Below are 57,671 nucleotides of genomic sequence, written 5' to 3' on the forward strand. Positions count from 1 at the left end.
TGCCCAGCGGATCGCTCTCCGGGTCGAGGAAAGTCAGGATTCGCTGCTTCTGGTAGTCGTGCATCACGAAGTACCACATGGCCACCGACACCGGCACCGCGATGGCGATCACGCTGAGGATCCAGCGCCAGCGCAACCCGCCCATGAACAGCACGAAAGCACCGCCGGCCAGGATCAGCAGCGAAGTGCCAAGGTCCGGCTGGCGCACGATCAGGATGAACGGGATGCCGATCAGCAACAGGCTGATGCACACGTGCTTGAGCTGCGGCGGCAAGGAGCGCTTGGACAGGTACCAGGCGATGGTCGCCGGCATGATGATCTTGAGGAATTCCGAAGGCTGGAAGCGGATCACCCCGGGAATGTTGATCCAGCGGGTGGCGCCCATGGCGTTGTGGCCCATTACGTCCACCACCACCAGCAGGCTCACGCCCACTACATACGCCAGCGGCACCCAGCGGGCCATGAATCGCGGTTCGAGCTGGGCGATGACGATCATCGAAACCAGGCCGATCCCGAACGAGGTGGCCTGCTTGGCCAGCAGGTCCCAGCTCTTGCCACTGGCCGAATACAGCACGAACAGGCTGCCGGCGGCCAGGGTCAGCAGCAGGATCAGCAACGGACCGTCGATGTGCATGCGCTGCAACAAGGTGGCCCGGCGGCGCATCACATCCTCGCTGGAGAGGATCCGGTCGAAATTATTCTTCACGGGCCGTAGCCTCCGCGGTGGTGGGGCTTGCGTATTCAGGCTTGAGCTGGCCGTGCTCATCCAGCAACCAGGCGTCCATGATCTGGCGCACCACTGGCGCGGCGACGCCAGAGCCGGACTCCCCGTTCTCGACCATCACCGACACAACGATTTTCGGGTTGTCGGCGGGCGCGAAACCAACGAACAAGGCGTGGTCGCGGTGGCGTTCCTGGACCTTGGAGCGGTCGTATTTCTCGCCCTGCTTGATAGCGACGACCTGGGCCGTACCGCTCTTGCCGGCAATGCGGTATTGCGCGCCGATAGCCGCCTTGCGGGCGGTGCCCCGGGCACCGTGCATCACCTGCTGCATACCGTTGTTGACCTTCTGCCAGTCCGACGGATTGCGCAGGATGATGTCCGGCATCGGATTCGGGTCTACCGGCTTCTGGCCTTCGATGGTCTTGGCCAGGTGCGGGCGATACCACTTGCCCTTGCTCGCCACCAGGGCCGTGGCCTGGGCCAGTTGCAGCGGCGTGGCCTGCATGTAGCCCTGGCCGATCCCCAGGATCAGGGTTTCACCGGGGAACCAGGCCTGGCGACGGGTCGCGCGCTTCCACTCCCGGGACGGCATCAAACCGGGGGATTCTTCGAACATGTCCAGCGAGACTTTCTGGCCGATGCCGAACTTGCCCAGGTAGGACGACAGCCGATCGATCCCCAGCTTGTGGGCCAGGTCATAGAAGTAGGTGTCGTTGGACCGCATGATCGCCGTTTCCAGGTCCACATAACCGTCGCCGGTGCGGTTCCAGTTACGGTACTTGTGGTCATAGTTGGGCAGCATGTAGTACCCGGGGTCGTAGACCCGGCTCGAAGCGTTGACCACGCCAGAGTCCAGCCCGGCAATCGCTACAGCCGGCTTGATGGTCGAGCCCGGCGGATAGAGGCCGCGCAGCACGCGGTTGAACAGCGGCCGGTCGATGGAGTCGCGCAACTCGGCGTAGGCCTTGAAGCTGATGCCGGTGACGAACAGGTTCGGGTCGAAACTCGGCTGGCTGACCATCGCCAGCACCTCGCCAGTATTCGGGTCCAGCGCCACCACGGCGCCACGACGCCCGCCCAGCGCCGCTTCGGCGGCCTCTTGCAGCTTGATGTCCAGGCTCAGGACGATGTCCTTGCCAGGAATCGGGTCGGTACGCTTGAGCACCCGCAAGACGCGGCCGCGGGCGTTGGTCTCGACTTCCTCGTAACCCACCTGGCCATGCAGCTCGGGCTCGTAGAAGCGCTCGATGCCGGTCTTGCCGATGTGGTGGGTGCCGCTGTAATTCACCGGATCGAGGGTCTTGAGCTCTTTCTCGTTGATCCGCCCCATGTAGCCAACCGAGTGGGCGAAGTGCGGCCCCTGGGGATAGTGCCGCACCAGTTGCGCCACCACCTCGACGCCGGGCAGGCGGAACTGGTTCACGGCGATCAGGGCGATCTGCTCTTCGGTCAGCTCGAACAGGATCGGCACCGGCTCGAACGGCCGTCGGCCCTGGCGCATGCGCTTCTCGAAGATCGCCCGGTCCTCGGGGGTCAGTTGCAGCACTTCGACGATCACGTCGAGCACATGCTGCCAATCTCCGGAGCGCTCGCGGGTCATGCTCAGGCTGAAGCTGGGCCGGTTATCCGCCACCACCACGCCGTTGCGGTCGAAGATCAGCCCGCGGGTCGGCGGAATCGGTTGCACATGCACCCGGTTGTTTTCCGACAGGGTCGAGTGGTACTCGTACTGGATCACCTGGAGGAAATACAGCCGCGCAATCAGCACGCCGATCAGCGTCACCACGGTAATGGCGCCGAACACGACGCGGCCCCGCACCAGGCGGGCGTCTTTTTCGTGGTCCTTGATGCGGATCGGCTGAGGCATGGGGCAGGATTACTTGTGGTAAGGGTGCCCGGACAGGACTGTCCAGGCACGATACAGCTGTTCGCCGATCAGGATCCGCACCAGCGGGTGTGGCAACGTCAACGGCGACAACGACCAGCGCTGATCGGCCCGGGCACAGACTTCCGGCGCCAGCCCTTCCGGGCCACCGACCATGAAATTGACCGTGCGCGAGTCCAGCCGCCAGCGATCGAGCTCCACCGCCAGTTGCTCGGTGCTCCAGGGCTTGCCGTGGACTTCGAGGGTGACAATGCGCTCGTTCGGCCCGACCTTGGCCAGCATGGCTTCGCCTTCCTGGCGGATGAAGCGCGCCACGTCGGCGTTCTTGCCACGGGTGTTGAGCGGAATTTCCACCAGTTCCAGGGCCAGCTCGGACGGAAGACGCTTGGCATATTCATGCCAGCCTTCTTCCACCCACTTGGGCATGCGAGAACCGACGGCGATCAGGCGCAGTCGCACAGCGGTCCCTTATTGCTGGTCTTTGTTGAGCTTGGTGAAGTGCTCATGGGGATTTTCCGGGCTGTGGTGCGCGGCGCTGGCCGAACGGCTCTGCTCGGCACCGGCCCACAGGCGCTCCAGGTCGTAGAACTGGCGCGCCGAGGCGGTCATCATGTGCACGATGACGTCGTCCATGTCCAGCAGCACCCAGTCGCTGTCGCCCTTGCCTTCTTCACCCAGCGGCTTGACGCCCTTGGCCTTGACCGCTTCGCGGACCTTGTCCAGCATCGCGCCGATCTGGCGGTTGGAAGTACCGGTGGCGATGATCATGTAGTCCGTGATGCTCTGCTTTTCACGAACGTCGATCACCTGGATGTCCTGGGCCTTGACGTCTTCCAGGGCCGCCACGGCCACCTTGACCAGCTCTTCGCCGGCCAGTGCCACGCCAGTATGGGCTTCTACGGGCAGCGGGGCGCTTTTGAACGTGCCTTTGCGCTTTACTTTGTTTACGTCTTTGTCAGTCATATAAAACTCGTTTTGCTCGTATGTTCGGGCGCTTCGCTACACGCATTCACGTGCCTTGAAGCGCGCCTTTTTCAGTTCGACGCACGGTACAGCCCGTGCGCATCGATGTAGGCCAGGACCGCGTCGGGCACCAGGAAACGTACCGACTTACCGCTGGCCAGCAGTTGACGGATCTGGGTGGCGGATACCGCGAGCGGCGTCTGCCAGACGAATGCAATCTGTCCGCTCGGCCCTTTCAGGGCCAGCGGGTCGCTCACCGAGCGGGCCGCCAGCAGGTTGCGCAAGGCATCCGGCGGCTCGCTGTCGGCATCCGGGCGTTGCAGCACCAGGATGTGGCAATGCTGGAGCAACTCTTCCCAGCGATGCCAAGTGGGCAGGCCGCAAAATGCGTCCCAGCCCAGAAGCAGAAAAACCTGGGCATCGGCGGCCAGTTCGGCACGCATCAGCTCCAGGGTATCAATGGTGTAGGACGGTTTGTCCCGCTGCAATTCGCGGGCGTCCACCACCAACGGTGCCACACCGGCCACCGCGCACTCGACCATCGCCAAGCGGTCTTGCGCCGACACCTGTGGCGTGTCCCGGTGAGGCGGCCTGGCGCTGGGCGTCAGGCGTAGCTCATCGAGGACCAGGGCATCGGCAACTTCCAGCGCACCGCGCAAATGACCGATGTGCACCGGATCGAACGTGCCGCCCAGGATACCGATGCGCCGGGGCGCAGTTGTCGTCGTCACTGCGGCTGACGGGTCGAGGTCGCCCAAGTCAGGCCGGCTCCTGTCCGCGCAACTGGCCGTCACCGACCACGATGTACTTCTCGCAGGTCAGGCCTTCCAGGCCGACCGGGCCGCGGGCGTGCAGCTTATCAGTAGAAATGCCGATCTCGGCACCCAATCCGTATTCGAAGCCATCGGCGAAGCAGGTCGGGGTGTTGATCATCACCGACGCCGAATCCACTTCGGCCACGAACCGCCGGGTTTCGCCCTGGTGCTCACTGACGATGGAATCGGTGTGGTGCGAGCCGTGGCGATTGATGTGCTCGATGGCCTCGTCCAGCCCGTCGACCACGCGGATCGACAGGATCGGTGCCAGGTATTCGGTGTTCCAGTCTTCTTCCGTGGCAACCGCGGCTTCGATGATCGCCCGGGTGCGCTCGCAACCACGCAGTTCGACGCCTTTTTCGCGGAACTGGGCGGCCATCGATGGCAGGAAGGCCTGGGCAACGGCTTGGTCCACCAGCAGGGTTTCCATTGCACCGCAGATACCGTAGCGGTAGGTCTTGGCGTTGAAGGCAATGCGCTGGGCCTTCGGCAGTTCGGCGTGGGCACTTACATAGACATGACAGATGCCGTCCAGGTGCTTGATCACCGGCACGCGGGCGTCACGGCTGACCCGTTCGATCAGGCCCTTGCCGCCACGGGGCACGATGACATCGACGAACTCGGGCATGGTGATCAGCGCACCGACTGCGGCACGATCGGTGGTTTCCACCACTTGCACCACGGCCGCTGGCAGCTCGGCCTCGGCCAGGCCGCGCTGGATGCAGGCGGCGATGGCGCGGTTGGAGTGGATAGCCTCGGAGCCGCCACGCAGGATGGTCGCGTTGCCCGACTTCAGGCACAGGCTCGCGGCGTCGATGGTCACGTTCGGCCGCGACTCGTAGATGATCCCGACCACGCCCAGGGGCACGCGCATCTTGCCAACCTGGATGCCCGACGGCCGGTAGCTCATGTCGCGGATCGCCCCGACCGGATCCGGCAGGGCCGCGACCTGACGCAGACCGACGATCATGCCGTCGATGCGGGCCGGAGTCAGCGCCAGGCGCTCGAGCATGGCCGGCTCCAGACCATTGGCCCGACCAGCGGCCAGGTCCAGTTCGTTGGCAGCGGACAATTCGGCGCGCGCAGCGTCCAGCGCATTGGCGGCGGCCTGCAGGGCGCGGTTTTTCTGCGCGGTGCTGGCACGGCCGATGATGCGCGACGCTTCGCGAGCGGCGCGACCCAGGCGGGTCATGTAGTCAAGAACGGACTCAGTCATGGTCTGTGTGGTCTTGGCAAAGAGGAAAGCGGCAGATTATAGCTGTCGTAACCCTCGACTAACAGCATGGACTCGCAGTGGTGACCGGCGGAGGAGCAAAACAGGCGTAAACAGCCTGTTGAAGCGAGTGTTCAGCGGTGATTAAGCTTTCCATTGCTATCATCGCGCTTCCTTTGGCCTCACTTCGTCTATCGCCATGACCGATTTGCCATCGCCCAACGCCCTGCCCCACGCCTTTTTCGATCGCGACGCCCAGGTGCTTGCCAAAGACCTGCTGGGCAAAGTCATTCGCCACAAGGTCGGTGACTTGTGGCTCAGCGCGCGGATCATCGAGACCGAGGCGTACTACTTTGCCGAAAAGGGCAGCCACGCCTCGCTGGGCTACACAGAAAAACGTAAGGCTTTGTTTCTGGATGGCGGCCACATCTATATGTACTACGCCCGGGGCGGCGATTCGTTGAACTTCAGCGCTCAGGGACCCGGCAATGCGGTGCTGATCAAATCGGCGTACCCATGGGTCGACACCGTCTCCGGCCCGGCGAGCCTGGCGCAGATGCTGCTGAACAACCCCGACGCCCAGGGCCGGCCACGCACGCCGCAGAAACTCTGTGCCGGTCAGACGCTGCTGTGCAAGGCGTTGGGGCTGAAAGTGCCGGACTGGGACGCCAAACGCTTCGACCCCGAGCGCTTGCTGGTGGAAGATGTCGGCGTGCCGACGGTCAACGCGATCCAGACCACCCGCCTGGGCATCCCCCAGGGCCGGGATGAACACCTGCCCTACCGTTTTGTCGATGCCGCCTATGCCCCGTGGTGTACCCGTAACCCGTTGCGGCGAGGGCAGGTCGAAGGGCGTGATTATTTTTTGCTGTCCTGATGCAATACCGCATACCCCTGTGGGAGCGGGCCTGTGGGAGCAAGGCTTGCCCGCGATGCAGGCGACACGGATCAACAATAAGGTCGCGTCATCGTTCGTCGCGAGCAAGCTTTGCTCCCACAAGCTCTCCCCACAGTAAAAAATGCATGCCAATCACTATTCAATGGAGTTGTTCTTATGGGCCCATGGCTCGATAGCATCACCAGCTGGCTGACCGTCAACCCGCAGTGGCTGGCGGTGGCGGTGTTCATCGTCGCCTGTGTGGAGTGCCTGGCCATTGCCGGGTTGATCGTGCCGGGGACCGTGCTGTTGTTTGCCATAGCCGTGCTGGCCGGCAGCGGCGCGTTGTCCTTGGGCGAGACGTTGCTGCTGGGCCTGCTCGGTGGTTTGCTGGGGGACCTGGTGTCGTACTTCCTCGGCCGGCATTTCCATCAGAACATCCGGCGCCTGCCGGGGCTGCGGCATCACCCTGAATGGATGAGCGCTGCGGAGAGCTATTTCCAGCGCTACGGCGTCGCCAGCCTGCTGGTGGGCCGTTTTATCGGCCCGCTACGGCCAATGCTGCCGATGGTGGCCGGGATGTGCGACATGCCATTCCCGCGCTTCGCCGCCGTCAGCGTGTTGGCCGCGGCGGGCTGGACCGTGGCCTACCTGCTGCCGGGCTGGGCCACCGGGGCGGCGTTTCGCCTGCCGCTGCCCGAAGGTTTCTGGCCACAGGCCGGCGTGGTCATCGGCAGCATCGCAGTGATGATCGGGCTGAGCGTCAACAGCAGCCTGCGTCGCCATCGCCATGCCACGGCGCTGATCGCAGGCCTTGGCCTGGTGATCCTGATTGGCCTGTTCATTGGCTTCCGCTACCTGACGGCATTCGACCAGGGCCTGATGGCGCTGGTCCAGGAACATCGCAGCGCGACGCTGGATGAAATCGCCGTGACCTTCACGCTGATCGGCGAATTCCGCTACATGCTGATTGTCTGCAGCCTGCTGACCGGGCTACTGCTGTTGGCACGGCAATGGCGGCAGGCAATCTTTGCCGGGGGCACGATGCTGCTCACATCCCTGGCCAATACCGGCAGCAAACATTTCTTCGCCCGCGTACGCCCGGAAATCCTCACCGACCCACTGACCAGCTACAGCATGCCCAGCGGCCACTCCTCCGGGGCATTCGCACTGTTCCTGACCCTCGCCGTCCTGGCCGGCCGCGGTCAACCACCGCGCCTGCGCCTGACCTGGTTGCTGCTGGGCTGCCTGCCGGCGCTGGCCATTGCCCTGTCGCGGGTCTACCTGGGGGCGCATTGGCCGAGCGATATCGTCGCCGGCGCCATGCTCGCCGCCTGCATCTGCGCCGCCATCCTGTGGCTGAGCCAGCGCCAGACTCCGCTGCCGGCCATGCCGCCGAAGGTCTGGTGGCTGATCCTGCCGGCGCTGGTGGCGGTGTTCAGCTTCTTCGCGCTGCGGCACTTGCCGCATGCGATGTTGCGGTATGCCTATTGAGACCTGGAGCCCCCCTGTGGGAGCGAGCCTGCTCGCGATTGCGGTGCGTCAGTCGACATCAAGCATGCTGACCCGGCGCCATCGCGAGCAGGCTCGCTCCCACAAGGGTTCTGAGTCCTTCCGGTGAATGCGCGTGTTTCAGGCGAAGAGCTCGCCCTGCAATTCATCGAGCAACGCCTGGATCGCATCCAGCCGCTGCTGGGGATCATCGAGTTGCAACAGGTCGATCTTGTCCAGTTCATTGAACGGCAGCAGGTAGGCCAACTGATTGGCCAGCGACTGCTGGCCGGTCGCTTCGGTGCCCATGTTCAAGGCCTCGACCATCGGGTGCTCGGCCAGGGCCTTGAGCAGCGCCACCAGGTCGGCGTCTTCATCTTGCAGCGGTTGCTCCGGTTCTTCCTCCAGCCACTCGACCTCGGCGACCGTCAGTTGATCCGCCTGGACGCTGCTGCCATGCACGATGAAGCGCCGCCCGCCCCGCACGCGAATGCCCAGCAGACCATTGTCCTGCTGGGAGAAGTCGGTGATACACGCTTCACAACCGACCCGCGCATAGCCTTCGGGGGCGATGCCGACTTCCTCGCCATCGAGGATGCACACCACGCCGAAGCCTTCGCCCTTTTTCATGCAGCGCCCGATCATGTCGAGGTAACGCGCCTCGAAAATCTGCAAGTCGAGGATGCAACCGGGGAACAGCACGGTGTTCAACGGGAAAAGCGGCAAGCTCATAACCAATTCCTTAAACCGTCATCGACACCACCAACGGCAGCAGCACCGCCGTGGCCACGCCCATCAGACTCATCGCCAGCGCCGCAAAGGCACCCGACTCCTCGCTTTCCTGCAACGCCACCGACGTACCTACCGCATGGGCTGCCAACCCCAGGGCCATGCCCCGGGCCTCAGGGCTATGGACACCCAAGCGGGTCAGAATACTCGGACCGAGGATCGCCCCGAGTACACCGGTAATCAACACGAACACCGCCGCCATGGCCGCCACGCCACCGATCTGCTCGGCCACCAACATGGCAATCGGCGACGTCACCGACTTGGGCGCCATGGTCATCAGAATCATGTGCTCGGCACCGAAGGCCCAGCCCAACACCACCGCAGAGCCCGTGGCAAACACCCCGGCTATCACCAGCGTAGTAAAAATCGGCCAGAACAACTGCCGGATCCGTCGCAGGTTCAAATACAGCGGTACCGCCAGGGCGACCGTGGCCGGGCCCAGCAGGATGCTGAGGATCTCGGTGCTCTTGCGGTATTCGGCGTAGCCGATGCCGCAACCGACCAACACGCCGATCAACAGCACCATGGACATCAACACCGGTTGCAGGAACACCCAGCGGGTCTTTTCGAAGGCCGCCAGCACCAATTGATAGGCGCCCAGGGTAATACCGATGCCGAACAGCGGATGGTGGATCACCGAGTTCCAGGCGCCCTGCCAGTCGAGCATCATTGGCGGTCCTCCGGGGCGGCGACGTGACGGCGGGCCAGGCGCTGCATCAGCACCCCTGTCAGCGCCACGGACAGCACCAGAGACAAAGTCAACGCGCCAACGATGGCCCAGAAATCGGCGGCTATCGCCCCGGCGTAGACCATCACCCCCACTGCGGGCGGCACCAGCAGCAACGGCAGGTAGCGCAGCAGGCTGCCGGCGGCCAGGTTCAACGGCTCGCTGACTTCGCCGCGCACCACCAGATAGCCCAGCAACAGCAGCAGGCCAACGATTGGCCCGGGCAGCACCGGCAAGAACAAATGATTGATCGCAGTGCCCAGCAATTGGAACAGCACCAGCCAGGTCAGGCCCCGTAGCAACATCCGCTCTCTCCCCTGCAACACTTACTCAAAGAATGCGCCGGCATTATAAGCATGCCCGCGCTATGGTTCGGCATTCGTAAAAAGCATGTTCAGTGACCTTACGTGCACGCCATGTTGATCTACAGTGGTTCTCCGGGGACGCAGATCCCCGTTCCAGAAAAAGCACAACAGATGAACCCAAGGAGAGTCTCAATGCCTTACGTCCCCGTTGCAGCGCTCAAAGATTATGTCGGCAAGGAACTTGGACGTTCCGAATGGCTCACTATCGATCAGGACCGCATCAACCTGTTCGCCGAAGCCACTGGCGACTTTCAGTTCATCCACGTCGATCCGGTCAAGGCCGCGCAGACCCCGTTCGGCAGCACCATCGCCCACGGTTTCCTGTCGCTGTCGCTGATGCCCAAGCTGATGGAAGACATCCTGATCCTGCCCGAGGGCGTGAAGATGGTCGTCAACTACGGCCTGGACAGCGTGCGTTTCATCCAGCCGGTGAAGGTCGACTCCAAGGTCCGGCTCAAGGTCGACCTGGTGGACGCCACCGAGAAAAAACCCGGCCAATGGCTGCTCAAGGCCACCGCCACCCTGGAGATCGAAGGCTCGGAAAAACCGGCCTACATCGCCGAGCCGCTGTCGCTCTGCTTCGTGTAAACCTGCGCGGTCGCGAAACCGCTCAGGCAGTTTCGCATCGCTTCTCTGTATCCAAGGGGCATAGCTGCGGCATACTCGTGGCCTGATGACCTGGATCCCGTTATGCGCTTATTCGTCCCACTGACCCTGACCCTGTTGCTCACCGCCTGCGGCGACGGCGAATCGCCGCTGCCTCCCGACGCGCGCCTGCCCGACGGCGGCCGCTATCGCGGCGACCTCGTGGACGGGCTGCTCCAGGGCCAGGGACGCATCGACTACCCCAATGGCAGTTGGTATGCCGGGCAGTTCGACAAAGGCCAGTGGCACGGCACTGGGGAATGGCATGGCAGCAACGGCGAGGTCTATCGCGGCCAGTTCCAGCAAGGCCTGTTCCACGGCCAGGGCAGCCTGACCACACCGACCAGCAGCTACACCGGCGGCTTCAAGCTGGGGCGACGGGACGGTGAAGGAACGCTCAAGGAAAACGGCATGACCTACCGGGGCGAGTTCAAGGCCGACCGCTATTCCGGCCTCGGACGCCTGGAACTCGACGACGGCAGCCAGTACCAAGGCCCGTTCGCCAACGGTAAGCCCAACGGTGAAGGCCAGCGCTTCGATGCCAGCGGCAACCAGTTCACCGGGAAATTCGTCGATGGACAGCTGCAGGGCAAAGGCACTTTCAACAGCGCCGACGGCGATGTCTATGTCGGCGGCTTCAAGAACAACCAGCTCAACGGTCGCGGTCGCTACGAAAATGCCGACGGCGATGTCTGGATCGGCCAGTTCAAGGACGGCGCGCTGACCGGCAAGGGCGAATTGATCGGTGCCGACGGCAGCCACTATCTCGGTCATTTCAAGGATTGGCGCTTTACCGGCGAGGGTCGCCTGAACCTGCCCGACGGCAGCTTCTACATCGGCCAGTTCGAAAACGATAGTTACCACGGCCGTGGCACCCTGGCGCTGACCGACGGCACGGTACAAAGCGGCACCTGGGCCAACGGCCAACGGGTGCGCGACGCCGATGGACGGCTGCTGCCGGATGTACTCGAACTCGGCCTGCTGGCCCAGGGCCGCCTGCTGGAGGATGCCTTGGCCAATATCCCGGCCTCGACGCCAGCGGTGGAGCTGTACAGCCTGACCCTGGGCGGCGATGGCAAACAAAGCGTGTTCCTGCGTGAATCCGACTACGTCGCCAACATGCTCAACAGCCGTTTCGGCGCGTTCGGACAGATCCGCCTGGTGAACCACCGTGACCACCTCGGCGACCGGCCCATGGCCAGCCGCGAAAGCCTGCGCCGCGCCGCCGCCACCCTGGCCGAACGCAGTGGCCCGGAAGACCTGATCTTCATCTATCTGACCAGCCACGGCACCAGCGAACACGAACTGGTGCTCGACCAGCCGCGCATGGAACTGGCCGACCTGCCTGCCGATGAACTGGCGGTGGTGCTGGCACCACTGAAGAACCGCGACAAGATCGTGGTGATCTCGGCGTGCTACTCCGGTGGTTTCATCCCGGCGCTCAAGGATGAGCGCACGCTGATCATGACCGCGTCCCGGGCCGACCGCGTGTCCTTCGGCTGCTCCGAGGAGGCCAACTTCACCTATTTCGGCGATGCCCTGTTCGCCCAGGCGCTGAACCAGACCGACGACCTGGAGCAGGCCTTCAAACGGGCCAAGGCCACCGTGGCCGAACGAGAACAGGCGGACAATTTCGAAGCGTCCGAACCGCAGATGTGGGCGCCCAGGACGGTTCTCTCTCACTGGCAACTGCTGCGCAAACAGCAGGCACGTAAAGCATTGCAAAGTGCTGCATTGAACGACGAGGCCACAAAGAGCAACTAAGCTGAATCGTATCAAGGGGGAAACACCATGTACTTGACGCCTCAGCATGTTTTGCTTGCCGGAGCCACCGGGTTGACCGGGGAACACCTACTGGACCGGCTGCTCAACGAGCCGACCATCTCCCGGGTCCTGGCCCCCACTCGCCGGCCGCTGGCCGAGCATCCACGCCTGGAAAATCCGGTCGGGGAACCGGCACAGGTGCTGCCACAACTCAGCGGCCAGGTCGACATCGCCTTTTGCTGCCTGGGCACGACCATCAAGAAAGCCGGCTCCGAACAAGCCTTTCGCGCGGTGGACCTGGACCTGGTGGTGGCGTTTGCCAAACGCGCCCGGGAACTCGGGGCACGGCACTTGATCGTGATCAGCGCCTTGGGGGCCGACTCGAAGTCATCGATTTTCTATAACCGGGTCAAAGGTGAAATGGAAGCCGCGCTCAAGGCCCAGGACTGGCCGCAACTGACCATCTGCCGCCCTTCCCTGCTGCTGGGCGACCGCGTCGAACCGCGCCTGGCCGAGCAACTGGCCGGGCCGTTGTCGAAGCTGATCCCGGGCAAATACCACGGCATCGAAGCCTGCCAACTGGCCCGCGCCATGTGGCGACTGGCGCTGGAAGAGCAGGATGGGGTGCGGGTGGTGGAGTCGGATGAGTTGCGCAAGCTTGGTAAGTGAGGCGCAATCATTGTGGCGAGGGGATTTATCCCCGCTGGGCCGCGAAGCGGCCCCCAATTAATCTCAACTCGGTTTCAACTGGTTGCCCAGCAGTGATGGCTCAATTCTTGGGACTGCTTCGCAGTCCAGCGGGGATAAATCCCCTCGCCACAGATAAATCCTTTAGGACAGTTAGATCTTTTACAACCCACCCGTAGCCTGAAATCCCACACCTATCGCCGTGAACAACGACAACGGCAACAGCAAGGTATCCAGCAGCGCGCTACCCGGCAGATCCAGCCCTGGGTAACTCGGCGCCTCGGCCCCAAAGCGGTCCTTGGCGCAGCAGCCACCATTGAGAGCGTAGAGGTCCAGGCGCGTGCCCGCGTACACCACCGGCGCGCCAGGCTTGGCGGCGTCGAGGGTGCGGGCGGTGGCGCAGCCGGTCAGTTGCAGCGCCAGCAGCACCACCAGGAGCTTATTCATCGCTGCTCAAATGATGCTCGCCCCAGCGCGGCAGCATGTCCTGGGGGATGTTCAGCAGATTGAGAATCCGCGCGACCACGAAATCGATCAGGTCGTCGATGGTCTGCGGCTGGTGATAAAACCCCGGCGAAGCTGGCAGGATGGTCACGCCCATGTTCGACAGCTTGAGCATGTGCTCCAGATGAATGCTCGAATACGGCGCTTCCCGCGGCACCAGGATCAGTTGGCGGCGCTCCTTCAGCGTCACGTCCGCGGCCCGCTCGATCAGGTTGTTGCAGGCGCCGGTGGCAATCGCCGACAGCGTCCCGGTGGAACACGGCACCACCACCATCGCCGCCGGCGCACCGGAGCCCGATGCAACGGGCGACATCCAGTCTTCCTTGCCATACACACGAATCTGCCCCGCCGCCGCACCGGTGTATTCGGTGAGGAAGGCCTGCATCATCTGGGTCTTGGCCGGCAGGGTCACGTCGGTTTCGGTGGCGATCACCAGTTGCGCGGCCTTGGAGATCAGGAAGTGCACCTCGCGGTCTTCACGCACCAGGCAATCGAGCAGGCGCAAGCCGTACTGGGCGCCGGAGGCACCGGTCATCGCCAGCGTGATGCGGTCGGGGCCATTGCTCTCCAAGCGAGTGTTCATTTCAGCGCCTCGGCCAGTTTGCCGTGCAGGCCGCCGAAGCCGCCGTTACTCATGATCACCACGTGGGTGCCGGGTTGGGCCTGGCTTTTCACCCGCTCGATGATACCTTCCAGGGAATCGCTGACAATCGACGGCACCGAGCACAGCGCGGCGGTGGCGCCGAGGTCCCAGCCGAGGTTGGCCGGCGCGTACCAGATCACCTGGTCGGCATCGACCACGCTTTCCGGCAGGCCGTCGCGGTGGGCGCCGAGTTTCATGGAGTTGGAGCGTGGCTCGATGATCGCGATCAACGGTGCGTCACCGATGCGCTTGCGCAGCCCATCAAGGGTGGTGGCGATGGCGGTCGGATGGTGGGCGAAGTCGTCATAGATGGTGATGCCGCGCACCTCGGCGACTTTCTCCATGCGCCGCTTCACGCTCTTGAACGCGCTCAACGCGGCAATGCCCATGGACGGCACCACGCCAACATGCCGGGCCGCCGCGAGGGTCGCCAGGGCGTTGGCGACGTTGTGCTGGCCGGTCATGTCCCACTCGACCACGCCTTGGGACACGCCCTCGAACAGCACTTCGAACTGCGAACCGTCGTCCTTGAGCAACTTCACCTGCCACTGCCCACCCGCGCCGGTGGTTTGCACCGGGGTCCAGCAGCCCATCTCGATCACCCGCTGCAACGCCGGCTCGGTGGTCGGATGGATGACCAGGCCTTCACTCGGGATAGTGCGGACCAAATGGTGGAACTGCCGCTCGATGGCTGGCAGATCGGGGAAGATGTCCGCATGATCGAACTCAAGGTTGTTGAGGATCGCCGTGCGTGGACGGTAGTGGACGAATTTCGAGCGCTTGTCGAAAAACGCGCTGTCGTATTCGTCGGCCTCGATCACGAAGAACGGCGTGCCGCCCAGGCGCGCCGACACCGAGAAATTCTGCGGCACACCGCCGATCAAAAAGCCCGGGCTCATGCCGGCGTGCTCCAAAACCCAGGCGAGCATGCTGCTGGTGGTGGTCTTGCCGTGGGTGCCGGCCACGGCCAGGACCCAACGGCCCTGCAACACGTGATCGGCCAGCCACTGCGGGCCCGACACGTAGGGCAGGCCTTTGTTGAGCACGTACTCCACCGCCGGGTTGCCACGGGACATGGCGTTGCCGATGACCACCAGGTCTGGCGCCGGGTCCAGCTGCGCCGGGTCGTAGCCTTGGGTCAGCTCAATGCCCTGGGCCTCCAGCTGTGTGCTCATCGGCGGGTAGACGTTGGCGTCGGAACCGGTCACGTGATGACCCAGTTCCTTGGCCAGGACCGCCATCGAACCCATGAAAGTGCCGCAAATACCGAGAATATGGATGTGCATAGTCGACCTCGTAAAACATGGCCGCAGGTTAGCGTAGGGAGGGGGAAATCGCACCTTGTGTTTCGACTTCACCTCGCCTTTACGGGTGGCCGCCAGACTTGCAAACAGCACACAATCCCTGTGGGAGCGAGCCTGCTCGCGATAGCGGTGGGTCAACTTGCATTGATATTGGATGTGCCGCCGCCATCGCGAGCAGGCTCGCTCCCAAAGTTGATCGCATTCCTTCAGGACGACCGCGACACGGTTCAGCGGGCAATGGCGTGCTTGCGCAGCTTTCGGTAAAGGGTATTGCGGCTGATGCCCAGTTGTTCGGCGGTGTGGGTCATGTGCCAGCGCTGGCGTTCCAGCACATCGAGCAGCGCCACACGCTCGGCATCTTCCAGCGGTCGCTCTGCCACGGTTTCAACCAGCGCCACTGGACGCTGGCGAATCATCGCCGGCAAGTCCTCCAAGCCAATCCGCCCGCCGTCGCACAACGCAGCAAGGGTGCGCAACACATTGCGCAGTTGCCGCACGTTGCCCGGCCAGTCGAAGCCCAGCAAAGCCTGGCGCGCCGCTTCGTCGATGATCACCGTCTCGCCGCCGCTCTCCTCGGCCAGCAGGAAATCCAACAGTTGCGACTTGTCACTGCGCTCGCGCAACGCCGGCAGCGGGATTTCCAGGCCATTGAGCCGGTAGTACAAATCCTCGCGGAAACTGCCGTCCTGCACCCGATCCAGCAATTGCCGGTGGGTGGCGCTGATGATGCGCACGTTGACCGTCTCGGGCTCGCCGCCGATGGGCACCACCTGGCGATCTTCCAGCACCCGCAGCAAACGGGTCTGCAAGGCCAGGGGCATGTCGCCGATTTCATCGAGGAACAACGTGCCGCCGTCGGCCTGTTGCAGCTTGCCGCGCATGCCTTCCTTGCGCGCACCGGTGAAACTGCCGCCGCGATAGCCGAACAGCTCGCTTTCGATCAGGCTTTCCGGGATGGCCGCGCAGTTGAGGGCGACGAACTGTTTGCCGGCGCGCTGGCTGGCATGGTGCACGGCCTTGGCGAAGGCTTCTTTGCCGGAGCCGGTTTCGCCGTGGATCAGCAGCGGCACATCACGCTCGAACACCCGCAGCGCCTTGCGAAAATGCTCCTGCAACGCCGCATCCCCCAGGCAAATGCCCGGCAGCCGCGCGGGCTCGATGGTTTTGAACGCCGGGGCGATCGGCACCGGCACGCTGCGCGGCTGCCCCCGCAGCACGGCGAACAAAGGCCGACCGTCACGGGTCCGCAACGGCCAGCTCGCACTGGCATTGACGCTCGCGCGGCCGAGCAACTCGTCCAGCGAACAATCGAAGAAGTCTTCCACCCGCTGGCCCAGCAAGCTGCCGCGAATATGCCCCAAGAGGTTGAGCGCGCTCTGGTTGACCGCGCTGATCCGCCCTTCGCCGTCGAACGCCAGCAACCCTTCGCTGAACAGCCCCACGGACTCGGCTTGCAGGTGAAAGCGCAGCAGCCATTGATTGTCGAAACAGCGCAGGAAATAACAGCTCTCGATCATCTTCGCCGAGAGATTGACCAGGGCCATGGTGTGGAACTGGCTCTGGCGCGACACGTCCGGCCGGGCCGAGGACACGTCGAGCACCGCCAGCAATTCGCCTTGTGGGTCGAAGACCGGGCTGGCCGAGCAGGTCAGCCCGGTGTGGCGACCGCGAAAGTGTTCTTCCTGGTGGATGGTCAGGGCCTGGCGTTCCACCAGGCAGGTGCCGATGCCATTGGTGCCTTCGCAGGCTTCGCTCCAGTCGGCACCGAGCCAGAGCCCGGCCCGCTCGAAAATCTTGCGTTCGCTGGGGGCGGTGACGCAATTGAGGATCACGCCCCGGGCGTCGGTCAGCAGCACCGCGTGGCCGGCGCCGGAGAGTTGCTGATGGAGGCTCGTCATTTCGGTGCCGGCGATATGCAGCACCTGTTGCAGGCGTTCGCGGCTTTCCAGCACCCGGCCATGTTCGAGCACCGTCGGCGCGAGGTTCTGGGCCGGGTCGAGGTGATAGTCCTCGAGGCAGCGCAGCCAGGAACGGGCAATCGACGGATCGCTGCCGGGGCCCTGCAGGTGGGCCTTGCCCTGGGTGACCGTCAGGACTTGTTGGGCATGGCGACTCAAGTGGTTGCTGTGCATTTCTTATTGTTCTCTGTGGTGAGGGGATTTATCCCCGTTGGGCTGCTTAGCAGCCCTCCCGCCAACTCGCGTCAGCATCCTCCAGCCCAACAACCTTTGCAATGCTGGCGCGACCTGTCAGTCACAGACTGTCTCGCCGATGGCACAAACTGTCACACCGGCTGTATCGCAATCGTCACGCACGGCATCCGTTTGTCCGGCGAACTCCTCCTAAAGTCTTGATTTACAGGCCTTGCAAGGCAATGGCCCAACCTTTGCTCTAGGCTTAATTACCGGCGCTCAATTTTGCGCGGCCTCCCGTATAAGCACAAAAGCCAAGGAGAACTCATCATGCGTTACGCTCACCCCGGTACTGAAGGCGCTATCGTTTCGTTCAAGAGCAAATACGGTAACTACATCGGCGGCGAGTTCGTCGCGCCTGTCAAAGGTCAGTACTTCACCAATACTTCCCCGGTCAATGGCCAGCCCATTGCCGAATTCCCGCGCTCCACGGCCGAAGACATCGACAAAGCCCTGGACGCCGCCCACGCCGCCGCGGATGCCTGGGGCGCCACTTCGGCCCAGGCCCGTTCGCTGATCCTGCTGAAAATCGCCGACCGCATCGAAGCCAACCTCGAAGTGCTGGCGATCACTGAATCCTGGGACAACGGCAAAGCCGTGCGCGAAACCCTCAACGCCGACATCCCCCTGGCCGCCGACCACTTCCGCTACTTCGCCGGTTGCCTGCGGGCCCAGGAAGGCAGCGCCGCCGAGATCGACGGCAACACCGTGGCCTATCACATCCATGAACCGCTGGGCGTGGTCGGGCAGATCATCCCGTGGAACTTCCCGCTGCTGATGGCCGCCTGGAAACTCGCCCCGGCCCTGGCCGCCGGTAACTGCGTGGTGCTCAAGCCCGCCGAGCAAACCCCGCTGGGCATCTGCGTGCTCATGGAACTGATCGGCGACCTGCTACCACCGGGCGTGCTGAACGTGGTGCAAGGCTTCGGTAAAGAAGCCGGTGAAGCCCTCGCCACCAGCAAACGTATCGCCAAAATCGCCTTTACCGGTTCCACCCCGGTCGGCTCGCACATCATGAAATGCGCTGCCGAGAACATCATCCCATCCACCGTGGAACTGGGCGGCAAGTCGCCGAACATCTTCTTCGAAGACATCATGCAGGCCGAGCCGAGCTTCATCGAAAAAGCCGCCGAAGGCCTGGTGCTGGCGTTCTTCAACCAAGGCGAAGTCTGCACCTGCCCATCCCGCGCCCTGGTGCAAGAATCGATCTACGACGAGTTCATGAAAGTGGTGATGAACAAAGTCCTGCAGATCAAACGCGGCGACCCACTGGACACCGACACCATGGTCGGCGCCCAGGCGTCCGAGCAGCAATTCGACAAGATTCTTTCGTACCTGGAAATCGCCAAGGGCGAAGGCGCCGAGCTGCTGACCGGCGGCAAGGTGGAAAAACTCGAAGGCAACCTGGCCAGCGGTTATTACATCCAGCCGACCCTGCTCAAGGGCACCAACAAAATGCGCGTGTTCCAGGAAGAAATCTTCGGCCCAGTGGTGAGCATCACCACCTTCAAGGACGAAGCCGAAGCCCTGGCGATTGCCAACGACACCGAGTTCGGCCTCGGCGCCGGCCTGTGGACCCGCGACATCAACCGCGCCTACCGCATGGGCCGGGCGATCAAGGCCGGTCGCGTCTGGACCAACTGCTACCACCTCTACCCGGCGCACGCCGCGTTCGGTGGCTACAAGAAGTCCGGCGTGGGTCGTGAGACGCACAAGATGATGCTCGATCACTATCAGCAGACCAAAAACCTGCTGGTGAGCTACGACATCAATCCGTTGGGGTTCTTCTAAGCCTTTGGGGCGACGCAGGTGGTTCTGTTTCGCCCTTTAGATAGCTATCGCGAGCAGGCTCGCTCCCACAGGGACTGTGGGTGACCCTTTTTCTGTGGGTTGGCCCAAATCCCCTGTGGGAGCGAGCCTGCTCGCGATGGCGCCCTCACTGACAACATCAAATTGCCGTCCCACCGCTCTGGCATGAGCCTTGCGTGCCCGCTCCACAACAAACCCGAAAGTCCAACAGATCAAACAATAAAAAAGACAGAGAGGACTTATGACTTCTACCACTCAACTCAAACCCACACTCGGCACCCTGCATTTATGGGGTATCGCCGTCGGCCTGGTGATTTCCGGCGAGTACTTCGGCTGGAGTTACGGCTGGGGCACCGCTGGGACCCTGGGGTTTCTCGTCACCGCCCTCATGGTGGCGTTGATGTATACCTGCTTCATCTTCAGTTTCACCGAATTGACCACCGCGATTCCCCACGCTGGCGGGCCTTTTGCCTACAGCCGACGGGCCTTTGGTGAGAAAGGCGGGTTGATCGCCGGGATCGCCACGCTGATCGAATTCGTCTTTGCGCCCCCGGCCATCGCCATGGCGATTGGCGCCTACCTCAACGTGCAGTTTCCGGAGCTGGACCCCAAGCTCGCCGCGGTTGGCGCGTACATCGTGTTCATGACCCTGAACATCCTCGGCGTCAGCATCGCCGCCGCGTTCGAGCTGGTGGTCACCGTGCTGGCGGTCGCCGAATTGCTGGTGTTCATGGGCGTGGTCGCGCCGGGCTTCAGCTTCAGCAACTTCGTGCTCAACGGCTGGGCCGGCTCCAATGAGTTCACCCTCGCCTCGATCCCGGGCATTTTCGCCGCAATCCCCTTCGCGATCTGGTTCTTCCTCGCCATCGAAGGCGCGGCCATGGCCGCCGAAGAAGCCAAGGACCCGAAACGCACGATTCCCCGCGCCTACGTCAGCGGCATCCTGACCCTGGTGTTCCTGGCCATCGGCGTGATGATCATGGCCGGCGGCGTCGGTGACTGGCGCACCCTGTCGAACATCAACGATCCGCTGCCCCAGGCGATGAAGGCGGTGGTCGGCAACAATTCAACGTGGATGCACATGCTGGTGTGGATCGGTCTGTTTGGCCTGGTGGCGAGTTTCCACGGGATCATCCTCGGTTACTCGCGGCAGTTCTTCGCCCTGGCCCGGGCCGGTTACCTGCCCCGTGGCCTGGCGAAACTCTCGCGCTTCCAGACCCCGCACCGGGCGATCCTGGCCGGCGGCGTGATCGGCATCGCGGCGATCTACAGCGATGGCCTGGTCAACCTGCAAGGCATGACCCTGACCGCAGCGATGATCACCATGTCGGTGTTCGGCGCCATCGTGATGTACATCATCAGCATGCTCAGCCTGTTCAGATTGCGTAAGACCGAACCGAACCTGGAACGCACCTTCCGTGCCCCGGGCTACCCGATCGTGCCGGGCATCGCGTTGTTCCTGGCCGTGGTGTGCCTGGTGGCGATGGCGTGGTTCAACATGCTGATCGGCCTGGTGTTCCTGGCGTTCATGGTTGTCGGCTACCTGTATTTCCAACTGACCGCCAAGCAACGCTCCGATGCCCCGGCGGACGCTATGCTCACAGGTATCTGAAGTTGCACCGGTGCCGGGCTGAGGGCCCGGTGCCTGCCTTATAGAAGTGCACGCAGTTTCCTCCCTGTGCGGGAGAGCCCTGTTTTAGGGTTAGCCCTGTGTGGGGAAACTCTGTGGGAGCAGGGCTACTCCACAGGGGTTGGGTCTGCGCTGTAGTTGATTATTTAGAGATTCAGGAGGACACCGCCCCATGGCCGCATTCGCCCATTCCGTCGGCGCCCAGACCTATCGCTTCGACAGCCTCAAAGAGCTGATGGCCAAGGCCAGCCCGGCACGTTCCGGGGATTTCCTGGCCGAAGTCGCGGCGCTCAACGATGGTGAGCGGGTAGCCGCGCAAATGGCCCTGGCTGACCTGCCCCTCAGTCATTTCCTGCAAGAAATGCTGATTCCTTACGAGGCCGACGAAGTCACCCGGCTGATCGTCGACACTCACGACAAACAGGCCTTCGCCGTCGTCAGCCACCTCACCGTCGGCGGCTTTCGCGATTGGCTGCTCAGCGATGCCGCCGATGAACAGAGCCTGCGGGCACTGGCTCCGGGGCTGACGCCGGAAATGGTCGCCGCCGTGTCGAAGATCATGCGCGTGCAGGATCTGGTGCTGGTGGCGCAGAAAATCCGCGTGGTCACCAAGTTCCGCGGCACCCTTGGCCTGCGCGGGCGCCTGTCCACGCGCCTGCAACCCAACCACCCCACCGACGAACCGGCCGGGATCGCTGCGAGCATCCTCGATGGCCTGCTCTACGGCAACGGCGACGCCATGATCGGCATCAACCCGGCCACCGACAGCACCGCGTCGATCTGCGCCATGCTGGAAATGCTCGACGCCATCATCCAGCGCTACGACATCCCCACCCAAGGCTGCGTGCTGACCCACGTCACTACCTCCATCGAAGCGGCGAACCGTGGCGTGCCCCTGGACCTGGTGTTCCAGTCCATCGCCGGCACCGAAGCGGCCAACGCCAGTTTCGGCATCAACCTCAACGTCTTGCAGGAAGGCTACGACGCCGGGCTCAGCCTGAATCGCGGCACCCTCGGCAACAACCTGATGTATTTCGAAACCGGCCAGGGCAGCGCACTGTCGGCCAACGCCCACCACGGCGTCGATCAACAGACCTGCGAAACCCGGGCCTACGCCGTGGCACGACATTTCAAGCCATTCTTGGTGAATACGGTTGTAGGCTTCATCGGCCCGGAATACCTGTACAACGGCAAACAGATCATCCGCGCCGGCCTCGAAGACCACTTCTGCGGCAAGCTCTTGGGCGTGCCGATGGGCTGCGACATCTGCTACACCAACCACGCCGAAGCCGACCAGGACGACATGGACACCCTGCTGACCCTGCTCGGCGTGGCCGGGATCAACTTCATCATGGGCATCCCCGGCTCCGACGACATCATGCTCAACTACCAGACCACCTCGTTCCACGACGCCCTCTACGCCCGCCAGACCCTGGGCCTGAGACCGGCGCCGGAATTCGAGACCTGGCTGGCGAACATGGGCATCTTCACCCAGGCCGATGGCCGGGTGCGGTTTGGCGACAACCTGCCACCGGCGTTTCGTCACGCCCTGGCGCATTTGGGATAAGTGAGCTGCCGATGGACAAACCTCCTGTCGATTCGCAAAACCCTTGGCTGGAACTGCGCCGCCTGACCCCGGCGCGCATCGCCCTGGGCCGCACCGGCACCAGCCTGCCGACCCAGGCGCAACTGGACTTCCAATACGCCCACGCCCAGGCCCGCGATGCCGTGCACCTGGCGTTCGATCATCAAGGCATTCGCGCGCAACTGACTGAACGTGGCCGCGAAAGCCTGCTGCTCCACAGCGCCGCCGCCGACCGCCACAGCTATCTACAGCGCCCGGACCTGGGCCGACGGCTCGACGAGAGCTCCGCACAAATCCTGGAGGACTACGCAGCGGCTCACCCCGGCGGCGTGGACCTGGCCATCGTCGTCGCTGATGGCCTGTCGGCGCTGGCGGTGCATCGGCATACATTGCCGTTCCTGGCGCGGCTGGAAGAACAGATCGCCGCTGACGGCTGGTCGGTGTCGCCCGTGATCCTGGTGGAACAAGGCCGCGTCGCGGTGGCCGATGAAGTGGCGCAGCGGCTCGGCGCAAAAATGTCGGTGATCCTGATCGGCGAACGCCCCGGCCTCAGCTCCCCCGACAGCCTGGGGCTGTATTTCACCTACAACCCCAAGGTCGGCCTGACCGATGCCTATCGCAACTGCATCTCCAACGTCCGCCTCGAAGGCCTGAGCTATGGCATGGCTGCCCATCGCCTGGTCTACCTGATGCGCGAGGCCTGTCGCCGCCAGCTCTCGGGGGTCAATCTGAAGGACGAAGCCCAGGTACAAACTCTAGACTCGGAAAATACTGCCGATATGAAAGGTAACTTCCTACTCATGCCGCCCCAAAGCTGATCCGTTTATCCGTTGCGTTTTTGATCCGCTTTCAGGCAGCATCAAAAGCACGGCAGCGCGAAGTTGTTGTCTGAATATCTGTCGACCCTTGCAGACGAGACCTACCATGCGGATTATCCAAGCGACCCTGGAACACCTGGACCTGCTGACCCCATTGTTCGTCAAGTATCGGGAATTCTACGGCTCACTGCCCTACCCGGACTCGTCCCGAGCCTTCCTCGAAAAACGCCTGCGCCGCAAGGAATCGGTGATCTACCTGGCCTTGCCCGATGACGACGACAACAAACTGCTGGGCTTCTGCCAGCTCTACCCAAGCTTCTCGTCGCTGTCGCTCAAGCGCGTGTGGATCCTCAACGACATCTACGTCGCCGAAGACGCCCGCCGCCAACTGGTGGCCGACAACCTGATCCGCACCGCGAAAAAAATGGCCAAGGAAACCAACGCCGTCCGCATGCGCGTCTCCACCAGCAGCAACAACGAAGTCGCGCAGAAAACCTACGAATCGATCGGCTTCAAGGAAGACACCGAGTTCAAGAACTACGTGTTGCCGATCAGCGAGGGGATCTGAGCCTGTGGCTGGGTGAAACCTCTGTGGCTGAGTGCACCCCTTGCTCCCGCTTGGGTGCGCAGCACCCACAACCCAGCCAACCAAATCCCAATGACACACCACCAACCCTGTGTGGCTAGGTGAAACCTTGTGGCGAGGGGATTTATCCCCGCTGGGCTGCACAGCAGCCCCAAAACCTGAGCACGCGCTACACCAGACGGACCGAGTCAGCCTTTAGGGGGACCGCTTCGCGCTCCAGCGGGAGCAAGCTCCCTCGCCACAAAAGCGGTCCGAGCCGATGCCTCATCCAACCACCCCCTCAGAAATCCCCCGCTACAAACTCAACACGCGCTTCACAATCCTCACCGTATAATGCCGCTCTTCCCGGCTTGTAAGAAAAAGCTACACACTCTGTAGCCATACTCAAAGCCAGCCCCACCAGCCTGCCGAGTCGGGCCGCCACCACAGGTGTTTTGCATGGATTTCAACCCCCTCGACCTCATCCTGCATCTCGACGTCTACCTCGACATGCTGGTGACCAACTACGGCACATGGGTCTACGCCATCCTGTTCCTGGTGATCTTCTGTGAAACCGGCCTGGTGGTGACGCCCTTCCTGCCGGGCGACTCCCTGCTGTTCATCGCCGGCGCCGTAGCCGCGGGTGGCGCCATGGACCCACTGCTGTTGGCCGGCCTGCTGATGCTCGCGGCGATCCTCGGCGACAGCACCAACTACCTCATCGGCCGCACCGCCGGCGAAAAACTGTTCAGCAACCCCAACTCGAAAATCTTCCGCCGCGACTACCTGCAGCAAACCCACGACTTCTACGACAAACACGGCGGCAAAACCGTGACCCTGGCGCGCTTCCTGCCGATCATCCGCACCTTCGCCCCCTTCGTCGCTGGCGTGGGCAAAATGAACTACCTGCGCTTCTTCGGCTTCAGCGTCCTCGGTACCGTCCTCTGGGTCGGCGGCCTGGTCACACTCGGCTACTTCTTCGGCAACGTGCCGTTCATCAAGCAGAACCTGTCACTGCTGGTGGTGGGCATCATCCTGGTGTCGCTGCTGCCGATGATCATCAGCCTGGTGCGCAGCAAAATGAGCCAGCGCGCCTCGAAAGCCTGATCGCCCATGTGGTCCCTGAGCAACTGGCGCCGCCAACGCACCCTCGCCAAACACCCCGTCACCGAGGAAACCTGGCAGCGCGTGCGTCATCAGTTGAGTTTCCTCGACGGCATCAGCGCCGCCGAGGACCAGTGGCTGCGGGAAGCCTGCGTACTGTTCCTGCACGACAAACACCTCACCGCCCTGCCCGGCGTCGAGCTGCACCAGGAACAACGCCTGCTGCTCGCCGCCCAGGCCCAATTGCCGCTGATGCATCTCGGCGAGCTGAACTGGTACCAGGGCTTCCACGAAATCGTTCTCTACCCCGACGACTTCCTCAGCCCCCAGCGCTACCGCGACGCCAGCGGCATCGAGCACGAATGGGACGGCGAACACAGCGGCGAAGCCTGGCCCCAGGGCCCGATCATCCTGGCCTGGGACGGCGTGCTCGCCAGCGGCGGTTGGGACGGCTACAACCTGGTGATCCACGAACTGGCGCACAAACTCGACATGCTCAACGGCGACGCCAACGGCCTGCCACCGCTGCACGCCGACATGCGCGTCCAGGACTGGGCCGACGCCATGCAACAAGCCTTCGATGACCTCAACCGGCAACTGGACCACAACCCCGACGCGGAAACCGTCATCGACCCCTACGCCGCCGAAAACCCGGCGGAATTCTTCGCCGTCACCAGCGAATACTTCTTCAGCGCCCCGGACCTGCTGCACCAGGCCTATCCCAAGGTCTACGAACAGCTCCAGGCGTTCTACCGCCAGGATCCTTTGGCCCGGCTGCGGCAACTTCAAGCCGAAGATCCGGTCTATCAGGCGTCATACTAAGGTCTCTAAGACCCTGCTAACGTGGCATCGACGGCTGAATATGCCTATAATCGCCGCCACTTTTTGGTCAATCCGACCAGTCATTTTGGTCAACTAACGGGGGCACCGCCCAATGAGCTACAGCAAGATTCCGGCTGGCAAAGACCTGCCGAACGACATCTACGTCGCGATCGAAATCCCGGCCAACCACGCCCCGATCAAATACGAAATCGACAAAGACAGCGACTGCCTGTTCGTTGACCGTTTCATGGCCACCCCGATGTTCTACCCGGCCAACTACGGTTACATCCCCAACACCCTGGCCGACGACGGCGACCCCCTCGACGTGCTGGTCGTGACCCCATACCCAGTGGCCCCAGGCTCGGTCATCCGCGCCCGTCCGGTCGGCATCCTGAACATGACCGACGACGGCGGCGGCGATGCCAAAGTCATCGCAGTGCCACACGACAAACTGTCGCAACTGTACGTCGACGTGAAGGAATACACCGACCTGCCACCGCTGCTGATCCAGCAGATCGAGCACTTCTTCGCGAACTACAAAGACCTCGAAAAAGGCAAGTGGGTCAAGATCGAAGGTTGGGCCGGTGCAGACGCCGCCCGCGAAGCGATCACCAAATCGGTTGCCGCCTACAAAGGCTGAAACTGAATTTGCAAAAGAACCCCGGTTTGCACCGGGGTTTTTTTATGCCTTAATGGCGCTTAATACCAACTTGTATTAATACTGTTTAACAGCGTTTAGCCCGCCCCTTTCAGATCCTGCAAACGGAAAGATCGTCTTATATATTTGAACGACATGTTTATTGCCGAAAACACAGTCGCCCCTAAACTTTCCGTTTATGAAAAAGATCTCCAGTGGCGACCGCTTCAGAGCCCTTCTAAAAGAAGCCCATATTCGTTCCGCCGACTTCGCGAAGTTATACGGCGTGAAATCCCAACACGTGAACAACTGGTTCAACCGTGGCATCCCGCCCGGGCGCATCCACTCCATCGCCAGCCTGCTGACCGTCAGCCCGGAGTGGCTCGCCCACGGCGAAGGCCCCCAAACCCCATTGGGCCTCGGCCCCGGCACCACCTATGAAGCCGCCGAAAACGACGGCGTCTACAGCGTGGTGGAACCCACGGACATCGAACTGCCTTTCTATAAGGAAGTCCCCATCGCCCCCGGCGAAACCAAAACCCACATCGTCGAAATCCCCGACCAATCCATCCGCCTGCCCCGCAGCCACCTCGAATCCCTGGAAATCGACCCCAGCGACGCCATCTGCATCACCATGGTCGGCGACAGCATGGCCGAACGCATCGAAGACGGCTCCACCCTCGCCATCGACCGCGGCCTGACGCAAATCGTTGATGGCCAGATCTATGCGCTTGAGCATGATGGGATGCTGCGTATCAAGTACCTGCATCGCGTCCCTGGTAATCGGCTGCGGCTGCGTAGCCACAATAAGGCTGCGTATCCGGACGAAGTCTTCAGTGCTGAACAGATCGATGCGCAACATATCCGAGTGATTGGCTGGGTGTTCTGGTGGTCAACCCTCAACAAACAGAGACCACCGGTATTCGACTAACCCACCCAAGACCAGAAACCGTGGCAGGAACTGCAGTAGGAGCTGTGGCAGGAGCTGTGGCAGAAGCTTTTGTGGCGAGGGAGCTTGCTCCCGCTGGCTGCGTAGCAGCCCCCTGCTTTCCCCCTGAATCCCCCTAACCCAATGATTCCACACCACTTACCACTGGGATTCTGAACCAAACCCGCGTATCCTCCGCCCCACATTTGCGAGCCCACGCCTCGCACCGACAAGGCAGATCACTTTCTGACCAAGTCCCACAGCCGGCCGCAAGAGCCGGATGTACGTTTTGAAGGCTGGTGAGGTTTGTCAAAAACGAACTGAGTTAGTCAACGAGAAGCCGGCCATAAGCCGGCTTTTTAATGCGCCATCGAAAGATCATCTTCTTGAGTTTGCTGCTGCCTCGTGAGAACAAGAAGCCCAGTCCAGAGCTGTTCAGGCATTTGACAGTCATGACATAACCAACATCAATCACAGAATTGAGAGTCAACGGTAGGCGGATACTGGATGCCCCAAAATTGTCAGCCTGGAAAGGAAGGCATGGTTCTCGCAGTCCCTACCCAAATAAAAAGACAAATAAAATCAGTTACATATAAGCCATGAAAAATTTGCTTTTGACTATCGCAGATCGCTAATTGAGAATGCGCGAACCAGGCATAACGCCACTAAATTTGGATTCGCTTCATGTCACATGCAAATGGATTTGACTTCCTTGAGCCGTTACCTCCTAGCTGTCCCCCTGAAGAGGTCAACAAGCCAACTGAAGAAAAGCTATGGAGGCTCTTGAGAGCGAACACTCACACCGCTGAAGATTTCGACTCCCAACGTAAGCGATTATCCAAGCACAAATATCCAGACGAGTGCCTAGCGAGATCTGTCTCCCTTATGACTTCGCTCGCCGCATGTCGTGCGGCGATAAAAAGCCCGCGCATGGCAAAAATGAGATTTACTCATGCGGTGGAGATCCCGTGTGACTCAAACTTTGGGGTATGGCATCAAGACCAGTCGAATCATGTCAATTGGTGGCCTTATCTGACCGTCATGCCCACTAGCATCGCCGGGAAAGTGGAAGAGCTAAATGGCTAAGCTAACGATAGAAAAAATCCTGCTTACCTATGAAGTTCCTCTGGTGGCACTAGCAAAAAATAAGAACGGTGACCGTTATCTTGGTGTTAACTACGAAGACGGTGAGACAGCATTTAAATTTTATTTTTCCAGAATAAAAACCGAACATCTAAAACAGCTATTCTCTGAAAAAATTGACGTTCATTATGCGGTAACAAAGCTGCATACCGGAAAATATGAGCTTGGTGAAGTATGGGGTAACCCAGGAGAGGAATTCCAAACCAAAAGCTTTTCCGAGCTCCCCCTAGACTCTCTCCCCGAACCTGGAATGTTCATTCCAGGCCACGCACCGGAAAGCCTTAACAGTGACTTTAAAACTGTGAACATAGACGGACAATGGGAGATAAGCGATTTAAGAAAATTTTCCGACTTAGTCCAAGACTGCTACTCATTTGGATTTGCATTACTCGGAGCAACAGGAAAAGCCGCAACGAAAAAAATAAACTCTTTATTCCATAAACATCCATGGAGAGGAGGATTTAGCTCTGTAAATTTCTTCAAGGAGCTTTATAAAAATATCCCAAACGAAGATCGCGCAGGTATAAAAAAAATAGAGTACGCATCTCCGGGGGAAATAAAATTCTACATGAATGGGGATGTCGCGGATTCCATTAGAGAGCTGGTCAATGGCATCAATGAAGTCAAGAGCCCTGCTCGTGACGCCTATAAAAAAGCATACATGCACCTGCAAAATTTAGGCTGGCTAAGTAAATCTGATGCTGACATAGCCCTTTCAACTCAAGACATAAAATCTCTTACCGAGCTTCTAGAGGAAAGCTGTCAAGCTTTCGGCCTGGAGGAAAGCGCCGAACACATCCTAAACTTAGCAAGCGGAGATCCGTTATCTGCAATTAAAATTGTGCTGGCCTACTACCGACGCCTTCAGGGGTTGGCAGATTACGTTGCAACAGGAAAGGCACAGAACATTTTTCATGACGAATAATGGGTTACAACCGTCAACCTGCCGCGGCGTACGGCAGCTCAGATTGTGCGGTGACGCGTTAGGCGGTTAGAAGAACTTCCTTGACTTCCGATACGTCTAGCGACGGCAGGCTGCCGACATTGACACTGTACCTAATGCCTGTCACACCGAGTGGCGGGATGTAGTCATCTGGGAGCCTGGGGAAGTTGCCGGCAACTTCGAAGACATGGACATAGCGGAATGTGAACCGTAGGAGGGCACCTGTCTGTCGTAGGCCCTCGTGCCAGCCGAGTTGTGCTAGGCGTGAATCGAAAACATCCAGCGCACGCCCATCGGATACCAACTTCTCACGAATTTCATCGACGCGGTCTGCCAGCGTTTCTTCGCCGCCAAGACTGCGCTCCAGCATGACGCTGACAAACAGGAGGCGCTTGCTGGCGGGTGCCTTCAGCTGATCGAAACGGGAGATTTCGTGCTTCGGTTCCGATCGCGTGGTGGTCTTCACTTCGACGTGGACGCCCTGTCCGACGAAATCATGACGTTCGCTTTCAGGGCCGCTCCAAAGGTGGCTGACGCGCGGGCCGATGGTCGGGAGCAGCACGTTGGACAGCACCCAGAGTTCGCCGAAAAGACCGATCTGCTCGGCCGCGCTCAGGTCAGGCGCGAGCGGGCGCAATGCCGCACGCATGTCGTCGATGATGCGTTCAACCGAGATAGCAGGATCGCGGCCTTCAATGTGGATAGCGTGGAGGACCTTGTTGCCTACCAGCGTAAGCAGTTCTTCATGGTGGCTTCGTGCGGAAACGTCCAGCCAAATCTGTCCGCCTTCCAGGATGCGGACCTGAAGGCTCTGCAGGTCCGGCGGCAGGTTTTGCGGGGCGACATCGATGGCTAGCAGCAGGTGCAGGCGTCCGTCGTTTGACACTCCGATCAGCGCTGCGTCCAGGTCTTCGGCCACCTGCTCGTAGATATCCTCGTGCGAAAGTCGCTGCTCGCGCAGACTTGCCCAGCGGTCTTGCGTGATCTCAACCATTGCGTACCCCACGGTTCACGACGAGCCGTTGTTCGCCGTCCGCAGTGCGGGGCAGCGAAAGCGCGAGGCCCAGCACTGCCTGTGTTGGCGCACGAAGCGGTTCGGGATCCAGGGGATAGAGCAGGACCAGGCCCTGCTGCGCGGGGCGGTCCTCGCGCATTGCCCGTGCATTGAAGCCTGAGCCAGAGCGGTAGTTCTCCGGTCCGCCATGCAGGTCGGCACCTTCATGGCGTGGATCGATCAGGATGCCGATCGACTCGTTGGCCTGCAACGAACGTCGAACAAGGCCGAAAGGCCTTCCACCCAGGAGTACCTGTCGTTCCCGCTGCGGGTTGGCTACGAACACGGTCCAGTTCGTCAGCTCTCCCGCTTCGGCTCGCTCCAGGATCCAGTCGGCAATCTCCGCGCCCTGAAATGCAATGCTGTTCGGGTGCCCCTCATAACGCCTTAGGAACAGTGCGATGTCCTCGGCCGGCACATCGTGTGCTATGGCGCCACCGTGTGCATCCTGTGTCGGGGGGTGCTGTCGTAACAGGGCGGACGCCAAGTCCAAGTTTCGTTCCAGCAGTTCCCGGTCCTGCATGGGAAACAGGATCGTCTGCGGGTTTTCGCCAGACCATGACCGTGCATCATCCGTTTGCATCCTGCTCTTGTTCTTGCTGGTGAGCAGGAGCTTTGAATGGGCGCGCATCCGGATGGCCATCTGGTCAGGCCTGCGGCCGGCCTTGTTTAGTGCCGTGATGGAGTCACGCAGGGATTCTTCGACCAGCGCCAGCTCCACAAACCACTGAGCGATGCCTTCGGTTGTCCAGATGCGGATCAGGTCTTCATAGCCTGTCCTGAAACCATACCAGCGGGCCATCTGCAGCAGAGCATCCGCCAGTGTTGTGGTGCGCAGGAAGTAGGCGATCGTCAGTCCCTCAAGCGTCAATCCGCGCGACAGCCGATTGCCACCCACTGCAACAAGCTGCCGTCCAGGCTTGGCGTCGTATTCCAGTTCGTCGCCCGTCGTGCTATTGAGCACAACAACGACTAGGCGGGCCAGGTTCGTCACTGCCTCTTCCAATAGAACCTCTTCGCTGCAAGGCAGATCTACCGGTCCCAGCCCCAAGAGCGTTGAGCGGAACATCTGCTTGAGCACGCCAGGTTCGGCGTTCTCATGATGGAACCAGTTGCGGATCTGTTCCTCGATCGCCCCTCCAATGCGCAACTGGTCCTGCTGGAGATGGGATACGTGCACCAGCATCGTGTTCGGCTTACCCATCTGGCCGCGCTGCAGTCTGATGGCGCCGGCAAGCGCAAAGGTCAGGAGGGCATCGGCGAGCGACTGGGGAAGATCCAGCGGTCCCCGGGCAACAATCGCCTCGCTCCTTTTACGCTGCTGCGGCTTCAGAGCCTTCACATCCGCCGCGTCTACAGGGCGCAGTACATCGCGGCCCTGCGAGCTGACGCCGAAAAGCTCTTCCGTTCCCGTGTAGCCGTCCGGCCGAGGAAGCTGTACGACGAAGTCCTTGGGGAACAGGTCTTCGCCGACCTGGCTGTCACTGGCGTCTGGGTCGATGAGGATGTTGGCGAATGGCGTTGCCGTGTAAGCGATGTATGTGGCCCGCGGAATCTTTCTGAGAATGTCGCGAATCAGGGCGTTGGTCAGTGACGGGGCCGTGTCGTCATCCGGTTCGGTGTCGGTGTCGATACTGGGGTCGCGCCGATTTCCGCGTGTATTGATGGAGGCCTGATCGGCTTCGTCATCGATGAGAAGAACCGGTACATCAGCGAGCCGGCCTTCGAGTTTGCCGAACCACTGGTTGAGCCGTTTCAGAATCGGCGTGATCTTCTTCGCGACGATCAGGACGGTACCGGTCGATGCGAATCCATCGGCCACCTCCGGCTCACGAAAGTCGGAAGCCTCATCGGTCAGCGTGATCCAGTCGACGCCCGTCCCGGCCAGCTCCAGATCCAGGCGCTTCTGCGTCTGGCTCCGCAGTGAATCGTGAATGCCTGAAAGAACGATGATCAGGCGGTAGCCGACATCGGCTGCGCGCGCTGCCACAGCCGTGAAGTTGGCGGTCTTGCCGGACTGAACGTAGCCGACGACCAGACCCCGGCACTGGAATTCCGGGCGACTTACCGGTGTGGTCTTCGAGATGATCCGCAGTGACTCTTCCGCGACCGACGCAATCTGGTGCGGCTTCCATTTGGGCTGGGCCCGCAGATAGGCTTCATGCCGGGACCAGTTGGTCCAGGCGGTTGCATCGGTCCACAGAGCCAGCCTGGGCTTCAGTGTAAGGGGAAGCGGAAGCCGGACCTTCATTAGACCTTGTCCGTCAGCTGGTCCTGGACACCGGCCGTCTCCAATGCGCGAAGGAATTCAGACAGAGCCGTCTTGGCCTCGGCATCCTTATCGATGAGCTGCACGAGCGTCACCAGCGTCGGCATCAGCGGGGTGACCTCGACTTCCTCCCCCTTGAACCCGGTCTTGCGTTGCCATGGCTTGTCGCCGCTGCTGACAAGGCGGATTGAAGTTCTGTCCTTCTTTGCAGTCGGGGTCGGAGCAGGTGCCGCCACGGGAGTGCCTCCCGCTGCTGTCGTTGGAGGCAAGAAGCCGCCTGGCGCTGGTGTGCCGGCCGGCGACACAGTCTTGCCGCCTCCTTTCGGAGTCGACGCAGCTTTTTCCTTCTTGTTGTACCGGAGGCGGGCTGCTGCGCGAGGGGTCTTTAGCAGGTCTCCGAGGGGCTTGGTGATCGCAAAGGGCAGGCGAATGAGCTGCTTGCTGATATCTACCTGCAACTGCTCATCAGCCAGCCTGTCGAAGTCGATTGCGACACGAATCAGCTTGGTGTGCTCATCCTTGGCGAAGAGATCTTCCCAGCCGCCCCATTTGATGAGGCGGTCAAGTCGATAGAAGTACAGGCCCTGAGCATCGTTTGCGCGGCCATTCAGGGAGTGGCGGTCGCGTTCAACGCGTTGCTCCAGCGGCGGCAGATCCTTGATGTATTCGTCGAACTCTTCCTCATGTGGCGTGACGTACGCACGAACATAGAGGACAGGCGTCTTGTCCGGAGAAGCGCCGGGAAGCTCGATGCGATGCTGGTCGTACTCTTTCGTCAGCGGGTGCCCCATGGGGTTGTTGGCACGCAGAACGTCATCGTTCAGCCTGATGACGACCCTCTCGCGCCCGCGCACCTTGCCTTCAAGGTACCGGTGGAAGACCAGTTCGAGGTGCGACTTGATGGCAGCGAGTTCCTGCGCGTAGGGAGAATCTGCCCTGCCTCTCGCAGGCTCCATCGAGGGGCGCATCTGCGTGAGCAGCACGGCCGTGCCCGTCTCGCCGATGTTCACTGCCGAGGCATGCTCGGGAGCTACCGGGTCGCTCAGAAGCGCCCAGCGGCGCGTCTTGGCAAGATGGTCCTTGTCCCAGGTGAGTGTCGTGCTTTCGCTCCCGGCAGCTTTCGATACGACCGTCAGTCGATCAGCCTGGGACCAGGCCGCACCCTTCAGCCCATAGCCGAACTTGCCCAGATCGCCGTCGTCGTATTCACGCTGGTGCCCGATCTTCATGGCGTCGCGCAGACCCGATGGAGTCATGCCCCTACCGTCGTCGCGAATGCACATCCACCGGCCGCCCGCATTGGGATTCGGGAAGGTGATGTCGATCTCCCGTGCGCCATGCGACAGGCTGTTGTCCACCAGATCGGCCACGGCGCTGGGCAGGCTGTGCCCGGCACGTGCCAGGATCTTGAAGAGGCCGAGCGGGTCCGGTGCGGCGTCATCGTCGTCGCGGTAGTTGTCGGTTTCTTTTTGTGACGTCACGGACACTGTTTCTACCTCCTTGAATAGCTGCGGGAAGTGATCCGAGAGCACCGCCTGGCAGTGCTGGCCTTCCTCACCGTACAGCGCAATCATTGCGGATTTGCCGAGCTGGGCACTCTCTCCATGGCACAGGATCGAAGAGCGGGCCGGGTGGTCTGCCGGGATGACAACCCAGGATGCATTGGCCGGGGTGCTCGAGGCGTCAACTACCATCGCGAACAGAACGCCTGGGTCGACGAAACTGTAGAAGGAGCTTTTCGGGCAATCGCCTTCGAATCTCCAATTTTTGTGCTGCCGCTTGAGCCATGAAGCAATCTCAACCACGGTACCTTCGTCTTCGAGACGACGGCAGGTGATTGCGATGGTGTCAGGGTTCTCTGCTGAAGGAAAAACCTTGCCGACGACGTCCCAATCGAAGTTGATGGAACGCTGTTTGGCGCGTTCCTTCCCCTGGCGGCGGTACTCATGAAACATGCCGAGTTCGGAATGAGTAAGCAGTCGGAGAATGGTGAACTTCACTTCCTGCCCTCTGTCGTCTTGATTTGTGATTGCTCCAAATCGAACAATGCCACACGCATGTCTTGTGTCTCCGGTGCCCCCAGGCACTCCCGCATCCCACGAGCGATAGCATAGGCGAATAGTGGTGGCACGGCGTTGCCAATCTGCTTGAATGCCGGGTTCATCGATCCTTTGAAAACGAAGCCGTCAGGGAATGACTGGAGCCGCGCAGCCTCACGGACGGTGATGGTGCGTGCTTGTTTCGAGTCGAAGTGGATGTGGGAGTAAGAGTCCTTGCCGAGGTGCGCCATCAGCGTACGTACAGGGGCATCGGGGCGGAGCTTCCACCACTTGTTCGGAAACTTCCCCGGGTCATACGGGATGCGCCAGGACGTAATGTATGTGCTGACGTCTGCGTTTCTCGGGTCGGTGGGCAAACCGAGTCTCCTGCGGTCGGCAAGCCAGTTCGCAATTTTCTGCTCTACATAGGCATGCACCTGCGGGTACTCCCAGCCAGGCTGAATCTCGGCGAAGATCTTGTAGTCGCGCGGCAGATACCGAAAAACATGGCCAGTCGTAGACTTGGTCGTAAATCCGTGCCACTCCCGCATCAGGCGCGAATAGGCAGTCGTCGGCTTTTTTGCTGTGTACTCGACAGGTTCTGACGGGTCTTTCGCCCCGCGACGAATGGCACCCGAGCGAAGCATTTCTTCGGCGTACAGGTGCGGCAGATCTGCCAGCGCATCAGAGGCCGATGTGGCCGCGGGAGAGTCGGGAGCTGGATCGGGAATCCAGCGGTGGTGCGCAGAGCCTTCGGCTTTGATAACTCGCCTCGCAGCATTCTTGGAACTGGTGTAGCCAGATGGCAGAACCAAGTGGTGCGTTGGCACCGGAAACTTTGGCTTGATGCCGGTCGAACGATGGAAGCCTACCAGAATCATGCGTTCCCGCATCTGCGGAACCCCGTACCAGACGGAATTCAGCAGTGTGTAGGCTACGTCGTAGCCTTCTTCGGCAAGGCTTTTGGAAACGAGCTCGGCAACATTGGTGCCGCCATGATTGAGGATGTCTGGCACGTTCTCCATCAGCAGCGCAACAGGCTTCGTCGCCCGGATGAATGCGACGTAGCGCTCCCACAGGCTGACCCGTCCATCCACCAGGAAGGCTTCGTCTGCAGTCACCTCTTCGCGCAGGCGGGCCTGCTCGCGGAGCTTAGCCCGGCCTACACGGGCGAACGCCTGACAGGGTGGCCCGCCGACGAGGACATCGATCTGATGGTCCGTGGCGCCCTGCAGTCCGAGATCGCCGAAGACGGTTTCTGCGGTTTCGGCTACCGCATCGCGCGGGGCGTGGTGCGCTTCCTTGTCCCCCCCGACCGAGCGCGAGCCGAAGTTGGCTCCGTGCGACTTTGCAGCCCACGGGTCCATTTCGATCGATGCGACCGGTGTAAATCCGGCGGTCAGGAAGCCAAGGGATATGCCGCCACAGCCTGCGAACATGTCCATGTAGCGGATTTCGCCGCCTTCCTGAATACGCTGCAGCTTGCTGCGGATCAGCTCGTCGTCTGAGGTAGAGGCGCGGGAATTATTACCAGTCGAGGGGGACAGGTCTGCAGCCGAGATAATGGGCTCTTCGTAGGTATTGCTGGGCTGCGATTTGCGCAGCTCGGTTTGGATGGACATCCGGTATCTCTCATAGGGAACATGCGCCAAGACCACCTGCACGGAGCGCAGAAGGGCGGCCGCTCAGGCCTGCTCATACCACGCGGCGCAGCCCGGTTTGACGAATCGTCAACCGGGCGCAAAATGCTACATCGTGTGAGAGTGTAATGAAAATGCCGCGAGGTGTCGCCTGCGCAGGTTGCGTGAACCTTCATAATTAGCCAGCCTCAACCGGCGAAAGAATGCCCTTAGCCTCAAGGTTTCACGGGCAAAGGGGTCCGTCTCGACCTAAACGACGATATCTAATGCTTACCATTGCCTGATGTGGCAAAGCCTTCGCCCAGCCCCGGGACCTACGAAGAAATCCACGATTTGAATTGGCTCGCAAAGCGGAAAAGTTTTCCCAAGGAGGTATCCTGCGATAGGGGCAAGCTCATCTGGGGGTTGTTCATGGACATAGTCAGCAGAGAAGTCAGGTCTCGAATGATGGCGGGCATCCGCGGCAGCGATACATTGCCAGAGATGAAGGTCAGGAAGCTGCTTCATCGGCAAGGCTTCAGGTATCGCCTGCATCAGCGAAATCTTCCAGGCAAACCCGATGTCGTACTCCCTCGTCACCGTGTCTGCATCTTCGTTCATGGTTGCTTCTGGCACAGGCATCCGGGCTGCAGATACGCCACGATCCCAAAGACCCGTGAGGACTTTTGGCAGACGAAATTCGATCAGAACGTGAAGCGTGACATCAGGAACAGAGATGAACTGCTCAGGTCAGGCTGGCGAGTGATCGAGCTCTGGGAGTGCGGAATACGCGGACCGGAAGGGGGGATGAACTGGCTTCTGGAAACGATCCCGGATTGCACCCAAAAATACGTCTCCTGGCCCAATTTCTCCGACCTGCTCGTCCCCAGCGATCAGCCCACAGTAATCTGAGCCTGTCGGCTTTCAGCACTCGATTTCCAAGCACTCCAAAAGACTCTTCAAAGCAGTCTGGCGCGGATGGCGCGCAACGATCAACAGCAACTCTTCACCTGCCATGGTTAACGTTTTCACGGCGGTTTGCTTGAAAGGTTCAATCCCGATGGCTTAAAGGGGGCAGAGCTCAAATTGCACCGTCCATCGGAATCCAAATCAAGCAGCGTTCCAACTGGTATGCCAAGCAAGTTGACCAATAAATTATTAACCAGAAAAAACAGATAGATACCGACTTGTTTCAAATTACCCCGGCGCCAGCCGCAATGACCTACAGAGGGTCGGGGCTCTGGCGATGCCGGCATCGACGGCATTATCTCGCTCGACAAGTTGGGACTCGATAAGGTTTACGTGCAAGCCAAGCGGTGGCAAAACACAGTGGGCCGCCCCTGAGCTGCAGGCGTTCTACGGTGCGCTCGCCGGGCAAAAAGCCAAACGCGGCGTTTTCATCACAACATCTGGTTTCACCGCTCATGCGATCAACTTCGCTAAATCGGTAGAAGGCATCGCGTTGGTGGACGGCATGCGGCTGGTGCACCTGATGATGGATCACGAGGTGGGCGTTACATCACGACTCTTGCGGCTGCCAACGTTGGATCGCGATTATTTCGATGAAGAATGAGCTGCCGAGGTATTTCCAATGATCCGCTTTACCCAAGGCAACCTTCTAGAAGCCAAAACCGAAGCCCTCGTCAACACGGTGAATACCGTGGGTGTGATGGGTAAAGGTATCGCGCTGATGTTCAAAGAGCGCTTCACTGAGAATTACCGCCTGTACTTGGCTGCCTGCAAGGCTGGCGAAGTGGAGACGGGCAAGGTTCACGTGACGGCGGTCAGCGAACTGGAGGGGTCACGCTGGATAGTGAACTTCCCGACTAAACGTCACTGGCGCTCACCTTCGCAGATGGCATGGATAACCGAAGGTTTGCACGACCTACGTCGCTTTCTGATCGAAAACGATGTGAAGTCCGTGGCGGTTCCACCGCTAGGGGCTGGCAACGGTGGTTTGAAGTGGCCAGAGGTTCGCGAGCAGATTGTTGAAGTCTTGAGCGATCTGGATGTCGACGTGCTGGTGTTCGAGCCTTCCAACCAGTATCTGAACGTCGCCAAGCGTAACGGTGTGGAAAAGCTCACGCCTGCTCGTGCACTGATAGCCGAACTGGTTCGTCGCTATTGGGTTTTGGGTATGGAATGCAGCCTGCTTGAGATTCAGAAGCTGGCCTGGTTCCTCGAGCGCGCCATCGAAAAGCTGCCAAACACCGAAAACCCTCTGAATCTTCAGTTTGTTGCTCATAAGTACGGGCCGTATGCCAACCGGTTGGAGCATCTGCTCAATAACCTGGATGGCAGTTATCTGCATTGTGACAAGCGCATCAGTGATGCGGGTATCAGTGATGTGATCTGGTTTGACGAGGGGCGCAAAGCCTTTCTGCAGAGCTATCTCCAAACAGAGGCCAAGGAGTACGTGCAAGCCTTGGAGCGCACTGCTGAGTTGATCGATGGCTTTGAGTCGCCCTTCGGTATGGAGTTGTTGGCGACGGTTGATTGGATGCTGAGTCAGGAAGGAGTTGCTCCGACCGTACCTGCCGTGCGAGAGGCGTTGAAGCACTGGGATGGTGGAGCGGGTGCTGCGACTCGTAAAAGCAAGCTGTTCGATGATCAAACGCTTGAGATTGCGCTCAAACGGCTTACTTCCAGTAGTTTCAGGTTTGAAGTGTTGACCTGCTAGAGGACCAGCCTTTGCGGACTGGTAACGGCCCGCCCTATCGACGAGCAATTTGGCAGATAGTGCAAGAGATGCTTGCACTGGAAACGCTACCGAGCCCTGAAACCTACCACAACAATATCCAAGCTCAACTCGAGCGGCTCCTCAATACCCGGAAAGTTGTGGCAACTCTTATTCATCAAGCACTGAAAAATCAAGACCAATGATGATCTCAGCTATATCAATTTCTTCCGCCTCACAGAAACACTTCAGATCGTTCCATATAGACCACGAGGACTCCAGCTGTGAAACCCCCACCATGGGGACTCCAAAGTCGTTTGTACCATTTTCAAAAGTGAATCCATGACTATCCAACACCGAAATAAGCTCTCTGATTGTTTGAGCGGACTGCCCCGTTGCAAGCTTAACCTCCACTACTGAAATTTCAATTGTCAATGGCACCCGACACTCTTCACCGCGCTTTACAATTACCAAAAAAAGCTCTCTGGCTGAGAGTGGGATTTTTTTGATCCTTTTTGCTATCCCCTCTACGTCCTTAAGTACGTATTCTAATTCTGCCTTCGAATGCTGCCAGCCCAAAGTCCGGTTGAGTTTTTTAAGATTTGCGGCTAGAACCATGTCAGCTAGATTTGTTTGATCGGAGATCTGCTCCAACATTAAACCCACAACATCGGAAAACCTTTTTTCATGTTCCGCTTTAAATCGTTTCATTTTGGCAGTTGGGAATTGATCTACGTCATTTGTTTCAATGTGATGATCGTAGCACATCAATGTCAAATTAGAGGCGTGCCTGCGTTGCTCGTTGGTCTGATCAGCATTGAAACGCTCACCTCCAGGCTCTGCCGCTTCGATATGGCAAATTTGAGCGACAAAAATACCTTTCGCATTGAAAAGCACTTTATTACAGCCGCTAAAGGAACAACGATTCCCCGACTTAAGATACAGTTCACGCAACGTGTTACGTGTTGGAGGAAGTCGCTTCGGTATTTCTTTCATTTTTTATACCAGTAACTTTATTAAAATCAAAGCCACCAAACTTGTAGGCGGCACTCATAAAACCTTTGACTTTCAAATTAAGACCAACCACCCCAACTACCACCATCTCCGTTAGCAAATTGCTCAACACCACTATGCGTGCCCAATATCTGCCAGCACCGCATCGATTAACACTATCAGCTCAAACGTAATGATTTTTCAAAGCAAACGTAACGGTCGCCAAAACCGAGCTTTCGGTTGATGCGCCTTGAGCCTGTGTCAAAAACGATACCGGCGGGTAACTGCAAGCTGTCGCCGACATTGTATTCCTGCACTGCGCGCCCAGCCGTGACCTTTATACCGAGCTTCTGCAGAACCAGAGGCGCCAGGACTTCGAGTGGGCGAGCTGGGATCGGCTTACCCGTTAGAATACTAGGCTTTGCCTTCGCGAAAACACCCACGCCGAGCTTGACCAACACACCTTTGGCAATCAGATAACGCAATGCCCGGGATACCTGTGCGGGACTGCCGAAGCCGGAAAACTCGGAGCGCAGAAACACACCCTCCTTTCGCCGGGAGATCGACCTTTTAAGCCGCTGTTGGATAACCATGGCCCACCTCAAGAATCTAACAGCTCATCGCTCCGAGGTTTCGACTACAAAAAAGGCCTTGCTGAGCAAGACCTTTCTTCATACCTGGGGTAAGCGCGGCCCCCTGTTACCTCACCTCAATAATATCCAAAGCCCGATTCGCCAGCAGTTCACTCACCTCAATAACCTGCAAAATACCCAACGCAAAATGTCGTCGTGATCCCTCAAGACCAAACGCCAAATCACTGATCATGGCATTCGCCGAAGCCAGGTTCTCACTGAGATTGGCCAGCAGACATTCCGAATCAACATCAGGTGCGATACGGAAAATGGTGTTGGGCTTGTCAGACGTTTCCTCCTTCGGCGTAGGCTTCAGGTAGTAATCCAACGCCCGGTTGGCAGCGGCATCAAGCTTATTGTTACGAGAAGACTGAGCGCGAGACACATGCTCATCTGCAGTCGGAGGGTTCGGTGTAATTTTGACCATAGCCTTAACTCTCTTTGGTGAGGCCACGACCCTCTCGCTGCTAAACGAGTGGGTGGCAGCTGTGCGCGGGTTAGCAGACCGACGAGTTAAGAAATCGGCGCGCCCGAGGGCGCCCCACGCACAGCCACCATCAAGTGCAGGGATGGGAATACCTGACTGATGAAGCTTGATGCGACTCAACTCGACGGGCTGCTAAACCCGATCACTGATGGGCAGTGACAGGATCAAAACTACCGACGCGGCCAAGGGCGCACAAGCCGGCGGATTCTGGCGTAGTTGTAGGCAATGGCGCAAGGCAACGTCAGCCGCCCCCAAGATTCAATCGCAAGAATAAACAACGCGCCTCCAACGCATCCAAACAAGCCACCACCCGTTGAGAGGATCAGCCGTAAGTCTTGAACTCATTATGATCGCGAGAAGCAACTGCATCAGTTTGGGCGGATAAAGAGCTGTTCGTTGCCGACCTGCGCTTCTTGCAAAGCACACTGCGGCAAGCGCCATCGACAATAGCGATTTAATAAACCAGTCCGCATAGTTACCGGCCTAGGGCGCTGCCGTGGTCATGGTCTACATTAGCGATTAAATGAAATTCACAGCCAAAATTGAGCGACGAACCCTCGGTACTCCCATACCTGACGCCCACTGCCGCAAGCTCTCATAAAAAAAGGCCTTGCTGAGCAAGACCTTTTTTCCTCTCAAAGCGCGAATGCCTCGCCCTTCTACCTCACCTCAACAATATCCAAAGCCCGATTAGCCAACAGTCCACTCACCTCAATCACCTGCAAAATCCCCATCGCAACACGCCGTCGCGAACCCTCAAGGTCAAACGCCAGATCATTGATCATGGCATTGGCCGCAGCCAGGTTTTCACTGAGATTGGCAAGCAGGCATTCCGAATCAACATCCGGTGCGATACGGAAGATGGTGTTGGGTTTGTCAGACGTTTCGCTCTTCGGCGTAGGCTTCAGGTAGTAATCCAACGCCCGGTTGGCAGCATCATCAAGCTTATTGTTACGAGCAGACTGAGCGCGAGATACATGCTCATCTGCAGTCGGAGGGTTCGGTGTAATTTTTGCCATCGACTTAGGTTCCTTAAGTGATGCTGCAGCCACCTCGCGACTAAACGAGAGGGCGGCAGCTGTGCGCAGGTTAGTCGACCGGTGAACCTAAGAATCCCGGCGCGCCCGGGGGCGCCCTGCGCACAGCCACCATCAATACAGGAACAGCACAGCCTGTCCGACGGGGACTTGATACGCCTTAGGTTGAGACGGGCGACTAAACCCGATCACTGATGCTCAGTGACAGGACTCAAACTACCGACGCCCTCCAAGACGCACAAGCCGGCGGATTCTGGCGTAGTTGTAGGCAATGGCGCAAGGCGATGTCGGTCGTGGCTAGCCTCGTGGAGTCACGATAAACAGCGGGCCGGAATGTTGCTGATGCACCGCTATCGCGAGCAAGCTCGCTCCCACAGAGGAGCTTGTGTACATACGTCGCTGGGGAACGCATTCGCGACCGGCTGCATCCTTGCAGCCAGTCGCGAAGAGGGTTACGACTCATTGTTCAATGGGGCTTGCGAGCAACATCGCAATGAATCAGGCGGGATATCTCGATCATACCCCCAACGGTTTTGTCATCGACCGCAAACCCGCTGCCTGAAACCCCTGCGTCGCTATTACTTGAGCGTGACGTCGAGCATCGGCGGGATGTAACCGTAGTCGTACTCGGCCACCACGAAGGTCTGCTGCCCTTTTATTTTCATGCCCACCGTTGGAGCCTCAGTGCCACCCACACGAATCTGCGTGCCGGTTTCGTCGGTCGGTACGCTGTCGATGAAGGAGGTCACCAGGCCGTTTGGCATTACATAGTGCGAGTAGGTCTGGAATGGCTGGGAGGACGGGTTGCCCAGTACCAGGCCGGAACCGTTCAGCGGCACGTAAGGGCCGAACAGCGAGTCCGCGACGAAACCGTACACGCCGTCCGGCCCGGTCACGCCGTCGGCGTAGGTGAAGGTATGGCTGATCGTGAACAGGTAGTACTTGCCATCCTGGAACACGAAGTGCGGGCGCTCGGTCTGGTCGTTTACCCCCACGGCGGTCAGCAGTGGCGGCAACATTTCCCAGTCGTCACCGTCCGCGTCGCGGGCCACGGCGATGCCGACACAGGCGGTCTGGTAGCGCGAGTTGCCGACATCTTCATAACCCGGTGGCACATCGCCGATTTCTGCCTCTCCCACTTTGTGCGAGCCGCGCTCACCGGCCACGTTACCCTCGAACAGCATGTAGAGCTTGCCGTCTTTCGGGTCGCGGAAAGGCCATGGGTCGCGGAAACCCCAGAACGCGTTTTGTGCTTCGGTCTGGTACATGTTGCCGTCGGCCTCGAACAGCGGCTTGACCTTCTCGAAGCCGACCATGCTGACACCGTGTTCAGTGGTCACCACCCGACCGCGCACCTTGACGATGGTCGCGCCCGGAGTGACGGCGGTGTAATACAGGTCCACTTCACCGCGGTCGTTCAACAGGATCGGCGTACCGGCCCATTCGCGAGCGGTCGGCGAAACGCCTTCGGCCATCACACGGCCACCGAATTCCCAGTTCTTGCCGGTACGCGAGAACCAGTAGTACATCTTTGCCCGACCGTGACGGTCGTTCCAATCGCGAAGGATGTCGTAGTTGCCGTCCTCGTCGAGGTACTGCGGGTCGTTTGGATGACGATCGGCCGTCAGGGTGAAGATCACCGACCAGCCATCGACGGACGTTACGTTACCGTCCAAGTCGCGCAGGGGCATGGTGTCCCAGATAAACACGTCGTTGTTCAATACCGGGAAATCCGCGCTGACCAGCGGCTGAGTGGTGGTGGGGTCATCCGCCCGGACTTTCAACGCATCAGCGCGGGTCCAAAGGCTGGGTTGATGGGGGGTTGCACCGAATTTTTCAGGGTTGGTTTTCATGAGTTATTGCCTCGTCCATGAATGGATTCAAATAAATGACGCTTTAGAAATACTGTATGCACATACAGTGAAGCCACCTTATAGAGGCTCATGCATGCGGGTCAAGCAAAAAAATGCATTTGTGCATATTTTGGTTTTTTATTGAAGCTGATACGTTTCAGCCATGAGCGTTTGCAGAAGTTTATTCATGAGGAGATCGCCGACGTTGGCTGCACGCTCGGCGCACGGAACGTTACTCGGTGGAAAGCGCGCGTAACGGGGCAACGGGCGGAAGCAGTGCATAGAAGGATGGGCAACTGAGCTGCGCGTTTTGCGCAAAGGCCAATGCAAGGTGGGGAGCCACATGGGGGTTTAGATTTGTCGCCGTCGGCGGCATGAAGGGAAACGGGACGTGGTGAGCTGCTTGCGAGGGGGTTGGTCAGCGGTTCTGATGTTGACTGGTATAGCGCTATCGCGAGCAAGCTCGCACACAGTGGGGGGTGTGAAATGCCTGTTATGGCGGCGGGTCTGTTGTTTTGACTTCGAACGCTCAGTCACTCAATCCTGGCGTGAGCGCGGCTCTGGATTTCACATCAACCGCGGCTCTTTCGGCGGACGGGGTCAGGCTCGGTCTAGGCAATCGCGCAAACAAAACTCCTGGCGCGGCCGGCTTCAACACCCATCACGCCTATGGGTGTTTCATCGATGGCTTGGAGTCGAACCAAGTTCATGCCATCACGTCGGTAAACTGAACTGCCCTCCGAATCAGCGTGAACCACATACCCTCCGTGCTTTACACCCAAACGCTGTCTATTGAGAGTAATACTGGCCGAGACCAGGATATGAAAATCCAGGACGTTGTTCTTATGCAGAACCGTCGCGCCAACAAAGTGCTCTGCGCATATTTCCAAAGCGAGTTGCAGCCCATGGATAGCAGGGGTTTCTCGATAACTGCCCGGCATGAATATCTTATCGAACCATAACTCCGTCCCAAACATTTCTTCCAGCCCATCATTCCCGATATTGGGGTAGCGCTTATGCTGATAAAAAACGTTTCCATCCCAAATGATGAAGCCTGTATTCCTGACGATTCCGTCGCTGGCTTTTGGACCTCTTGATTCCATTTCGGCGATCACCGCTTTCGTAGTCCTTGCATAATCGCCATAAATCCCTTTGTTCATGCGGTCAGTCGGTGGTATTTCGTTCACCACCGCATCCATTTCCACATGATATTTTCTCTTATTGATGTTTCTGGCCTGCCCCAGAGATTTCAACTCCCCCGTTTCCCTTTTCAACATCCTGAAATCTGGCCGCATCATTGATTTGGACCAAAGCGTCGTGCCTGGGACCAGTATCAGCCTTGGGTTTCTCTTTGAAACATCCACCAATGCAGCCCGGATGATTTCTTTTTCTTCTTCCGAAAGGAACGAGGCAGGTTTTTCCTTGGAAAAGAGGTACTCGGGGGCAACGACCAGACAGTAATCCAGTTGATGCTGATCGACATTTTTGGCGAAAGCTGTTTTCGCCAAGTACTCCAAGGCCCCAATTCTATGCTGTATGCAGACAAGGCTATTATTGATCGGGATTCGTAATCTGCGTGTATCGAAGTCCCAGACCACCACCAGCATGTTCGGCATCCTTTCCTCCCGCCTGGCTGCTGAGCGGTGCCGCAAGCCGGGTTGGCCGCATTCGTGTGAGAAGGCACTTGGCGCATATTCCAGGAAAATTCAGCTTAGATGAGCCAGGACGATTTGGCCGACAGCCCCAGAAAAATATTTGTGAAGTGCAAGAGTCGAGGCCATTTGGGATGCAAAAAAAATCGGGCAGGTGACCAACCTGCCCGATGCCAACGACCTGACCCATCAACCCAACGTATTCAGGCACACCACCTTCGGCTGGGTCATTTCCTCATACGCAAACCGCACCCCTTCCCTGCCCAAACTCCCGTATTTCGACCCGCCAAACGGCATCGCATCAAAGCGAAAATCCGACGAGTCATTGATCATCACGCCTCCCGCTTCGATCCGTCGTGCAGCGCTCATCGCAGTGCTGAGGTCGTTGGTGAAAATCCCGGCGTGAAGCGCATATTCCGGTTCGTTAGCCAACGCGATGGCCTCATCAAACGTCTCGAACGGCTGCAACACCACCACAGGCGCGAAGGCTTCATTGCGCCAGAGTCGGCTGGTGTGGTCGACGTTTTCCAGGACGGTGGCGGCGTAGCAGGTGCCTTGGCGGCGGTGGCCGCAGAGTAAGGTGGCGCCTTGTTGCAGGGCTTCGTTGACGACCTGTTCAGCGTTCTGCGCGGCCTGTTGGGTGATCATCGGGCCAATGTCGGTGCTGGCGAGCAGTGGGTTGCCGACGACGAGGGCTTGGGCCTGGTTGACGAAGCGCTCGCGGAAGGCGGCGTAGATCGGGGCGTGGATGAGCAGGCGTTGGGTGCCGATGCAGTTTTGCCCGGCGGCCCAGAAGGCGCCGGAGACGCAGCTTTCGACGGCGGCGTCGAGGTTGCAGTCGGCCATGACGATGACGGGGGCGTTGCCGCCGAGGTCCATGGCGAGTTTTTTCAGGCCGGCGCTGCGGGCGATTTGTTCGCCGGTGACGAAGCCGCCGGTGAAAGAGATCATCCGCACGTCGCGGGCGGCGACCAGGGCTTTGCCCAGTTCGGCGCCGCCGGTGGCGACGGTGACCACGGTTTGTGGCAGGCCGGCGGCGACCAGGTACGAGACCAGTTTGAGCGCCGACAACGGTGCCAGCTCGGACGGTTTGAGGATCACCGCGTTGCCGCCGGCGATGGCCGGGCCGAGTTTGTGGGCGACCAGGTTCAGCGGATCGTTGTAGGGGGTGATCGCGACGATCAGGCCCAGGGGTTCGCGGGTGAACCAGCCCTGGCGTGATTCGGCGCCTTCGTAGGCATCGAACGGCACGATTTCGCCGGCGTTGCGCTTGGCTTCTTCGGCGGAGAGCTTGAGGGTGTTGACGCAGCGTTTGACTTCTTTTTCGGCCTGTTTGAGGGTCTTGCCGGCTTCGTCGACGATCAGGCGGGCGAAGGCTTTGGCGTCGCGCTCGATGTTCAAGGCAGCCTGTTCGAGGATGCTTGCGCGGCGATGACGCGGCAGTGCGGCGCAGGCTTGTACGCCGCTGCGTCCGGTCTCGAGCAGGTGTGGGACTTCTGAGGCGCAAACGTCCGCAACGGTGCCGACGACGCTGCCGTCAAATGGGTTGAGGACTTCGATGTGCGGTTCGACGACCGCCAGGGCCAGGCGCGATACGTTCACAGGTTGTGCTCCTGTTTGCGGGTTGCCGATTGGTGGATGTGGATGATGTCCGAGAGCAATGCGAAGGCGGTTTCGGTGCGGCCTGCGCCCGGACCGGAGACGGTGACGGCACCGAGCAGTTCGCTGGTGAAGGACACGGCGTTGGTGGCGCCGCTGATGCTCGCCAGTGGGTGGTCGTTGCTCAGCAGGCGCGGTTCGACGCTGGCGCTGATGGAGCCGTCGGCATTGCGGGTGGCGGCGCCGATGAGTTTCCAACGTGCGCCGTTTTGTCGGGCTTTTTCGATGTCGTCGAGGCTGAGGGAAGAAATGCCGCGGCAGGTGACGTCGTTGACGGTGAGTTTGGCGTCGAGCAGTTCGTTGGCGAGGATCACCACTTTGAGGCGCACGTCATGGCCTTCGACGTCTGCCGTGGGGTCGGCTTCGGCGTAGCCCAGGGCTTGGGCCTGGCTGACGGCTTCGGCGAACCCGAGGCCGCCTTCCATGCAAGTGAGGACGAAGTTGGAGGTGCCGTTGAGGATGCCTTCGAAACCGCTGATCGAGCTGCCGGCCAGGGATTGCTTGGCGAGGCGAATGACCGGGGTGCCGCTCATCACTGAGCCTTCGTATTCGAAGGCGACGTTGTTGCGCCGGGCCAGGGCTTTGAGCTCGGCGCCATGCAGGGCGATGGGGCCTTTGTTGGTGGTAACCACGTGTTTGCCGCGCTCCAGGGCCCAGCGGCAGAACGAAGTGGCGGGCTCGCCGTCCACCGGGTTGGTGAAGGTGGCTTCGGCGATGATGTCGGCGCCGCAGTCTTTGATCACGGCTTCGTTGAGGGCGTCGACGGTGCCGCCGGGCAGTTGTGACATGGCGCCTTTGACGGCCGGTAGTTTGGCCAGTGAGGCGGCGTCGAGGCCGTGGCGGTCCATCACCGAACCGAGGAACAGATCGGTGACGCCGACGATTTTCAGGGTGAAGCCGAGTTCGGTTTTCCAGCTTTCGTTACGCTCGGCGATGAGCTGAGCCAATGCCCGATTCACACCGCCGAAGCCGACCAGCGCCAGTTTGTATTCAGTCATTTTTGTTATGTCCTTGATCCGGGTGATGAGGTTGTTGGGATCTAGGTTAGGGGGGTGGGCTGGGCAGTGAAATATGCCAATTTGCTCTATTTTTTGGGCGTTTTGACCAGGGAGGTGGGCGAAGCGGCAGGCATGGAAAAAAGCCAACAGTTTGGCTGACATCTCAGTCTAGTGAGATTGATTTGTGGCGAGGGGATTTATCCCCGTTGGGCTGCGAAGCAGCCCCGAAACCATCCGGCACGGTGTGTCAGGTTGATTGAGTTCGATCTGCTTGGGGCTGCTGCGCAGCCCAGCGGGGATAAATCCCCTCGCCACAGGGTTTGGGGTGGCTGGAGCATCTGCGGGCACCCTCAGCGGCGGCAAGCATGCTGGGCCCACTGGCAGGACACATGACCCTGTGGGAGCGGGCTTGCTCGCGAAGGCGGCGGCACAGTCAACATTGATGTTGCTTGACACACCGCCTTCGCGAGCAAGCCCGCTCCCACAGGATTTACACTTTAGGCAGGCTGCGTGCCTAAACCACCGACGACAACACAAACGACGTCACCGTGTTCTCCACCCCAGGCAACGCAGATATCTCCTTCCACACCTTATGCACCCGCTCCGGATTCGCCGCCCCCACCCGCAGCATCAAATCAAACTCGCCACTCATCACATCGCACTGCTGCACTTCCGGCATCGCGCGCAGGGCTTGCAACACTTCCGCGCCGCGCATGCGGTCGTAGCGGTAGACGAAGATCACGGCGTTGATGTTCGAAGATGCTTGCCCGCCCTCGCCGGTGCGTACGGTGTAGCCCTGGATCGCGCCATCGCGTTCGAGGCGTTCGATGCGTTGGCGCACGGCGTTGCGTGAGAGGTTGACCTTGGCCGCTAGTTCGGCGTGGGCGGCCCGGGCGTTGAGGCGTAGTTCGGCGATGATGCGTTCGTCGAGGGGGTCGAGAATTCGCTTCACGGGAGCCTCCTGTTATAGAGCAGCGAGCAGTTGTTGGAGGGCACCGAGGTCGTCCGGCTGGATGCGATGGATCTGCGCCGGGCGATGGTCGGACATGGGACGCGGTTGCGGCGCAATGTTGATCCCCAACTCACCGAGCAGCACCGCCGATTTGGCCGGTGAAATCTCGCCCAAAGTCACCATCGGCGCCACCAGGCTGCGGCGGTACAAGCGCGCCGCGAGCACGCCCGTGGCGGTATGCGGATCGATGACATAACCGGTGTCGCGATACAGCGAAGTGATTTCCTCCAAGGTCTGTTCATCCGTGACCGCGTAGGAGTCGATGATCATCCGCGCCTGCAGCCAGAACTCGTTGGCGATGGTCATCTCGCCAGTGGTTTCGAAGGTTGCCATCAGCGCGCTCACGGCCTGGTCGTCGTGGCCGTAGAGCTCCCAGAGAAACCGCTCCAGGTTGGAAAAGATCGACAGGTCCATGGCTGGCGACAAGGTCTTGTTGGCGCGCAAGCGGGAGTAGTGGTTCTTCAGGAACAACTGGTGCAGCGCGTCATTCTGGTTGGTCGCGACGATCATCTGCGTGATCGGCAAGCCCATTTTCTGCGCGATGTAGCCGGCGTAGACCTCGGCAAAACTCGCCGCCGGCACGCTGAAACCAATCGGGCGCTGACCGCCGCCCAGTTGCAGCACGGCGTGGAAGTAAAACACCAGCTGCGCCATGACGCTGACCCAGTTGCTGGAGTTGAAACTGATCGCCTCGCGCCCGGTGCACGGCCACTGCCGGAACAAGCGGGTGACGAGGGTCTGGCATTCGTCGAAGCTGCCATTGACGGCGAACTGATGAACCCGCGGATGGGCCGCCGCTTGCAGGTGCTGGCGTTGTTCTTGCGGCACGCCAGCCTCCGGGTAAATCACCACCACGTCGGTTTCATCGCAGTGCTTGAAGGCTTCGATGGCGGCCAACCCGGTGTCGCCGTTGGTGGCGCCGATCACCACGGCGCGGCGCTGGCGTTTGCGCAGGAAGTACTGCACCAGCCGCGCCTGCAACTGCGCGGCAAAATCCTTCGAAGAATGGGTCGGGCCATGGAACAGTTCCAGGACCCATTCGTTGCGATCCACCTGGTGCAACGGCGCCAGGGAGCGATGGCTGAACGGGCTGCCGGCGTCCTTGAGCACGCGCTTGAAGTCGGCCTCGGGGATCGCCTCGCCCACGAACGGACGCATCACTCGATAGGCCAGTTCGTCATAGGCCAGGGTCGACCAATTGGCGATGTCCTGGGGTTCGAACTGCGGCAGTTCAAGCGGGACGAACAGCCCGCCGTCTTCAGCGATGCCCGACAACACGACCTTTTCGAAATCGACCTGCACGGCTGCATTCCGGGTACTTACATAGCGCATGGTTGGCTCCGGCCATTTATTTAAAACGATGTGCCTGCTCGACCAGCCAGGTGGAAAACATCACCGCGTCGGGGTGCTGGTCGGCCCCGGAACTGCGTACCAGGTAGAACGACTCGCTGGCTTCGATGCGCTGGGTGAAGGGCTCGACCAGGCGCCCTTCTTCAAGCAGGTCAGCCACCATCGACGAGCGAGCCAGGGCAATGCCCTGCCCCAGTTCGGCCATGCGCAAGGTGCAAACCAGCGTGTCGAACTGCATGCCGGTCGAAGAATCGACGCCGTCCGCGCCGACCATGTTCAACCAATAGCCCCAACCTTCTTCGTAACCCAGCACGTGCAGCAGCGGATGCTTGGCTACGTCCGCCGGCACCTGCAGTGGCGAACGCGCCATCAGTTCTGGCGAGCACACTGGAAACAAGGTGTCCCAGGTCAGGCGCTGCGACACCAGGCCGGGCCATTGACCGTGGCCCCAGCGGATTTCCATGTCGTCTTCGCCATCCAACTCCTTGACCCAGATGTTGCTGATGTAGCGGATATCAACCTGCGGATGGGCCTGGCGAAAACTCACCAACTTGGGCGCCAGCCAGTGCACGAAAAACGCCAGGCTGCCGCGCACCTTGATCGGTCGGCGTTTGTGCTGACCGAAAATCTCGTTGGTGCCGACCGCCAGCCGGGTGATCGCATCCTGCACCACCGGCAGGTAGGCCTGGCCTTCTTCGGTCAAGCCCAAGCCACGGGGCAAGCGCTTGAACAGCGCCACTCCCAGATGACTCTCCAATTGACGGATCTGCTGGCTGACCGCGCCTTGGGTCAAGCACAACTCTTCGGCCGCGTGGGTGAAGTTCAGGCAACGGGCAGACACCTCGAATGCCCGCAGCCAGTTCAATGGGGGTAACGGCTTTTGCTTCATGATCGGACCTCGCTGACACCCCTTCCACCGAGCGCACCGGCCACGCCTCAGCGCTGGCTAGAACGCGTCGGACGGCTGTGCCAAGGGGGCGACCGACAAGCGTTGCTCGCGGCTTTTGCGGGTAATGAAATACACGAAATAGCACCAGGCAATGAAGGGCAAGCCGAAGTACAGGGCCACCCGCTGTTCAGGATCGAACGCGATCCCGACACACGCCAGGCTGCAGCATACCAGCGCCCCCAGCGGCACCCACGGATAACCGCGGACGCGGAACTTGAGGTTGCGAATGTCACCGCCGTTGGCTACGTAGTGGCGGCGGAAGGCAATCTGGCTGGCGGCAATGCTCATCCACACCACCACCACGGCCAGGCCGGAGATCGACACCAGCGCCAGGTAGATGGTGTCGGCGGCAAACACGCTGCTGAGCAACGAAGCGGCGCCACCGGCCATGCTCACGATGATCGCGTTGAGCGGCGTGCCCATGCGGGTCAGGGCCGAGAACTGCTTGGGCAGGTGCCCTTGGTCACTGAGGGTCCAGAGCATCCGCGAGGCGGCGTACAAACCGGAGTTGGCCGCCGAGAGCAAGGCGCTGATGATCACGAAGTTCATGATGTCGGCTGAGTACGGAATGCCGATGTAGGTGAAGACGGTGACGAAGGGGCTCTCTACCAGACCGGCCTGGTCGCGGGGCAACAAGGTCGCCAGGACAAAAATGGTCCCGACGAAAAACACCGCCAGGCGCAGCACGGTGGTGCGAATGGCGCGCGGCACATTGCGTTGCGGGTCTTTGGTTTCACCGGCGGCGATGCCGATCAGTTCCGTGCCGGAGAACGCGAAGGCGACCGCCAGTAGCGTCATTGCAATGGGCATGAAACCGGTGGGAAACAGCCCTTCGCGAGTGAAGTTGCTCAGCCCGATGCTGTGCGCCTGGTCGATGTTCAACAGGCCGAGAATCGCACCGCCGCCAATCAGCAGGAACACCACCACCGTGACCACTTTGATCAACGATAGCCAGAACTCGGTCTCGGCAAACAAACGCACCGAGATCACGTTGGTGAGGAACACCACGCCTGCGAACAACGCACTCCAGATCCACACGGGCGTGTCCGGAAACCAGCGCGTCATCAAGATACCGGCGGCGGTGAATTCAGAACCGATTGCCACGGTCCAGGTCAGCCAGTACAGCCAGGCCACGGTGTAGCCGGTGCCCGGGCCGAGAAACCGTGTGGCGTAGGTGCTGAACGAACCGGTTTCCGGCATCTGCACCGCCAGTTCCCCCAGGCACATCATCACCATGTAGACCATGAGTGCGCCGATGATGTAGGCGATCACCGCGCCCAAGGGGCCGGCCTGGTTGACGGTGTAGCCGGAGGTCAGGAACAGCCCGGTACCGATGACGCCACCCAAGGCCAGCATGACGATATGGCGCGTCTGCATTTCCTGTTTAAAACCGGCACGCGTGTCGAGGTGTTGTTCTTTTATGGACATGGTTGTTCTCATGAAAGTTGTTAGGGCGCGCGTTAACGTCCGCGACAAGTTACTGGGCAGAGTAAAAGTGCGTCACCACTAAGTTTTATTATTATTCCTATTCATGAACGCCCCATTCACAGCCTTGTTATGGGGTACCAACTTTCAAACTTCAGTTTGCGGCTTCGATGTGGACTTCATTGAGGTGCGGATTGAGGGTCTTTTTGACGAAGGCGAATGCCTGTTTCAGATCGTCCAATAGATCGTCGGTGTCTTCGATGCCCACCGAAACCCGCACCAAGCCTTCGGAGATGCCCAGGGCCAGGCGTTCCTCCAGGGTGTTTTCGACATGGCTGGTGGTGCGGGCCGGGCCGTAGATGGTTTCCACCGCGCCCAGGTTGCCCGCGCAATGGGCGAAGCGCAGGCGCGGCAAGAGCAGCTTGACCGTGTCCATGCCACCGACCAGGACAAAGCTGACAATGGCGCCGAAGCCGGACATTTGCGCACACGCCACCGCGTGGTTCGGATGGCTGGGCAGGCCGGGGTAATTCACCGATTCCACCAAGGGTTCGGTGCCGAGGTATTCCGCCAGGGCCCGGGCACTGGATTGCTGCTGACGCATGCGCAGCACCAGGGTTTTCATGCCGCGAATGATCATGTAGGCCGAGAACGGGTCGAGCGATGCGCCGTTGATTTCCCGATAGTGCCGAACCTTGGCCATCAAGACGGCGCTGCCGCAGACCAGGCCGCCGAGCACATCACCATGGCCACTGAGGAACTTGGTCGCACTGTGGATCACCACGTCCACGCCCAAGGCCAGCGGGTTCTGGTTGAGTGGCGTGGCGAAGGTATTGTCCGCCACCACCACGGCACCAACGCGCTTGGCCGCCGCCACCAGGCGTGGGATGTCGAGGATTTTCAGGGTCGGGTTGGTCGGCGTTTCCAGGTACACCAATTGGCAACCCTTGGCGATTTCCCGCTCGATTTCTTCGTGATCGAACGTCTCGCACAAGGTCACGTCCACGCCCATGCGCGGCAGGAATTCTTCGAAAATCTTGTTGGTGCCGCCGTAACTGTCCTTGGTCGACACCACTCGATCGCCGTGGGCCAGGAAGGTGTAGAGCACGCTGCTGATCGCCGCCATGCCACTGCTGAACGCCACGGCGGACTCCGCCATTTCCAACTCACAGATCTTGGCTTCGAGGGTCTCGACGGTGGGGTTGCTCATGCGGCTGTAGATAAAGCCTGGTGCCTTGCCCAGCGCGACGTCGTACCAGACGTCGATGTCGTCATAGCCATACGCGGCGCTGACCACGATTGGGGTTTGCGTGGCGTTATAGGGATGCCTGACTTGCTCCCCGCCCCACACCGCCCGGGTCGCCGCTCCCGCATTTTCAAGCCCTGTGCTGTCAGGTTTATTGTTCATTGGGACTACTCGCACTCAAGGGGTGAACGTTGAGCCATTCACCGGATCTGGGGGCCAATATAGGGAAAAGCCGCCGGCCCGAGAAACGATGTTATCGGTGCCAAAGGGGTGGTTTTTTTAATGGCTGAGTACGAAGTAGCGACGTGTAAGTCAGTGATGACCCTGTGGGAGCGAGCTTGCTCGCGATGAGGGTGGGTCAGCTGCCATTGAGGGTGACTGATACTCCGCTATCGCGAGCAAGCTCGCTCCCGCACCGGGGGTGGCGTTGATTTGCTGTGCGGGAGGGCGCGAGGTGTCATGGCGCTGAAAATCGATAGAGAGTGCTTCGCAGCCCAACGGGAGCAAATCACGAACCAGCGCTCAAAGACTGCAACCAGTGCCGATGGTAATCAGCCTGCTCTGTAATATCGTTGGTTAAGTCCTTATCTTCATAATCAAAAATATTGACCATGTCACCCTTACCTACCATTACCTTCCCCCTCATATCCATAACTACGACAAACGAGATTCAACCCACTCTTTAAAAAAAACCTCTTGCTCACTCGGATCGCTCGCCAAGTTGCTATCATCGTAATCAAATATATAAACAACATCATTGAGAGATGGAGTGACACCCACATTCAACTCATACGCTTTTAGCCCAAGCGACATCTGCGCCGACATACCGGACGGATGAACATTTTTCTTAGCACCCTTACAAAAAAATATCACATCCGGATTGTCTCGCCGAAGACTCGCAAAACACTTATAAAAATTACCGCCCACATAAGTTCTATCAACACCATCTGCCGCAGGAAAAGTTATTGCAATTTTTTCAGAATCACACACAAGAAAAAGCCTTTCTTTTTTTCCTCCCCTAGACACACACACTTCCACCTTAGAAATCATTTTTTTATTCTCCTATTAGGGTTAGGTATGGAATAGCCAAACTCTTTTCCATTATCAAGTATCAAGGTCGCGCCAAGCACATCTTCATTTTTTATGCGATCTGGAATGGCAATCTCTTTTTCAGCCCCGAACAAATATGAAGCCCCTAGCTCTTTTTTCAAATCGTGCCCTGGAATTTTTTGCAATGTATACAAGTATCCTATTCTCGTATAATCACCGGTGGCAAACTTCTTTCCTACCTCCCTTGAATAGGAGGTACTAATATAGTAACTAGGAGGCCAATCACTATCCATAGAGTGCAAGAAAAGATTCTTGCTTTTTCCTTTGCTTTTAAAACCGTTTTCAAAAACATCTTCGGGATTTCGCTCATCACCGCGATATAGAAAATCCTCTTCTTTTTTAGGAATAGGTAGCTTAGGTTCCGTTTGACCAACAGCCACCTTCGCCGCCGGATCCTGCTCCCCAACCGTCGGCCTACACCCACCCTTCCCCGGACAATCCACCAACCCCAACGGATCCACCCACCCCGTCGGGTTCAGGGTGTACCGATACCCATTGAGCCCTCCCGCCAGTTTGCTCGGGTCGGGTGTCAGGTAGCGGCCGGTCTCGGGATTGTAGTAGCGGTGGCGGTTGTAGTGCAGGCCGCTTTCCGGGTCGAAGTATTGGCCCTGGAAGCGCAGGGGTTGCTCCAGTTGTTCGCCGCCGCCGTGCTTGAGTTCAGTGAGTTTGCCGTAGCCGTTGTAGCGCGCCGACCAGACGATCTGTCCGCTGTAACTGGTCAGTTCCTGGGGCGTGCCCAGGTGGTCGAGGTGGTAGTAGAACGGGCAGGCGTTCAGGCCTTCGCCGTCGAGCATCGCCAGCGGGCGGAAGGTGTCCGGTTCGTAGACGTAGCTGCGGTGGTGGCGCGGGCTGTTTTCGGCGACCAACTGATCGCCCTGCCAGAAAAACTCCGTGGTCAGGCCGTCCACGGTTTTGCTGATGCGTCGGCCGAAGGCGTCGTAGCGGTAGGACGTTTCGCGGCCGTCCGCCGTGGTGACGCCGATCAGGCGGTGCTGGCTGTCGTAGCGGTAGGCGCTGACCAGGGCCTGGCCGCGGCGCTCGCGAATCAGGTTGCCGAAGGCGTCGTAGTCATAGTAGCGGTCGCCTTCCTTGAGCAGGCGGTTGCCCTTGAGGGTGGTCGGGCCGGGGCGGTCCTGCATCATCAGGTTGCCGGCCGGGTCATGGCAGAAGTGTTCCGGCGGCTCGCTGTGGGAAAAGTCGATGCGGGTCAGGCGATCCAGCGGGTCGTACTGGTAGCAACGCCGGCTGCGGTTGTCGGAAAGGGTCTGCAGGTTGCCCCGGGGGCTGTAGGCATAATCGCGCCAGAACAGTTGCTGCTGTGGGTTCTGCCACACGGTCTGGGCCTTGAGGCGGCCCTGTTCGTCGTACGCGTAGTCACTGAGCAGCCGGCCCTGCTGGCGTTGCCGTTCGCGACCGCCGTCAAATCGGTGTTCGGTCAAGCGCGAACCGTTGAGGTCGATGGCGGTCAGCGCGCCACCGGGGGCATGGTGGTAGTCGAGCTGGCTGTCGTCCGGCAAGCGCAGGTGGTTGAGGCGCCCGCAGGCGTCGTAGCGATAACGCAGGGTGCCCCAGCCCTGATGCTCGCCGACCAGCCGGTCCTGGGCGTCGTACTCGAAGGCCAGCGGACGATTGCTGCCGTCGTTGACGTGGACCAACCGGCCCAGTTCGTCGTAGCGGTACTCGATGGCCTGGCCGTCGGGCAAGGTCTTGACCCGCAACCGCCCGGCCGCGTCACGCTGGTAGCGGGTGACCCACTGCGAACCGTCCTCGCCGTGTTCGGTTTTCTCCCGCAAGTGGCCGTTGAGGTCGTAGGCGTAGGTGGTGCGTTGGCCGTCGAAGCCGACTTGCTGTCGGATCAAGCCGTTGGGCGTGTAGTCCAGCTGATATTTTTCGCCGGATTCGTTTTCGATCTCGGTCAGCAGCAGCCGCGCCGAGTCGTAGCGGTATTTCAGTTCGCTGCCATCGGGGTTCAGGCGACGGCTGACCAGGTGCAGGTCGTCGGCGTATTCGTAGCGAGTGAGGCGGCCCTGTTCATCGC

At 59.9% G+C, this 57,671-nt stretch carries 50 protein-coding genes (2 of these 50 cut by a window edge); 18 read left to right on the plus strand and 32 right to left on the minus strand.

Annotated elements, in window-relative coordinates:
- The 6 genes from rodA to PBDP_RS26085 all read right to left on the minus strand — a co-directional run.
- A protein-coding gene (gene rodA, locus PBDP_RS26060) for a rod shape-determining protein RodA (RefSeq protein WP_162893928.1) crosses the window boundary here: on the minus strand, positions 1-664 show its 5' portion. The gene continues 440 nt to the left of window position 1, outside the view; the window shows 664 of its 1,104 coding nt (coding positions 1-664); the start codon lies at positions 662-664; the stop codon falls past the left edge of the window.
- 31 nt (positions 665-695) lie between these two features.
- Positions 696-2,591: a penicillin-binding protein 2 gene (mrdA, locus tag PBDP_RS26065; RefSeq protein WP_163856508.1), complete on the minus strand. Its 1,896-nt coding sequence runs from the start codon at positions 2,589-2,591 to the stop codon at positions 696-698.
- 9 nt (positions 2,592-2,600) lie between these two features.
- A complete protein-coding gene (gene rlmH, locus PBDP_RS26070; protein WP_003185785.1) occupies positions 2,601-3,068 on the minus strand; it encodes a 23S rRNA (pseudouridine(1915)-N(3))-methyltransferase RlmH in 468 nt (155 codons plus the stop codon).
- A gap of 9 nt (positions 3,069-3,077) precedes the next feature.
- The gene (gene rsfS, locus PBDP_RS26075; RefSeq protein WP_109756290.1) at positions 3,078-3,572 is read right to left on the minus strand and encodes a ribosome silencing factor; all 495 of its coding nucleotides are present in this window, start codon (positions 3,570-3,572) and stop codon (positions 3,078-3,080) included.
- A 71-nt stretch (positions 3,573-3,643) separates the two neighbouring features.
- Positions 3,644-4,330 carry a nicotinate-nucleotide adenylyltransferase gene (nadD, locus tag PBDP_RS26080; RefSeq protein ID WP_109756291.1) on the minus strand — a complete coding sequence of 229 codons (687 nt, stop codon included), beginning with the start codon at positions 4,328-4,330 and terminating at the stop codon, positions 3,644-3,646.
- Between the two features lies 1 nt (position 4,331).
- Positions 4,332-5,603 (minus strand): glutamate-5-semialdehyde dehydrogenase, encoded by a 1,272-nt coding sequence (locus PBDP_RS26085; RefSeq protein ID WP_212801500.1) that lies wholly within the window; start codon positions 5,601-5,603, stop codon positions 4,332-4,334.
- Positions 5,604-5,799: 196 nt separating this feature from the next.
- Here PBDP_RS26085 and PBDP_RS26090 point away from each other — a divergent pair, with 196 nt between their 5' ends.
- Together PBDP_RS26090 and PBDP_RS26095 are read left to right on the plus strand one after the other, a co-directional pair.
- Positions 5,800-6,477: a DNA-3-methyladenine glycosylase gene (locus tag PBDP_RS26090; protein WP_212801501.1), complete on the plus strand. Its 678-nt coding sequence runs from the start codon at positions 5,800-5,802 to the stop codon at positions 6,475-6,477.
- 177 nt (positions 6,478-6,654) lie between these two features.
- Positions 6,655-7,971 carry a bifunctional DedA family/phosphatase PAP2 family protein gene (locus PBDP_RS26095; protein WP_212801502.1) on the plus strand — a complete coding sequence of 439 codons (1,317 nt, stop codon included), beginning with the start codon at positions 6,655-6,657 and terminating at the stop codon, positions 7,969-7,971.
- A 138-nt stretch (positions 7,972-8,109) separates the two neighbouring features.
- Here PBDP_RS26095 and PBDP_RS26100 read toward each other — a convergent pair whose 3' ends face one another.
- Genes PBDP_RS26100 through PBDP_RS26110 form a run of 3 tightly spaced genes read right to left on the minus strand, consistent with a single transcriptional unit; the run spans position 8,110 to position 9,789 of the window.
- Complete coding sequence (locus PBDP_RS26100; protein WP_109756295.1) at positions 8,110-8,700, minus strand: LON peptidase substrate-binding domain-containing protein; 591 nt, start codon at positions 8,698-8,700, stop codon at positions 8,110-8,112.
- Between the two features lie 10 nt (positions 8,701-8,710).
- Positions 8,711-9,427: an LrgB family protein gene (locus tag PBDP_RS26105; RefSeq protein ID WP_109756296.1), complete on the minus strand. Its 717-nt coding sequence runs from the start codon at positions 9,425-9,427 to the stop codon at positions 8,711-8,713.
- Complete coding sequence (locus PBDP_RS26110) at positions 9,424-9,789, minus strand: CidA/LrgA family protein (protein ID WP_109756297.1); 366 nt, start codon at positions 9,787-9,789, stop codon at positions 9,424-9,426. Before PBDP_RS26110 ends, PBDP_RS26105 begins: the two co-directional genes overlap by 4 nt.
- 192 nt (positions 9,790-9,981) lie before the next feature.
- On the opposite strand from PBDP_RS26110, the gene PBDP_RS26115 reads away from it, so the two are divergent.
- From PBDP_RS26115 to PBDP_RS26125, 3 genes are all read left to right on the plus strand, one after another.
- Positions 9,982-10,437, plus strand: coding sequence for a MaoC family dehydratase (locus PBDP_RS26115; RefSeq protein WP_053125683.1), 456 nt, complete (start codon positions 9,982-9,984; stop codon positions 10,435-10,437).
- 102 nt (positions 10,438-10,539) lie between these two features.
- Positions 10,540-12,258: a C13 family peptidase gene (locus PBDP_RS26120; protein ID WP_109756298.1), complete on the plus strand. Its 1,719-nt coding sequence runs from the start codon at positions 10,540-10,542 to the stop codon at positions 12,256-12,258.
- Between the two features lie 27 nt (positions 12,259-12,285).
- Positions 12,286-12,927, plus strand: a complete 642-nt coding sequence (locus PBDP_RS26125; RefSeq protein ID WP_212801503.1) for an oxidoreductase — start codon at positions 12,286-12,288, stop codon at positions 12,925-12,927.
- 180 nt (positions 12,928-13,107) lie between these two features.
- Here the strand turns inward: PBDP_RS26125 and PBDP_RS26130 are convergent, their stop codons facing one another.
- The 4 genes from PBDP_RS26130 to PBDP_RS26145 all read right to left on the minus strand — a co-directional run bounded on the left by PBDP_RS26130 (position 13,108) and on the right by PBDP_RS26145 (position 17,528).
- Complete coding sequence (locus PBDP_RS26130; protein WP_212801504.1) at positions 13,108-13,392, minus strand: YceK/YidQ family lipoprotein; 285 nt, start codon at positions 13,390-13,392, stop codon at positions 13,108-13,110.
- Complete coding sequence (ubiX, locus tag PBDP_RS26135; protein WP_109756301.1) at positions 13,385-14,032, minus strand: flavin prenyltransferase UbiX; 648 nt, start codon at positions 14,030-14,032, stop codon at positions 13,385-13,387. Before ubiX ends, PBDP_RS26130 begins: the two co-directional genes overlap by 8 nt.
- The gene (mpl, locus tag PBDP_RS26140; protein ID WP_134925974.1) at positions 14,029-15,378 is read right to left on the minus strand and encodes a UDP-N-acetylmuramate:L-alanyl-gamma-D-glutamyl-meso-diaminopimelate ligase; all 1,350 of its coding nucleotides are present in this window, start codon (positions 15,376-15,378) and stop codon (positions 14,029-14,031) included. Before mpl ends, ubiX begins: the two co-directional genes overlap by 4 nt.
- Before the next feature lie 245 nt (positions 15,379-15,623).
- Positions 15,624-17,528, minus strand: coding sequence for a sigma-54-dependent Fis family transcriptional regulator (locus PBDP_RS26145; RefSeq protein WP_212801505.1), 1,905 nt, complete (start codon positions 17,526-17,528; stop codon positions 15,624-15,626).
- Positions 17,529-17,858: 330 nt separating this feature from the next.
- On the opposite strand from PBDP_RS26145, the gene exaC reads away from it, so the two are divergent.
- The 10 genes from exaC to PBDP_RS26195 all read left to right on the plus strand — a co-directional run bounded on the left by exaC (position 17,859) and on the right by PBDP_RS26195 (position 29,554).
- Positions 17,859-19,379: an acetaldehyde dehydrogenase ExaC gene (gene exaC / locus PBDP_RS26150; protein ID WP_025569726.1), complete on the plus strand. Its 1,521-nt coding sequence runs from the start codon at positions 17,859-17,861 to the stop codon at positions 19,377-19,379.
- Between the two features lie 259 nt (positions 19,380-19,638).
- A complete protein-coding gene (eat, locus tag PBDP_RS26155) occupies positions 19,639-21,009 on the plus strand; it encodes an ethanolamine permease (protein ID WP_027692988.1) in 1,371 nt (456 codons plus the stop codon).
- A 190-nt stretch (positions 21,010-21,199) separates the two neighbouring features.
- Positions 21,200-22,594: an ethanolamine ammonia-lyase subunit EutB gene (locus tag PBDP_RS26160; RefSeq protein ID WP_212801506.1), complete on the plus strand. Its 1,395-nt coding sequence runs from the start codon at positions 21,200-21,202 to the stop codon at positions 22,592-22,594.
- Between the two features lie 11 nt (positions 22,595-22,605).
- Positions 22,606-23,430: an ethanolamine ammonia-lyase subunit EutC gene (eutC, locus tag PBDP_RS26165; RefSeq protein WP_212801507.1), complete on the plus strand. Its 825-nt coding sequence runs from the start codon at positions 22,606-22,608 to the stop codon at positions 23,428-23,430.
- A 106-nt stretch (positions 23,431-23,536) separates the two neighbouring features.
- A complete protein-coding gene (locus tag PBDP_RS26170; RefSeq protein WP_025569618.1) occupies positions 23,537-23,998 on the plus strand; it encodes a GNAT family N-acetyltransferase in 462 nt (153 codons plus the stop codon).
- Positions 23,999-24,454: 456 nt separating this feature from the next.
- Positions 24,455-25,102: a DedA family protein gene (locus PBDP_RS26175; RefSeq protein WP_025569614.1), complete on the plus strand. Its 648-nt coding sequence runs from the start codon at positions 24,455-24,457 to the stop codon at positions 25,100-25,102.
- A 6-nt stretch (positions 25,103-25,108) separates the two neighbouring features.
- On the plus strand, positions 25,109-25,921 hold the full coding sequence (locus PBDP_RS26180) for a M90 family metallopeptidase (protein WP_212801508.1): 813 nt from the start codon (positions 25,109-25,111) through the stop codon (positions 25,919-25,921).
- A 112-nt stretch (positions 25,922-26,033) separates the two neighbouring features.
- Complete coding sequence (gene ppa, locus PBDP_RS26185; RefSeq protein WP_003205933.1) at positions 26,034-26,561, plus strand: inorganic diphosphatase; 528 nt, start codon at positions 26,034-26,036, stop codon at positions 26,559-26,561.
- 196 nt (positions 26,562-26,757) lie between these two features.
- A complete protein-coding gene (locus PBDP_RS26190) occupies positions 26,758-27,489 on the plus strand; it encodes a LexA family transcriptional regulator (RefSeq protein ID WP_212801509.1) in 732 nt (243 codons plus the stop codon).
- A 1,075-nt stretch (positions 27,490-28,564) separates the two neighbouring features.
- Entirely contained in the window at positions 28,565-29,554 is a 990-nt protein-coding gene (locus tag PBDP_RS26195) for a hypothetical protein (protein ID WP_109756310.1), read from the plus strand.
- 58 nt (positions 29,555-29,612) lie between these two features.
- Here the strand turns inward: PBDP_RS26195 and PBDP_RS26200 are convergent, their stop codons facing one another.
- Genes PBDP_RS26200 through PBDP_RS26215 form a run of 4 tightly spaced genes read right to left on the minus strand, consistent with a single transcriptional unit; the run spans position 29,613 to position 36,556 of the window.
- The gene (locus tag PBDP_RS26200; RefSeq protein WP_109756311.1) at positions 29,613-30,566 is read right to left on the minus strand and encodes a PD-(D/E)XK motif protein; all 954 of its coding nucleotides are present in this window, start codon (positions 30,564-30,566) and stop codon (positions 29,613-29,615) included.
- A complete protein-coding gene (locus tag PBDP_RS26205; protein WP_109756312.1) occupies positions 30,559-32,877 on the minus strand; it encodes a Z1 domain-containing protein in 2,319 nt (772 codons plus the stop codon). Before PBDP_RS26205 ends, PBDP_RS26200 begins: the two co-directional genes overlap by 8 nt.
- On the minus strand, positions 32,877-34,895 hold the full coding sequence (locus PBDP_RS26210; RefSeq protein ID WP_249411823.1) for an ATP-binding protein: 2,019 nt from the start codon (positions 34,893-34,895) through the stop codon (positions 32,877-32,879). Before PBDP_RS26210 ends, PBDP_RS26205 begins: the two co-directional genes overlap by 1 nt.
- On the minus strand, positions 34,892-36,556 hold the full coding sequence (locus PBDP_RS26215; protein WP_212801510.1) for a DNA cytosine methyltransferase: 1,665 nt from the start codon (positions 36,554-36,556) through the stop codon (positions 34,892-34,894). Before PBDP_RS26215 ends, PBDP_RS26210 begins: the two co-directional genes overlap by 4 nt.
- 465 nt (positions 36,557-37,021) lie before the next feature.
- Here PBDP_RS26215 and PBDP_RS26220 point away from each other — a divergent pair, with 465 nt between their 5' ends.
- The 3 genes from PBDP_RS26220 (at position 37,022) to darG (ending at position 39,233) form a co-directional block, all read left to right on the plus strand.
- On the plus strand, positions 37,022-37,465 hold the full coding sequence (locus PBDP_RS26220) for a very short patch repair endonuclease (protein ID WP_371925656.1): 444 nt from the start codon (positions 37,022-37,024) through the stop codon (positions 37,463-37,465).
- A gap of 334 nt (positions 37,466-37,799) precedes the next feature.
- Positions 37,800-38,126, plus strand: coding sequence for a restriction endonuclease (locus PBDP_RS26225; RefSeq protein ID WP_249411824.1), 327 nt, complete (start codon positions 37,800-37,802; stop codon positions 38,124-38,126).
- A gap of 18 nt (positions 38,127-38,144) precedes the next feature.
- Positions 38,145-39,233, plus strand: coding sequence for a type II toxin-antitoxin system antitoxin DNA ADP-ribosyl glycohydrolase DarG (darG, locus tag PBDP_RS26230; RefSeq protein ID WP_212801511.1), 1,089 nt, complete (start codon positions 38,145-38,147; stop codon positions 39,231-39,233).
- A gap of 168 nt (positions 39,234-39,401) precedes the next feature.
- Here the strand turns inward: darG and PBDP_RS26235 are convergent, their stop codons facing one another.
- The 15 genes from PBDP_RS26235 to PBDP_RS30180 all read right to left on the minus strand — a co-directional run.
- The gene (locus PBDP_RS26235) at positions 39,402-40,226 is read right to left on the minus strand and encodes a hypothetical protein (RefSeq protein WP_186651626.1); all 825 of its coding nucleotides are present in this window, start codon (positions 40,224-40,226) and stop codon (positions 39,402-39,404) included.
- 176 nt (positions 40,227-40,402) lie between these two features.
- Entirely contained in the window at positions 40,403-40,816 is a 414-nt protein-coding gene (locus tag PBDP_RS26240) for a DUF6088 family protein (protein ID WP_186651627.1), read from the minus strand.
- Between the two features lie 106 nt (positions 40,817-40,922).
- Entirely contained in the window at positions 40,923-41,282 is a 360-nt protein-coding gene (locus tag PBDP_RS26245; RefSeq protein WP_212801512.1) for a DUF6124 family protein, read from the minus strand.
- Positions 41,283-42,001: 719 nt separating this feature from the next.
- Positions 42,002-42,361, minus strand: a complete 360-nt coding sequence (locus tag PBDP_RS26250; protein ID WP_212801513.1) for a DUF6124 family protein — start codon at positions 42,359-42,361, stop codon at positions 42,002-42,004.
- A gap of 596 nt (positions 42,362-42,957) precedes the next feature.
- Positions 42,958-44,232, minus strand: coding sequence for a glycoside hydrolase family 68 protein (locus PBDP_RS26255; protein ID WP_212801514.1), 1,275 nt, complete (start codon positions 44,230-44,232; stop codon positions 42,958-42,960).
- A 611-nt stretch (positions 44,233-44,843) separates the two neighbouring features.
- Positions 44,844-45,848, minus strand: a complete 1,005-nt coding sequence (locus PBDP_RS26260; protein WP_109756317.1) for a hypothetical protein — start codon at positions 45,846-45,848, stop codon at positions 44,844-44,846.
- Positions 45,849-46,073: 225 nt separating this feature from the next.
- A complete protein-coding gene (locus PBDP_RS26265) occupies positions 46,074-47,486 on the minus strand; it encodes an aldehyde dehydrogenase family protein (protein ID WP_212801515.1) in 1,413 nt (470 codons plus the stop codon).
- Positions 47,483-48,541, minus strand: a complete 1,059-nt coding sequence (locus PBDP_RS26270) for a homoserine dehydrogenase (RefSeq protein WP_212801516.1) — start codon at positions 48,539-48,541, stop codon at positions 47,483-47,485. Before PBDP_RS26270 ends, PBDP_RS26265 begins: the two co-directional genes overlap by 4 nt.
- Before the next feature lie 514 nt (positions 48,542-49,055).
- Positions 49,056-49,493 carry an Lrp/AsnC family transcriptional regulator gene (locus PBDP_RS26275; protein WP_109756321.1) on the minus strand — a complete coding sequence of 146 codons (438 nt, stop codon included), beginning with the start codon at positions 49,491-49,493 and terminating at the stop codon, positions 49,056-49,058.
- A 12-nt stretch (positions 49,494-49,505) separates the two neighbouring features.
- Positions 49,506-50,885: a threonine synthase gene (gene thrC, locus PBDP_RS26280; protein WP_109756322.1), complete on the minus strand. Its 1,380-nt coding sequence runs from the start codon at positions 50,883-50,885 to the stop codon at positions 49,506-49,508.
- A gap of 16 nt (positions 50,886-50,901) precedes the next feature.
- Positions 50,902-51,792, minus strand: coding sequence for a LysR substrate-binding domain-containing protein (locus tag PBDP_RS26285; protein ID WP_109756323.1), 891 nt, complete (start codon positions 51,790-51,792; stop codon positions 50,902-50,904).
- Between the two features lie 57 nt (positions 51,793-51,849).
- Entirely contained in the window at positions 51,850-53,280 is a 1,431-nt protein-coding gene (locus PBDP_RS26290; protein ID WP_212801517.1) for an amino acid permease, read from the minus strand.
- A gap of 151 nt (positions 53,281-53,431) precedes the next feature.
- Positions 53,432-54,685, minus strand: coding sequence for a cystathionine gamma-synthase family protein (locus PBDP_RS26295; protein WP_212801518.1), 1,254 nt, complete (start codon positions 54,683-54,685; stop codon positions 53,432-53,434).
- Between the two features lie 492 nt (positions 54,686-55,177).
- The gene (locus PBDP_RS26300) at positions 55,178-55,573 is read right to left on the minus strand and encodes a hypothetical protein (RefSeq protein ID WP_212801519.1); all 396 of its coding nucleotides are present in this window, start codon (positions 55,571-55,573) and stop codon (positions 55,178-55,180) included.
- Positions 55,570-57,671, minus strand: partial view of an RHS repeat-associated core domain-containing protein gene (locus PBDP_RS30180; protein ID WP_212801520.1) — the 3' end only. The gene runs 2,755 nt beyond the window's last position; 2,102 of the gene's 4,857 nt are visible here — the last part of the coding sequence; its start codon lies beyond the right edge, outside the window; it ends in the stop codon at positions 55,570-55,572. Before PBDP_RS30180 ends, PBDP_RS26300 begins: the two co-directional genes overlap by 4 nt.

It is taken from the genome of Pseudomonas sp. St290 (assembly GCF_018325805.1).
GTDB classification, from domain to species: domain Bacteria; phylum Pseudomonadota; class Gammaproteobacteria; order Pseudomonadales; family Pseudomonadaceae; genus Aquipseudomonas; species Aquipseudomonas bijieensis.

Coding starts and splice junctions, on each gene's coding strand:
- PBDP_RS26175 (WP_025569614.1), top strand. CDS start 24,455: ATGGATTTCAACCCCCTCGACCTCATCCTGCATCTCGACGTCTACCTC.
- PBDP_RS26130 (WP_212801504.1), bottom strand. CDS start 13,392: ATGAATAAGCTCCTGGTGGTGCTGCTGGCGCTGCAACTGACCGGCTGC.
- PBDP_RS26235 (WP_186651626.1), bottom strand. CDS start 40,226: ATGAAAGAAATACCGAAGCGACTTCCTCCAACACGTAACACGTTGCGT.
- PBDP_RS26205 (WP_109756312.1), bottom strand. CDS start 32,877: ATGAAGGTCCGGCTTCCGCTTCCCCTTACACTGAAGCCCAGGCTGGCT.
- PBDP_RS26120 (WP_109756298.1), top strand. CDS start 10,540: ATGCGCTTATTCGTCCCACTGACCCTGACCCTGTTGCTCACCGCCTGC.
- eat (WP_027692988.1), top strand. CDS start 19,639: ATGACTTCTACCACTCAACTCAAACCCACACTCGGCACCCTGCATTTA.
- mrdA (WP_163856508.1), bottom strand. CDS start 2,591: ATGCCTCAGCCGATCCGCATCAAGGACCACGAAAAAGACGCCCGCCTG.
- PBDP_RS26245 (WP_212801512.1), bottom strand. CDS start 41,282: ATGGTCAAAATTACACCGAACCCTCCGACTGCAGATGAGCATGTGTCT.
- PBDP_RS26225 (WP_249411824.1), top strand. CDS start 37,800: ATGCCGGCATCGACGGCATTATCTCGCTCGACAAGTTGGGACTCGATA.
- PBDP_RS26115 (WP_053125683.1), top strand. CDS start 9,982: ATGCCTTACGTCCCCGTTGCAGCGCTCAAAGATTATGTCGGCAAGGAA.
- rsfS (WP_109756290.1), bottom strand. CDS start 3,572: ATGACTGACAAAGACGTAAACAAAGTAAAGCGCAAAGGCACGTTCAAA.
- PBDP_RS26125 (WP_212801503.1), top strand. CDS start 12,286: ATGTACTTGACGCCTCAGCATGTTTTGCTTGCCGGAGCCACCGGGTTG.
- PBDP_RS26250 (WP_212801513.1), bottom strand. CDS start 42,361: ATGGCAAAAATTACACCGAACCCTCCGACTGCAGATGAGCATGTATCT.
- PBDP_RS26085 (WP_212801500.1), bottom strand. CDS start 5,603: ATGACTGAGTCCGTTCTTGACTACATGACCCGCCTGGGTCGCGCCGCT.
- PBDP_RS26270 (WP_212801516.1), bottom strand. CDS start 48,541: ATGACTGAATACAAACTGGCGCTGGTCGGCTTCGGCGGTGTGAATCGG.
- PBDP_RS26220 (WP_371925656.1), top strand. CDS start 37,022: ATGGCGGGCATCCGCGGCAGCGATACATTGCCAGAGATGAAGGTCAGG.
- PBDP_RS26255 (WP_212801514.1), bottom strand. CDS start 44,232: ATGAAAACCAACCCTGAAAAATTCGGTGCAACCCCCCATCAACCCAGC.
- PBDP_RS26090 (WP_212801501.1), top strand. CDS start 5,800: ATGACCGATTTGCCATCGCCCAACGCCCTGCCCCACGCCTTTTTCGAT.
- PBDP_RS26285 (WP_109756323.1), bottom strand. CDS start 51,792: ATGAAGCAAAAGCCGTTACCCCCATTGAACTGGCTGCGGGCATTCGAG.
- PBDP_RS26110 (WP_109756297.1), bottom strand. CDS start 9,789: ATGTTGCTACGGGGCCTGACCTGGCTGGTGCTGTTCCAATTGCTGGGC.
- PBDP_RS26260 (WP_109756317.1), bottom strand. CDS start 45,848: ATGCCGAACATGCTGGTGGTGGTCTGGGACTTCGATACACGCAGATTA.
- PBDP_RS26190 (WP_212801509.1), top strand. CDS start 26,758: ATGAAAAAGATCTCCAGTGGCGACCGCTTCAGAGCCCTTCTAAAAGAA.
- PBDP_RS26170 (WP_025569618.1), top strand. CDS start 23,537: ATGCGGATTATCCAAGCGACCCTGGAACACCTGGACCTGCTGACCCCA.
- PBDP_RS26195 (WP_109756310.1), top strand. CDS start 28,565: ATGGCTAAGCTAACGATAGAAAAAATCCTGCTTACCTATGAAGTTCCT.
- ubiX (WP_109756301.1), bottom strand. CDS start 14,032: ATGAACACTCGCTTGGAGAGCAATGGCCCCGACCGCATCACGCTGGCG.
- PBDP_RS26240 (WP_186651627.1), bottom strand. CDS start 40,816: ATGGTTATCCAACAGCGGCTTAAAAGGTCGATCTCCCGGCGAAAGGAG.
- PBDP_RS26215 (WP_212801510.1), bottom strand. CDS start 36,556: ATGTCCATCCAAACCGAGCTGCGCAAATCGCAGCCCAGCAATACCTAC.
- PBDP_RS26160 (WP_212801506.1), top strand. CDS start 21,200: ATGGCCGCATTCGCCCATTCCGTCGGCGCCCAGACCTATCGCTTCGAC.
- PBDP_RS26105 (WP_109756296.1), bottom strand. CDS start 9,427: ATGATGCTCGACTGGCAGGGCGCCTGGAACTCGGTGATCCACCATCCG.
- eutC (WP_212801507.1), top strand. CDS start 22,606: ATGGACAAACCTCCTGTCGATTCGCAAAACCCTTGGCTGGAACTGCGC.
- PBDP_RS26145 (WP_212801505.1), bottom strand. CDS start 17,528: ATGCACAGCAACCACTTGAGTCGCCATGCCCAACAAGTCCTGACGGTC.
- darG (WP_212801511.1), top strand. CDS start 38,145: ATGATCCGCTTTACCCAAGGCAACCTTCTAGAAGCCAAAACCGAAGCC.
- PBDP_RS26200 (WP_109756311.1), bottom strand. CDS start 30,566: ATGGTTGAGATCACGCAAGACCGCTGGGCAAGTCTGCGCGAGCAGCGA.
- exaC (WP_025569726.1), top strand. CDS start 17,859: ATGCGTTACGCTCACCCCGGTACTGAAGGCGCTATCGTTTCGTTCAAG.
- PBDP_RS26180 (WP_212801508.1), top strand. CDS start 25,109: ATGTGGTCCCTGAGCAACTGGCGCCGCCAACGCACCCTCGCCAAACAC.
- ppa (WP_003205933.1), top strand. CDS start 26,034: ATGAGCTACAGCAAGATTCCGGCTGGCAAAGACCTGCCGAACGACATC.
- mpl (WP_134925974.1), bottom strand. CDS start 15,378: ATGCACATCCATATTCTCGGTATTTGCGGCACTTTCATGGGTTCGATG.
- PBDP_RS26300 (WP_212801519.1), bottom strand. CDS start 55,573: ATGATTTCTAAGGTGGAAGTGTGTGTGTCTAGGGGAGGAAAAAAAGAA.
- PBDP_RS26095 (WP_212801502.1), top strand. CDS start 6,655: ATGGGCCCATGGCTCGATAGCATCACCAGCTGGCTGACCGTCAACCCG.
- PBDP_RS26295 (WP_212801518.1), bottom strand. CDS start 54,685: ATGAACAATAAACCTGACAGCACAGGGCTTGAAAATGCGGGAGCGGCG.
- PBDP_RS26100 (WP_109756295.1), bottom strand. CDS start 8,700: ATGAGCTTGCCGCTTTTCCCGTTGAACACCGTGCTGTTCCCCGGTTGC.
- PBDP_RS26290 (WP_212801517.1), bottom strand. CDS start 53,280: ATGTCCATAAAAGAACAACACCTCGACACGCGTGCCGGTTTTAAACAG.
- thrC (WP_109756322.1), bottom strand. CDS start 50,885: ATGCGCTATGTAAGTACCCGGAATGCAGCCGTGCAGGTCGATTTCGAA.